This is a genomic window from Kutzneria sp. 744 (genome assembly GCF_000568255.1).
Lineage (GTDB): Bacteria > Actinomycetota > Actinomycetes > Mycobacteriales > Pseudonocardiaceae > Kutzneria.
In genome coordinates this window covers 9355492-9405722 of sequence record NZ_KK037166.1, presented here as the reverse complement: position 1 = coordinate 9405722, position 50231 = coordinate 9355492, and the positions used below count along the sequence as shown (strand labels likewise).

Here is a 50231-nt window from a genome sequence, read left to right as displayed (position 1 = left end):
GGGCACGGTCTGACCCCGGCTGATCGACGGGTCCCCCCATCCGATGTGCCCGGATGGGGGGACCCGTCGTACACCTAGGGGCAGACCGTCCCGCAATTCGGCCATTGACGATCGAGTTCTGCTGGATTTTCAAGCTTGTGCGATTAGGGTCGCCCCATGCAGACCCGCGCGCCACTGTTGGTCGGCCGCGACGCCGAGCTGACCGAGCTCACGCGGGCGCTGTCCGGAACACGAGCCGGGCGCGGAGGATCGGCGTTCCTGGTCGGAGAGGCCGGTATCGGCAAGTCACGGCTGGCCGCGCTGGCCACCGGGCGGGCCTTCGACGCCGGCATGCGAGTGCTGCGCGGTCGGGGCAGCACCATCGGGCCGATGGTCCCGTTCCGTCCGTTGACCGAGGCATTGCTGTCGCTTTTCCGTGGCGGAGAGCCGTTCGACGACAACGAACTCGGTCCGTACCGTCCGGTTCTGGGCCGGCTGATACCTGAGTGGGGCGCGGGTGCGCCGCCGCAGCCGGTGTCGCTGGTCGTGCTGGCCGAGGCCGTGCTGCGGCTGCTGTCGGTGGCCGGCCGCGGGCGTGGATGCCTGCTGGTGCTTGAGGATCTGCACGACTCCGACGCCGAGACGCTGGCCGTCGTCGAGTACCTGACGGACAATCTGGACCTTCAGCCCGTGATGCTGCTGGCCACCATTCGCGGCGAGCCCTGCGCGGCTCTGGACCTGGCCCGGGCCAGCGAGCAGCGGCGCACCGGGGCCCTGTTGGAGCTGCGCCGGTTGGATCGGGCGCAGGTGCGCGCGATGGCCGCCTCGTGCCTTGAGGTCAACGGCGTCGAGGTCGCCGACGAGGTGGTGCAGCGGCTGTGGGTCGACAGCGCCGGCAACCCGTTCATCGTCGAGGAACTGTTGCACGGCATGGTGAGCAACGGTCTGCTCGTGCCCAGCGGGGACAGCTGGCAGGTCGTCGGGCAGCTGCGCACCGAGGTGCCGGCGGCGGTGGTGCGCAGCATCGCCAACCGCACGGATCGGCTGGGGCCCCAAGGCCGAATGCTACTGTCAGTGGCTGCTGTGCTGGGTCACCGGTTCCCACTTTCGGTGGTACGCAAGGTCGCCGACATCGACGATCGTGGACTGCTTTCCCATTTGCACGCCGGCGTGGCCGCCCAGCTCGTCACTCCCGACGAGCCCGCCCCGGACTGGTACGCCTTCCGTCATCCGTTGACCGCGGAGGCTTTGCTCAGCCAGCTCACGCCCATCGACCGCACCGAGCTGTCCTCCAAGGCCGCCGATGCCGTGCTGGAGCTGCATCCCACGCTGCCCGGCCACTGGTGCCAGCTGGTCGCCTCGCTGCGTCTGGACGCCGGCGAGGACGCCGCCGCCGGTCGCCTGTTCGCCGAGGCCGGCCGCCGCGCCTTGCGCGACGGCGCCGCCGGATCCGCGATCACCTTGCTGGACAAGGCCAATCGCCTGCTGACCCGGAAGCTCGACGCCGGCATCCGGGCCGACATCCTCGAATCCCTGCTGCCGGCCCTGGCCGAGGCCGGTCACTTCGAGCGGGCCTTCCAGCTCGCCGGCAAGCTCGCCGACTTCGACGGCGACGTCCTGGACACCCGGCGGCGGGCTGCCCTGCACACCCGGCTGGCCAAGGTCGCCTACCTGGCCGGTCGCCCCTTGGACGGCGTGGAACAGGTCACCGCCGCCCGCACTCTGCTCGGCGCCGACGCCGCCGACGAGGACACCGCGCCGGTGGATGTTGTTGCCGCGTACCTGGAATTGGACACCCCGCGCCCGGATCGCCTGACCCGGGCCGAGGCCTTGGCCCGCCGTGCCGTGGACGCCGCCGAACGATCCTCGCAGCCCGTTGTCGCCTGCGAGGCGTGGGAACTGCTCGGCATCATCGCCCGTGAACACGACATCACGCAGGCCATGGACTGCCTGGAGAAGGCCAAGCAGCTCGGCGAGCAGCACCAGCTGCCGATGCAGCGGGCGTACGCCATGATGCGCATGGCCGGCATCGACTGGCTGTCCACTGCGGACACCGGCAGCCTGGAACGCGCGCGGCAGGAGGCTTTGCGGATCGGCGCGATCACCATGGCCTACAACGCCGACGCCATCATCGCCCTGCACACCGTGCTGGGCGGGGACTTCGACCTGGCGACCGAGCGCATCGTCGCCTGCGGCGAGTCCGCCCGGCGGCTCCAGCTCAGCTCGATCGTCCGCTATGCCCTGATGGCCAAGGCGACGCTGGCCGGGCATCAGGGCCGTCGGCGGGAGATGGACGAGGCCCTGGCCGAGTTTCGGCAGTGGGGCGGGGAAAGGTCCCAGGAGCTGCCCCTTTCCTTCGGCCTGGCCCGGGTTTTCTGCGCGCTGTTGGAGGAGAACCGGGACCTCGCCGACCGGGAGTTGGCGCAGGCCTTGGCTTTCGAGGCCGAGAACCCCACCACCTTCCACCTGGCCGGGCGGCACGGCCTCGACCTGTTGCTGGGGGTCCTTGAGGGCCGCTTCGACTGGTCGCAGCACCACTCCGTGACGTCCACACCGGCCGGTGGGATGCGGTGGAACCGTCACTTCGCCGAGCTCGCCGGGGCCGTGTTGTACGGCCGGGAGGGCAAGGTCGAGCAGGCCGAGTGCGCCATGGCCGCCGCCCAGCAGGTCGGCGGGGCGTTCCCCATGGCGCGGAACCTCGGTTTGCGTCTGGTCGCCGAGGCCGCCCACGTCGACGGTTGGGGTGATCCCGTCACGTGGCTGCGCAATGCCGAGGAGTACTTCCACCGTAACAATGTGACCGGCACCGCGTCCGCCTGCCGGGCTCTGCTGCGCCAGGTCGGCGTGTCCGTTCAGCAGCGTCGCGTCGGGGCCGACCAGGTGCCCAGCGCCCTGCGGTCCGTCGGCGTCACCGTGCGGGAGTACGACGTCTTCCGGCTGTTGGTGGAGCGGCTCGGCAACAAGGCCATCGCGAACCGCCTGCACATCTCTCCTCGTACCGTCGAGAAGCACGTCGCCAGCCTCATCGCCAAGACCCAGCAGCCCGACCGCGAGGCCCTCAGCACCTACGCCAGCGCGATCCTGGCACCCTGACTAGCCTGGGTGCCATGTCCGATGAGGTCTTGACCGAGTTCTCCGACGGCGTCGCCGTGATCACCATCAACCGCCCGTCCGCGCGCAACGCCGTGGACGGGGCCGTCGCCGAGGGCCTCGCCGCCGCCGTCGACGAGCTCGACCGCCGTGACGACCTGGTCGTCGGCATCGTCACCGGGGCCGGTGGCACGTTCTGCGCCGGCATGGACCTCAAGGCCTTCGTGCGGGGTGAGTTCCCCACCGTCGAGGGCCGTGGTTTCGCCGGCATCACCCAGCGGCCTCCCGTGAAGCCCCTCATCGCCGCCGTCGAGGGCTACGCCCTGGCCGGCGGTCTGGAGATCGCCCTCGCCTGCGACCTCGTCGTCGCCTCCACCGACGCCAAGTTCGGCATCCCCGAGGTCAAGCGCGGCCTCGTCGCCGCCGGCGGCGGTGTCCTCCGCCTACCCTCTCGTCTCCCCTACCACGTGGCCATGGAGCTCGCGCTGACCGGCGGCTTCCTCGATGCGCCTCGCGGCCACCACTTCGGCTTCGTCAACCGGTTGGCTTCCCCCGGGGAGGCCCTTTCGGACGCCCGCTCCCTGGCCGCCGAGATCGCCGCCAACGGCCCCCTCGCCGTCCGTGCCACGAAGAAGGTCATCGTCGAGTCCCGCGACTGGCCCTCCGCCGAGGCCTTCTCCCGCCAGGAGGCCATCACCACCCCCGTCTTCGCCTCCTCCGACGCCCGCGAGGGCGCCCAGGCCTTCGCCGAGAAGCGCCCGCCCCGTTGGACCGGGCAGTAGGTCCTGTGGTTCGGGGAGCTGCCGGCTGTTCTCGTGGAGCAGTCGGCAGCTCCCGTTCGTTCTGCCCCGCCAGCGACGTCTCCGCCCAACAACTCCTCCCACTGCCGCACCCGGCCTCTGCCACCGCCAGCAGTCCCCACCGTTGCTCGCATTCCAGCCACACACCCGTTGTGCGCCTTTCCATTGCCAGCTTTCGTAGCGGTAAGTCGTTACACTCCAAAGCTTTCACCCGTTCGTGATTCGAGTCGATCTTTGTCGGCGCATAGAATTGCTGGTATGAAACACAAAGTCGCTCGCCTGATCGAATGCGAGCGCCTCATCCGCCGGCTCAGTGCCGAACGGGCCCGCCTCATCGCCGAGCTGTACACCGACGAGTACGTCCCCACCGACATCGGCATGGCCCTCGGACTCTCGCCCGCCAACGCCGAGGACACCGTAAAATGGTGCGCCCGCGTAGAGTCCTTGTTCCCCAACGTCTTCGACGCCATGGCCGCCGGCACCATCTCCGAACGCTCCGCCCACGCCATCGTCGACCCCTCCAAGGACTACCCCGAAGACCTCCCCAACGGGTCGTCGCCAAGACCTTGGAAACCGCCGAAGGCCGCTCCTCCCAACAACTCCGTCGCTCGTCCCAAGCCCGGTTGCAGCGCGCCGACCCCGCCGTCCACCTGGAACGCCGCGAAAAGGCCCGCCGCGACCGCAAAGTCGTCCTCCACGACGACGAAGACAGCATGGCCACCCTCGCCTGCCAACAGCCTGCGGAGATCGCCCAGGCTATGTACGCCAAGATCGACCGCCTCGCCAGCCAGGAAGCCAAGAACGGCCGCACCATCGACGCCGTGCGCGCTGACGTGATGGCCGGCCTGATTCTCGAAGACCCCAAGACGGCCGGGCTCAAGCCCCTGATCCAGGTCACCGTGCCTATCACCGCCCTGCTGGGGGTGTTGACGAGCGGCCCGGGAAGATGGCGGCCGGGCAGTTGATTCCCGCCGAAGTGGTGCGGGAGTTGATGTCGCACCCAGGTGCCTTGTTTCACCGGCTGCTCACGGATCCGGCTGGGCACCTGGTGGAGTACACGCCGAAGTTGTATCGGCCCAAGGTCGGCGTGGATCGGTTCATCCGCGCCCGTCACCAGACGTGTGCGATGCCGTGCTGTTCGCATCCGTCGCGGAGTTGTGACATCGATCATGCGACGGCGTGGCCGTTGGGCGAGTCAACCGGCACCAATCTCGCACCCCTGGATCGACGGCATCATCGGTACAAGCACGCCACCAAGGCCGAGGTGAGTATCGAGAAAGACGGCACCACGACGGTGAAGACGCGATGGGGGCAGACGTACGTCACCAAGCCCGAACCGCTGGACGAGCCTCCGTTCTGAGGAGGCTAACGGAGGGCTCCCCGCGCACCGGTCGGGCACAGTCGGAGGCCTCAGCGTGGGAGGGGCCGCTGCCGCGACCACGACGGCAAGCTCCTGTGTTGACGGATGTCGGTGCCGTCGCGGCCTTGCCACCCGAACCGTGGTCACGCCAGGTGGGTGGTGCGTTGAGTGCTCGCGTTGCCCGGTTCGGTCGCATCACGAGCTACACCCTTTGACATCTAACTCTTAGGCATCTAACCTTCCGGCATGATCCTGGTAATCGGAGCTACGGGGCACGTGGGGGCCGAGGTGGTGAAGGCGCTGGCGGCGCGAGGGCTGGCGGTGAGGGCGATGACGAGGAGGCCGGAAGGGGTGAGGTTTCCGGAGGGCGTGGAGGTGGTCAGAGGGGACTGCGAGGACGCGGAGAGCCTGAGGGAGGCGTTCGAAGGGGTGCGAAAGGCGTTCCTGATGACGGGGCAGGTGACGGGGAGCGAAAACCTGCACACGAGGGCCCAGGTCAGGGCGGCGAAAGAGGCGGGCGTGGGGTACCTGGTGAAGCTCTCGGTGGCAAAGGGAGGGGAAGACAGCCACCCGAAGGTGGCGGCATGGCACCGCGAAGACGAAAGGGCGGTGACGGGGAGCGGGATCGACCACACGATGCTCCGGCCGGGGAGGTTCATGTCGAACACGCTGCACTGGAAGCACATGCTGCGAAGGGGCGACGAAGTGACGGTGGCGTTCGCCAAGAAGCGGACGGCGCCGATCGCGCCGGAAGATATTGCGGCGGTGGCGGTGAAAGCGCTGACGGAGGGCGGCCTCGCCAACCGGACACTAGAGCTGTCAGGGCCGGAAGCGATTACGCCACAACAAGAACTGGACATCGTGGCGAAGATCCTGAACCGACGGCTGACGCTCAGAGAACCGACGGTCGAAGAGACGGTCGACGGGATCGTCAGGGCAGGCATGGAGCGTGAGCTGGCGGAAGCGATGGTGGAGCACGTGCTCAGAGGGGACTACGGGGCGGAGATCTCCGACGCCACCGAGAAGATCCTCAAACGCAAGGCGACGACATTCGAGCAGTGGGCGGAAAAGCACTTCAAGGAGGAGCAATGACCACGATCGGCGAGCTGGAAACGCAGTGGGCGCAAGCGGAAGTCAAAGGGGACGTGTCCACACTGGACGGGATGGCGGCCGAAGACTTCCGACTGGTGGGACCGTTCGGCTTCGTGCTGGACAAGACGCAGTGGCTGGACCGGTACCGCAGCGGAGACCTCGTGACGACGCAGCTGGACTGGCAGGAGCGAGAGGTCCGCGAGATCGGCGACACGGCGCTGGTGATCGGGATCCACGTGCAGAAGGCGGCCTACCGCGGCACGCCGTCGGACGGAAGGTTCCGGTCGACGCACATCTGGGTGCGAAACGGCGACAGCTGGCAGCTGGCGGGCACGCAGCTGAGCCCCATCGGACGCCCGGCCTAAGCTCGACGCCATGGGCCGTCCACAGCAACCACCGATCGGGCTCGCGGTCGCCCGAGTGGCACGCACCCTCAGCCGGGCCTTCGAAGACGCGCTCGCGGCGGCCGGCGGCTCCCAGTCGGTCTGGCTGGTGCTGCTGCAGCTCAAGATCAATCCCGATGCGACGCAAAGAGATCTCGCGGAGGCGCTGGAGCTGCGCGAGGCGACGATGACCCACCACCTGTCGGGCATGGAGCGGGACGGACTGATCACCCGAAGGAGGGACCCGGCCAACCGCAGGGTCCACCAGATCGAGCTGACCGACGACGGTGAGCAGGCATTTCACCGGCTCCGGAAGGCGGCGGGCGAGTTCGACGAACGGCTGCGACACGGCATCGAGCCGGAGCGGCTCACCGAACTGGGTGACACGCTCGCGCTGCTGGTGGCGAACGTGCAGCACGAGGCAAACCACTAGACAACTACTCTTCACCGGTGGGTCTGGCGAACACCCCAGGCTGGACCCGTACTCTCGCCCTCATGACGACCCTGGCCGACGCCAAGGACACCCGCCGGATGACCGCGCTGCACGAGGGCAAACGCAAGATGCCCGCGCAGGTCGCCGTGTACATCTTCGCCATCGTGCCGGCGATCGCGCTGGTCGCCGCCATCCCGGTGCTGTGGGGCTGGGGAGTCGGCTGGGCCGACCTGATCTCGGCCGCGGTCTTCTACACGGTCAGCTGCCTCGGCGTGACCGTCGGATTCCACCGCTACTTCACCCACGGCTCGTTCAAGACCGGCCGGGCCATGCGGATCGCGCTGGCGGTGGCCGGCAGCCTCTCAGTGCAGGGCCCCGTCCTGCACTGGGTGGCCGACCACCGCCGGCACCACGCCTTCTCGGACCGCGAGGGCGACCCGCACTCGCCGTGGAACTTCGGCACCTCGCCGGCGGCCCTGGTCCGCGGCTTCTGGCACGCCCACATGGGCTGGATCTTCGACCGCGACCTGACCAACCGCCAGCGATTCGCACCGGACATGGAAGCGGACCCGGACATGCGTCTGGTGCATCGCCTGTTCGGCCCGCTGACCTTCGCCACGCTGCTGCTGCCGGCCCTGGTCGGCGGCCTGGTCACCTGGTCCTGGTGGGGCGCCGTGACCGGCTTCTTCTGGGCCGGCGTGGTCCGGGTGGCCTTCCTGCACCACGTCACCTGGTCGGTGAACTCGATCTGCCACATGATCGGCGACCGCCCGTTCGCCGCTCGCGACCGGTCGGCCAACTTCTGGCCGCTGGCCATCCTGAGCATGGGCGAGGCCTGGCACAACCTGCACCACGCCGACCCGACCTCGGCCCGCCACGGCGTGCTGCGGGGCCAGGTCGACGTGTCCGCCCGCCTGATCTGGATCTTCGAGAAGCTGGGCTGGGTGCGCGACGTGCGCTGGCCGAGCACCCGCCGCCTCAGCAGGCTCCGTGCTTGATCATCAGGGCTTGATCAGGACCTTCAGCGCCTCCCGGTCGTTCATCGCCCGGTAGGCCTCGGGGATGTCGGCCAACGCCATCGTGCGGTCGAAGACCCGACCCGGCTGCACGGCGCCCGACAGCACGTCGGGCAGCAGCTCCTCGATGTAGGCGCGGGCCGGCGCGACGCCGCCGGTCAGCGTGACGTTCCGGCCGAACAGGACCCGGCCGACCGGCCCGTCGGTGTACTGCGGCACGCCGACCCGGCTGATCGCGCCGCCGGGGCGCACCACGCCGAGGGCCGTCTCGTACGCGCCCAGGGTGCCGACGCACTCCAGCACGTGCGGCGCGCCGTCGCCGTTGGTCAGCTCCTTGGCCCGGGCGACGGCCTCCTCGCCGCGCTCCGGCACGACATCGGTCGCGCCGAACTCCCGGCCCAGGTCGGTTCGGGCCTGGTGGCGGCCGAGCAGCACGATCTGCTCCGCGCCCAGCCTCTTGGCCGCCAGCACCGCGGACAGGCCCACCGCGCCGTCGCCGATCACGATGACCGTGGAGCCCTTCTCCACCCGGGCCGTGCGGGCCGCGTGGTGGCCGGTGCTGAACACGTCGGACAGGGTCAGCAGCGACGGCATCAGCTCGTCGTCCTCGCCCACCGGCAGCTTCACCAGGGTGCCGTCGGCCTGCGGCGCGCGGACGTACTCGCCCTGGCCGCCGTCGACGCCCCCGAAGCCCCACCCGCCGCCATTGCGGCACGAGGTCTGCAGGCCGGCCCGGCAGTAGTCGCACGTGTTGTCGGCCCACAGGAACGGCGCCACCACGACGTCGCCCTTGGCCAGCGTCGCCACGTCCGCACCGGTCTCCTCCACGACACCGATGAACTCGTGGCCGATCCGCCGGCCGGCCTCGACGTCCGGCGCGCTCTGGTACGGCCACAGGTCGCTGCCGCACACGCAGGACCGGGTCACCCGGACCAGGACGTCGGTCGGCTGCTGGATCTTCGGATCCGGCACCTCCTCGACGCGGATGTCGCCCTTTCCGTAGAGCAAGGTCGCTCGCATCGTCACCCCATGCGTCGAAAGTTCGGGAACCGGCCAACCCTAGCCGTTTTCCCGCGCGCCCGAGCTGGAGCGGGACCAGCTCCAGACCATGGTTACGTTTGCGCCGTGGGCCGCACCACGAGCTCGTTGACGTCCACATTGGACGGCTGGTCGACGGCAAAGCCGATCGCCTCGGCGATAGCGGACGCCGGGATCGCCAACTGCTCCGCCGCCGCACGGGCGGCCGCCTGCGCGGCGGCGGCTCCGCCGCGGTCACTCAGTTCGCTCTCGGTGAAGCCCGGACTGACGACGGTGACTCGAATGTCCGTGTTCTCCTGGCGCAGTCCTTCCGACACCGCCCGCACGGCGAACTTGGTGGCGCTGTAGACCGCCGCCGTCGGATCGACCCGGTGCCCCGAGACCGAAGAGACGTTCACGATGTGCCCGCCGCCCTGGGCACGCATCAACGGCAGCACCGCCGCGATGCCGTGCAGGACTCCTCGCAGATTGACGTCGATCATCTGGTTCCACTCGTCGACCCGCAGATCCGCCAGCGGCGACAGCGGCATCACGCCGGCGTTGTTGACCAGCACATCGACCCGGCCGTGGCGACCGACCGCGGCGTCGACGAAGGCCCGCACGCTGTCCAGGCTCGTGACGTCCAAGGGATGGACGTCGATGAACGGCTCGGCGAGCTCGGCCAGGCGTTCAGCGCGGCGGGCGCCGGCCACTACCCGGTGACCGGCGGCCGCGAGGTGGCGGGCAGTGGCCGCGCCAATACCCGAGGAAGCCCCAGTGACAAGAACGACTTTCGACATGCCGACAGTCCACGCCGGATCGCGGGGACCAGGAAGGGAGCGGTTACCTGGGCGCCACACACCCACCCGGGCCGAACTCCCGGATAGTGAGATCATCACCGCCCGCTCGCGGTACCGCCGACCAGGCGAAACAGGTCCGTCCGCGCAACAATTGAGATGCAACTTGCTGTGGCGTGGAACACGGGTAGTGCGGATAACCCCACGTTCACACTATCGTCACAAGACCCCCGACCACCCCGGGGACCCCATCTCGGGGAGCACTGTGACCTGCCTCAAGAGGGCATTCGGTCAGCGCACAGCGTCGTGCGTGCCAATTTACCCGCCCGTTCCCGGGCCATTTCGAGCACCCCCGCGTCAGACGCACGCCCCCGCGACAGGGCGTCCCACCACGGGAGGGCCGTACAGCCGTGATCCACCACCACCCCCATGTCGGGGGCCTGTACGACGAGCAGTTCGAGCACGACGCGTGCGGCGTGGCCTTCGTGGCCGATCTCGCCGGCCGCCGCAGCCATGACATCGTGCGCAAGGCGCTGACCGCGCTGCGCAACCTGGAACACCGGGGCGCCCGCGGCGCCGAGCCGGAGACCGGCGACGGCGCCGGCGTCCTGATCCAGGTGCCGGACGCGTTCTTCCGCGAGGTGACCGACCTGCCGCTGCCGGCGGACGGCGGTTACCTCGTCGGCACGGCTTTCCTGCCGGTCGACACCGCCGAACGCGCGGCGGCCGTCGCCGCCGTGGAGCGGATCGCCGCCGAGGAGGGCACGAGAGTGCTGGGGTGGCGGGACGTGCCCGTCGACACCGAGCACGTCGGGCCGACGGCCGCCAGCACGATGCCGCATTTCGCCCAGCTGTTCCTCGCCCCGGTGGACGACGCGGTCCACGGCCTCACGCTGGAGCGGATCGCCTTCTGCGTCCGCAAGCGCGCCGAGCACGACGCCGACGTGTACTTCCCGAGCCTGTCCGGCCGCACCATCGTGTACAAGGGCATGCTGACCGAGCCGCAGCTGGCCCGGTTCTTCCCCGACCTCACCGACGAACGGGTCGACAGCGCCGTCGGCCTCGTGCACAGCCGGTTCTCCACCAACACGTTCCCCTCGTGGCCGCTGGCCCACCCGTACCGGTACATCGCGCACAACGGGGAGATCAACACCTTGCGCGGCAACCGGAACTGGATGGACGCGCGGGAGGCCATGCTCGACTCGGACCTCATCCCGGGCGACCTGTCCCGGCTGTTCCCGGTGATCACCCGGGACGCCAGCGACTCCGCGTCCTTCGACGAGGTGCTGGAGCTGCTGCACCTGGGCGGCCGCTCGCTGCCGCACGCGGTGCTGATGATGATCCCGGAGGCGTGGGAGAACCACACCGAGATGGATCCGGCCCGGCGCGCGTTCTACGAGTTCCACTCGGCCCTGATGGAGCCGTGGGACGGCCCGGCGCTGGTGTCGTTCACCGACGGCAGCGTGATCGGCGCGGTACTCGACCGTAACGGCCTGCGTCCGGCCCGCTACTGGGTCACCGACGACGGCCTGGTGGTGCTGGGCAGCGAGGCCGGCGTGCTGGAGATCGATCCGGCGCGCGTCGTCCGCAAGGGACGGCTGGAGCCGGGCCGTATGTTCCTGGTGGACACCGAGGCCGGCCGCATCGTGGACGACGAGGAGATCAAGTCCGCGCTGGCCGCCGAGCACCCGTACCAGGACTGGGTGGACGCCGGCATGGTCCGGCTGGCCGGCCTGCCGGAACGCGACCGTGAGATGCCCAAGCACGCCGCGCTGGTCACCCGCCAGCAGGTCTTCGGCTATTCCGAGGAGGAGCTGCAGCTGCTGCTGCGGCCGATGGCGCTGACCGGGGCCGAGCCGATCGGCTCGATGGGCAACGACGCCCCGTTCGCCGTGCTCTCGGACCGCTCCCGCAGCCTGTTCGACTACTTCACGCAGCTGTTCGCCCAGGTCACGAACCCGCCACTGGACGCGATCCGGGAGGAGCTGGTCACCTCCCTGACCGCGACGGTCGGCCCGGAGACCAACCTGCTGGCCGCCACGCCCGCGTCCTGCCGCCGGATCTCGCTCGAGTTCCCGGTGCTGGACAACGACGAGCTGGCCAAGCTGGTGCACGTCAACGACGACGGCGACATGCCCGGCTACCAGGCGGTCACCGTGCTCGGCCGGTACCGGGTGGACGGCGGCGGCACCGCGCTGCGGGCCCGGCTGGACGAGATCCGCACCGAGGTGTCGGAGGCGATCGACGACGGCGCACGGCTGATCGTGCTGTCCGACCGTGGCGCCGACGGCAAGTACGCGCCCATCCCGTCGCTGCTGCTGACCGGCGCGGTGCACCACCATCTCGTACGGGAGAAGACGCGCACCAAGGTCGGCCTCATCGTGGAGGCCGGCGACGCCCGCGAGGTGCACCACATCGCGCTGCTCATCGGCTACGGGGCGGCCGCGGTCAACCCGTACCTGGCGATGGCCACGGTCGAGGAGCTGCCGGACGTCGACGCGCACAAGGCCACCAGCAACCTGATCAAGGCGCTGGGCAAGGGCGTGCGCAAGACCATGTCCAAGATGGGCGTGTCCACGGTGGCCTCCTACACCGGCGCGCAGATCTTCGAGGCGATCGGCGTCGGCGCCGAGGTGATCGACGACTGCTTCACCGGCACCACCTCGCGGCTGGGCGGCGTCGGCTTCGACGAGATCGCCGAGGAGGTGGCCCGCCGGCACCGCAAGGCGTTCCCCGCCGACGGCGTGCACGCCAGCCACCGCGAGCTGGAGGTGGGCGGCGAGTACCAGTGGCGCCGCGAGGGCGAGGCGCACCTGTTCAACCCGACCACGGTGTTCAAGCTCCAGCACTCCACCCGCACCCGTCAGTACGAGGTGTTCAAGGAGTACACCAAGGCGGTCGACGACCAGGCCGAGCGGCTGCTGACGCTTCGCGGGCTGTTCAAGTTCCGCGACGGTGTGCGGCCGCCGGTGCCGATCGAGGAGGTCGAGCCGGTCGCCGAGATCGTCAAGCGGTTCGCCACCGGCGCCATCTCCTACGGCTCGATCTCCAAGGAGATGCACGAGATCCTGGCGATCGCGATGAACCGGCTCGGCGCCAAGTCCAACACGGGCGAGGGCGGCGAGGACGCGGACCGGCTCGACGATCCCGAGCGCTGCTCGAAGATCAAGCAGGTGGCCAGCGGCCGGTTCGGCGTCACCAGCGAGTACCTGGTCAGCGCCGAGGACATCCAGATCAAGATGGCGCAGGGCGCCAAGCCCGGCGAGGGCGGGCAGCTGCCCGGCAACAAGGTCTACCCGTGGATCGCCAAGACCCGGCACTCCACGCCGGGCGTCGGGTTGATCTCCCCGCCGCCGCACCACGACATCTACTCGATCGAGGACCTGGCCCAGCTCATCCACGACCTCAAGAACGCCAACCCGGCCGCCCGCATCCACGTGAAGCTGGTGTCCGAGGTCGGCGTCGGCACGGTCGCGGCGGGCGTGTCCAAGGCCCACGCCGACGTGGTGCTGATCTCCGGTCACGACGGCGGCACCGGCGCGTCGCCGCTGTCGTCGATCAAGCACGCCGGCGCGCCGTGGGAGCTGGGCCTGGCCGAGACGCAGCAGACGCTGCTGGCCAACCGGCTGCGCGACCGCATCGTGGTGCAGACCGACGGCCAGCTCAAGACCGGCCGGGACGTGATCATCGCCGCGCTGCTGGGCGCGGAGGAGTTCGGCTTCGCCACGGCGCCGCTGGTGGTGTCCGGGTGCATCATGATGCGGGTCTGCCACCTGGACACGTGCCCGGTCGGCGTGGCGACGCAGAACCCGGTGCTGCGGGAGAAGTTCAGCGGCAAGGCCGAGTACGTGGTGAACTTCTTCGAGTTCATCGCCCAGGAGGTCCGGGAGCTGTTGGCGCAGCTGGGTTTCCGGTCCCTGGAGGAGGCGGTCGGGCACGCCGAGCTGCTGGACACCGCGGGCGCGGTCGAGCACTGGAAGGCGTCCGGTCTCGACCTGACGCCGATCTTCCACGTGCCTGAGCTGCCGCCGCGCGCGGCCCGGCACCGCACCACCGCCCAGGACCACGGGCTGGAGAAGGCGTTGGACAACACGCTGATCCAGCTGGCCGAGGGCGCCCTGGGCTCGGGCGACCGGGTTCGGCTGGAACTGCCTGTGCGCAACGTGAACCGGACCGTGGGCACCATGCTCGGCTCGGAGCTCACGAAGCGGTGGGGCGGCGAGGGTCTGCCGGACGACACGATCGACGTGACGTTCACGGGCACCGCCGGGCAGTCGTTCGGCGCGTTCCTGCCCAGCGGCATCACGCTGCGGCTGGTCGGCGACGCCAACGACTACCTCGGCAAGGGCCTGTCGGGCGGGCGCGTCACCGTGCGCCCCGATCCGTCCGCGCCGTTCACGGCCGAGCAGAACATCATTGTGTTAGTAACAATCTCGCTTTTCGAGTTCATCGCCCAGGAGGTCCGGGAGCTGTTGGCGCAGCTGGGTTTCCGGTCCCTGGAGGAGGCGGTCGGGCACGCCGAGCTGCTGGACACCGCGGGCGCGGTCGAGCACTGGAAGGCGTCCGGTCTCGACCTGACGCCGATCTTCCACGTGCCTGAGCTGCCGCCGCGCGCGGCCCGGCACCGCACCACCGCCCAGGACCACGGGCTGGAGAAGGCGTTGGACAACACGCTGATCCAGCTGGCCGAGGGCGCCCTGGGCTCGGGCGACCGGGTTCGGCTGGAACTGCCTGTGCGCAACGTGAACCGGACCGTGGGCACCATGCTCGGCTCGGAGCTCACGAAGCGGTGGGGCGGCGAGGGTCTGCCGGACGACACGATCGACGTGACGTTCACGGGCACCGCCGGGCAGTCGTTCGGCGCGTTCCTGCCCAGCGGCATCACGCTGCGGCTGGTCGGCGACGCCAACGACTACCTCGGCAAGGGCCTGTCGGGCGGGCGCGTCACCGTGCGCCCCGATCCGTCCGCGCCGTTCACGGCCGAGCAGAACATCATTGCCGGCAACGTGATCGCCTACGGCGCGACCCGCGGCGAGCTGTTCCTGCGGGGCAAGGTCGGCGAGCGGTTCTGCGTGCGCAACTCCGGCGCGCTGGCCGTCGTCGAGGGCGTCGGCGACCACGGCTGCGAGTACATGACCGGCGGGCGGGCGATCGTGCTCGGCGCCACCGGCCGCAACTTCGCGGCCGGCATGTCCGGCGGCGTGGCGTACGTGCTGGACCTCAACCCGGCGCGGGTCAACCAGGAGATGGTCGACCTGGACGAGCTGACCGAGGACGACCAGGCCTTCCTGCACGAGGTGATCGACCGCCACCGGCGCGAGACCGAGTCGGCGGTGGCGGACCTGCTGCTGGCCGACTGGGAGCTGGCCGTCGGCCGGTTCACCAAGGTGATGCCCAAGGACTACAAGCGGGTGCTGGCCGCGCGAGCCCGTGCGGAGGCCGACGGCAGGGACGTGGACACCGCGATCATGGAGGCCTCCCATGGCTGACCCCAAGGGCTTTCTCACCACGCCGCGGGAGAACGCCAGCTACCGCCCGGTGGACCTGCGGCTGCAGGACTGGCGCGAGGTCTACGAGGACTTCGAGCACCACCGGCTGGAGAAGCAGGCCGGCCGGTGCATGGACTGCGGGATCCCGTTCTGCCATCAGGGATGTCCGCTGGGCAACCTGATTCCCGAGTGGAACACGTTGGTGTGGCGGCAGGACTGGCGTGACGCCATCGAGAGGCTGCACGCCACCAACAACTTCCCGGAGTTCACCGGGACGTTGTGCCCGGCGCCGTGCGAGGCGGCGTGCGTGCTCGGCATCAACTCCGATCCGGTGGCCATCAAGCGGGTCGAGGTGGAGATCATCGACCGGGCCTGGGACGAGGGCTGGGTCGTGCCGCAACCGCCGGTTTCCTTGACCGGCAAGAAGGTCGCGGTGGTCGGCTCCGGCCCGGCCGGCCTGGCCGCGGCCCAGCAGCTGACCCGCGTCGGGCACTCGGTGGTCGTGTACGAGCGGGCCGACGCCGTCGGCGGGCTGCTACGGTACGGGATTCCCGAGTTCAAGATGGAGAAGCGGCGGTTGGACCGCCGTCTCGACCAGATGCGGGCCGAGGGCACCGAGTTCCGCACCGGCGTGAACGTCGGCGAGGACCTTTCCGTTGCTGAGCTTCGGGATTCTCACGACGCGGTGGTGCTCGCCGGCGGCGCGACCGTGTGGCGGGACCTGCCCGTGCCGGGTCGGGAGTTCACCGGCGTGTACCAGGCGATGGAGTACCTGCCGCCGGCCAACAAGGCGTACGCGCACTCGCCGATCAACGCCGCCGGCAAGCACGTCGTGGTCATCGGCGGCGGCGACACCGGCGCCGACTGCCTCGGCACCGCGCACCGTCAGGGCGCCGCTTCCGTGACGCAGCTGGAGATCATGCCCCAGCCGCCTGTGTCGCGGGCGCCGCACCACCCGTGGCCGACCTATCCCATGCTGTACCGGGTGACGTCGGCCCACGAGGAGGGCGGCGAGCGGCTCTACTCCGTGTCCACGGCCGAGTTCCTCGGGGATGCCGACGGCAACCTGCGGGGGCTCAAGCTCGTCGAGGTGCGCATGGAGAACGGCCGGTTCACGCCGGTCGAGGGCAGCGAGCGGGAGCTGGAGTGCCAGCTGGTGCTGCTGGCCATGGGCTTCGTCGGGCCGCAGCAGGAAGGCCTGGTCTCCGACCTCGGCGTGGACCTCGACCCCCGCGGCAACGTGGCCCGGGACCGCTCCTTCGCCACCAGCGTCGACGGCGTCTTCGTGGCCGGCGACATGGGCCGTGGCCAGTCGCTCATCGTGTGGGCCATCGCCGAGGGCCGCTCCGCCGCGGCCGCCGTCGACACCTACCTGACCGGCCGCGACGTCCTCCCGGCCCCCATCCGCCCCACCGACCGAGCCCTCGCCTGACACCCCCTGGTTATGCAGGGAAGGACGCCTTGCCCTCGTTCAACGCGGGTAAGGCGTCCTTCCCTGCATGCGGATTGCTCCGAACGGCCCGATTCGTCCCTGTCCCGCCGGGTATCCAGGGGCTCCTGGGGCCGACAAGAGGAGCGCAGCAATGGTTGCCGTGATCGCGGCGGTACTTTTCGCCTTGGCGTTGCTGATCGACCTTTCCGGCATCTCGCTGGGATCGATCCTCACGCCGACGAACCTGCTCACCGCCGGCCTGCTCTGTGTCGCGCTGCACCTGGCCGGCATCGGCACGAACCGGCCGGCCTTCCGGCGTCCGGCCTGGCGCGGGCGGCGCCGTTGATACCCTCACGGGGTGTCTGAACTGAGTTCCACGGGTGCCGCTTTCGCCGAGTTCTGGCGGGAGCGGCACCTGTGCACCCTCACCACCGTCCGCCCCGACAGCACCCCCCATGTCGTCCCCGTCGGCGTCACCCTCGACATCGACAACGGCCTCGCCCTGGTCATCACCGACGGTAACTCCGCCAAGGCCCGCCAACTCCGCGCCGCCGGCCGGCTCAACGCCGCCGCGTGCCAGGTGGACGGTCGCCGTTGGTCCACAGTGGAGGGTGTCGCCACCCTCAACGAGGACCCGCAGGCGATTGCCGAGGCCGTCAGCCGCTACGCCCAGCGCTACCGCCAGCCCCGCGTGAACCCGAACCGCGTGCTGATCGAGATCGCCGTCACCAACGTCCTCGGCAACGTCAGCTAGGACGAGTTCGTCGACCGGCTGCTGGCCTGTCCGAAGAAGTAGCCGAGGATCAGCAGGAACGCGCTGGACACGATCTCGGCAACGGGGACACCGGTGAACATCGCCACGATCAACACTCCCGCCAGCACCACCAACAACACACCACCCACCAGGACCGCGACCGGCTCGCGCTGCAGCCACGACAAGTAGATCTGCGCCTTCTTCGCCTGCATCTCAAGCTTGAGCTCGGCCTCGGCCCGCAGCTGCGCCTCGGTCGCCGCTTGGGCGGCACTCGCCGCCGCCTGTTCAGCGGCCCGCTTCTCCTCAAGCTGCCGCTCCAATTCGGCGCGGACGTCTGCGTCGGAGCCAACCTCCGCCAGCTTTTCCCGGATGCCGGCGACCTCATCGCCCAGTTCGAGCGCCCGGATCCGCTCATTGATCAGCGACCGGCGCTCCAGCAGGACCGACAGGATGCCGACCTCGACATGTGCTGAATCCGCACCACCCAACAGCGCCGACATCCTTGGGGTGTACCTCACCTTCAGCACACCGAAGTTGTCGGGATGGGCAATGGCGTCGTTGATGTCGACCAGACTGCGACGCAGTTGATCAAGAGGCTGCTCGTTGATCTGCGACGGCGTCAGACCTAGCCTCACCAGCTGAGACTCGAAGAACTCTCGGCCAGCGCGTGCGTCTGGGCTCGGATTGACGCTCTCGGTGAAGCTCATGGCCGCCCCTTCGCCCCGCCTACCGGTTGACCCGGTAGTCGCAAACGCGGTGTCGGTCGTTAGCTGAAGTCGCGGGCGTTGGCCAGGACGGGAACCTTGGCCCGAGCATCGTCCACTTCGGACGGATCGAGGTCGACGACGAGCAGTTCCGGACGGTCCAGGCACTGGGCCCGGATCTCGCCGAGCGGGGAGACGACGGCGCTGTAGCCGATGCCGGTGGGGACGCCGGGCTTGGTGGTGACGCCGACGGTGGCGGGGTCGGCCTGGCCGCAGGCGGCGAGCCAGCTGGTGGAGTCGAGGGCGCGGGCCCGGACGAGGAGCTCCCACTGGTCCCGCTTGCCGGGGCCGGAGCCCCAGGAGGCCGGCACGAGGATGACCGAGGCGCCGGAGCGGGCCAGGCGCTGGAACAGCTGGGGGAAGCGCAGGTCGTAGCAGGTGGCGACGCCGACGCCGATGCCGTCGACCGACACCGTGAGGCTGTGGTCGCCGGGGGCGACGGTGGCGGACTCGGCGAAGCCGAAGGCGTCGAACAGGTGGATCTTGTCGTAGTGCTCGTCGACGCCGAGGCCGGTGACGAGCAGGGTGTTGCGCACGCGGCCGTCGTCGGACGGTGTGAACATGCCGGCGACGATCAGCAGGTCGTGCCGCTTGGCGATGTCCCGCACGGCGGAGGCCCACGGCCCGTCGAGGGGCTGGGCGAGGCCGGCGAGGGGGATGCCGAAGCGGGCCATCGCGGCCTCGGGGAACACCACGACGCGGGCGCCGCGGCGGGCGGCCTCGGCGGCCTGCTCGCCGATGGTCTCGAGGTTCGCCGACGGGTCGGTGTCGGACACGAACTGGCTCAGCGCGATACGCACGCCGCCCAGTGTATACCGCCCGTATACTCCGAGGATGGCTGTTTCCGGGCGGGACCGCGCCTACGACTACCTGCGCAACACCGTGCTGGCCGATCCGGCTGCGCAGGGCACCTTCCTCAACGAGCAGGACATCGCCGACCGTATCGGGGTATCGCGCACGCCGATACGGGAGGCGCTGCTGATGCTGTCGGCCGAGGAGCTGGTGCGCCTCGTGCCCAAGCGCGGCGCCTACATACCCGAGCTGACGGCCGGCGAGCTGCGGGAGCTCATCGAGCTGCGCGGCGTGCTGGAGCGGTTCGCGGCGGAACGGGTACTGGCCGCCGGCACGGCCCCGGTCGACGAGCTCCGGGAGGCCCTGGCCGACCAAAGGGGCAAGGATGACCGCGCGTTCATCGAAGCCGACACCCGCTTCCACACGATTCTCGTGCGGGCGGCCGGCAACGGGACCCTGGCCCGCACCTACGAGACGCTGCGCGCGCGACAGGTCGTCTCGGGAATGGTGGCGCTGCAAGGGGCGTCGGACCGCCGCGAAGCAGTCCTCACCGAGCACGAGGCGATCGTGACGGCGCTGGCGGCCGGCGATCCGGGTCCGGCCCGCGACGCGATCACCGCACACCTTGACGCGACCCTGCGCGCACAGCTCGCGATCCGTTGACAGATCCGCTGACAGAACAGGACATTGACCTCTCGTCACTGTCGCAAGTGCACTGCGCGTGCGTGCGGCGCACGGGTCCGGGGTGGACTTCGCCCGGTTCGGACCAAGGGCCCGCATGCTGATCGGCGCAGCCACGGGACAGCTCACCGCATTGATCGTCACATTCGGCGCGGGTGATCGACATGGTCGCTGACGTGAAACCGCTGGGTAGCAGGGCTGTGGCCGCCGAAGGCCGGGCGTTTTGGGCGTTCTGACCGGTGCGACGGCGGTGTAACCCGTCGGCGTAGCCTCGCCGTCGGCGCGTGGAGGACCGACCCGCGCCTGTAAACTGTGATGAATACCTAGGTACGACGGCTTCATCCGTGCTGAGGGAGGTGGACGGTGCCGGCGCCCGAGCCCGAGCCGACGTCACTCGCCGCGAAGATCGACAAGCTGTTCCAGGTGGTCCGCAAGCCCAGCCGCGAGCAGTACAGCCACGACGAGGTGGCCCGGGCCTGCCGCGAGGCCACCGGTGAGAGCTTCTCGACCACCTACCTGTGGCAGCTGCGCACCGGCCGCCGGGACAACCCGACCAAGCGGCACCTGGAGGCGTTGGCCCAGTTCTTCGAGGTCTCCCCCGCCTACTTCTTCGACGACGAGCAGAGCGCGAAGATCGCCGAGGAGTTGGAGCTGCTCGGAGCCCTGCGGGACGCCGGAGTACGAAATGTTGCGCTGAGAGCAGTAACGCTTTCACCCGCCGGGCTCGACACCATCAGTGACATGATCGACGCGATCGCCCGCAGGGAGGCGATCCGCGACGGGGACTCCCGCTGATCAGGAGTGATGGTGCGGCAGGACAAGCAGCTGTGGCGACGCTGCCGGGAGCTGGCCGACTCGGTGCCGATGCCTGCCCCGTTCCGTCCGGACACGTTCGCGCAGGCCGTGGCCGCGCACCGCGGCCGGCGGATCGAGCTGATGCCGGTGCCGGCCACCATGGGCGCGCCGTGCGGGCTGCTCATGACCACCGACCACGCGGACTACATCCTGTACCCGGTCAACACCACTGAGCTGCACCAACAGCACATCTTCATGCACGAGGTGGCGCACCTGCTGTGCGGGCACACCGGCACCGGGGAGATCGACGCCGCCGCGACCAGGGTGCTGATGCCCAACCTGTCGCCGGAGCTGGTCCGCCGGGTCCTGGGCCGCACCGTGTACACGGAGACCGAGGAGCACGAGGCCGAGCTGCTGGCCTCGCTGATCGCCCAGCGGGCGGCCCGGCTGCCGCGGCCGCCGTCGGCCGAGCCGCCGGACGAGGTCGTCCAGCTCAGCCGGCTGTTCGGCGTGCGGCGGCGCGATGATTGAGATCCTGGCCTATCTCGGCTGCCTGGTGGCGATCATGGTCGTCTGCTACAAGGTGCGGCTGGCCAGCACGGATCGGCGGACGCGGGGCCTGCGGCACATCGCCGGCTTCGCGGTGTGCATCGCCGGCGCGCTCGGTCTGGACGCGGTGATGACGTTGGCGATCACCGCCCCGCTGCCGGCCGTCGCCGGCCTGGTCAGCGACGAGCTCAAGATGGCCGCGCTGGGCTTCCTGATCCAGTTCGCCGACTCCGTGCGGCGGAAGGCGGTCCGCGGCCGCCGGTACGCGGTGGCCACGGCGTCGGCGATGCTGCTGGCCGCGGTGCTGTTCTTCCTCTCCGGCGCGCACCAGTACTCGACCGACGTCGTCACGTTCACCTCGGCCGGGGTCGGGGTCTTCGTGGCCTACAACGTGGTGCTGATCTGCTACGAGGTCTGGGGCCTGCTGACCTTCGCCACGCTGATCCGCCGCTTCGCCCGGCTGGTCGAGCCGGGCCTGCTGCGCACCGGTCTGCACCTCATCATCGTCGGCGCGCTGATCGGCGTGCCGTGGACGGGCTGGCAGCTCGACGACATCTGGATCGCCGTGGTTCAGCACCAGAACACCACCAGCGAGGACGAGGTGTCGGCGGTGCTGGCGGCCCTGTGCGTGTTGGTCTCGGCGGCCGGGGCGACGCTGTCAGCATGGGGCCCGTACCTGAGCGGGCCGGCCCGTTGGCTCGGTGCCCAGTGGCGGTACGCGCAGCTCAGACCGTTGTGGACGGCGATGCACGCGGCGATGCCGGCGATCGCGCTCAGCACCGTCGCCCGGCAGCAGGGCGGCGTGGAGTTCGCGCTGTACCGGCACGTGATCGAGATCCGGGACGCGCAGTTGGCGCTGCGCGGGCACATCCACCCGGACGTGCAGGAGTGGGCGTCGGACGCGGTGCGTCGCGTCGGCACCCATCCGGCCCGGCGCGAGGCGACCATCGAGGCGGCGACGATCGCCGCCGCGGTGATCGCCCACGAAGCCGGCGTCGACTACCGGGCCGGCGAGGTCGACCCGCACCGCGTGGATCCCAGCCTGGGCGCGGAAACCCGGTGGCTGGCCCAGGTGTCGCGGGCGTTCGCGCACTCGCGGGCGGTGGCCCAGGTGCGGGCGCGGATGGCCGCCGAACTCAGCGGGGTTCCGTCCACGAGCTCGTGATGATCTCGCGACTGTCCACACCGGACGGAAGCGTGCCCAGCGCGATGCCCCAGTCCTCGCCCAGCCGCGAGGCGCAGAAGGCGTCGGCGACGGCCGGGTTGCCGTGCCGCACCAGCAGCGATCCCTGGAGCACCAACGCCATCGACTCGACCAGGCGGCGGGCCCGGAACTCGATGTCGTTCAGGTCGGACAAGTCCTTGCGCAGCAACTCGATCGAGCGGTCCAGGCGGGCGTCCGCGCCGGCGGCCAGCTCCACCTCGCCGAAGAACGCCTCCACTGACTCGGGCTGGCGGGCCATGGCCCGCAAGGCGTCCAGCACCGCCACGTTGCCGGAGCCCTCCCAGATCGAGGGCAGCGGCGCCTCCCGGTACAGCATGGGCATGCCGCTTTCCTCGACGTAACCGTTGCCGCCCAGGCATTCCAGCGCCTCGGCAGCGTGCATCGGGGCCCGCTTGCACACCCAGTACTTGGTCACCGCCAGCGCGAGGCGACGGAACGCCGTCTCGTCACGGTCGGTCGCGCCGGCCAGTCGCAGCATCACCACCAGCGCAGCCTCGGCCTCGACCGTGAGGTCGGCCAGCACGTTGGCCATCAGCGGCTGGTCGACCAGCCGCTTACCGAAGGCGCTGCGGTGGCTGGCGTGGTGCACCGCCTGCATGACGCCCGCGCGCATGCCGGCGGCGCTGCCGATCACGCAGTCGAGGCGGGTGTTGTTGACCATCTCGATGATGGTCGGCACGCCCCGGCCCTCCTCGCCGACGAGCCAGCCGATCGCGTCGTCGTACTCGATCTCGGAGGAGGCGTTGGACTTGTTGCCCAGCTTGTCCTTCAGCCGCTGGAGATGGATCGCGTTGCGGGCGCCGTCGGGCAGGACCCGGGGCAGCAGGAAGCAGGACAGGCCGCCCGGGGCCTGGGCCAGCGTGAGGAACATGTCCGACATCGGCGCGGACGTGAACCACTTGTGGCCGCGGATGACGTAGGTCCCGTCGGCGCTGGGCGTCGCGGTCGTCGTGTTGGCGCGGACGTCCGAGCCGCCCTGCTTCTCCGTCATCGACATGCCGGCGATCAGGCCGCGCTTGGTGCTCGGCTCACGCAGGCCGTAGTCGTAGATCTTGGCCGCCAGCAACGGTTCGTACCGCTCGGCCAGCTCCTTGTTGTGCCGCAGCGCGGGAATCGCCGCGTACGTCATCGCCAGCGGGCACGTGTGGCCGGCCTCGACCTGGCTCCACACGAAGAACTTCGCCGCCCGCGCCACGTGCGCGCCGGACCGGTCGTCCCGCCAGGCCGCACCCTGAAGGCCGTGCTCGACGCCGACAGTCATCAGCTCGTGCCAGTACGGGTGGAAGTCCACCTCGTCGATGCGGTTGCCGTAGCGGTCGTGCGTGCGCAGCACCGGCGGATTGGCGTTGGCGCCCCGGCCCCACTCCTGGGCCCGCGCGCTGCCGGCCAGGCGGCCCAGCTCGTGCAGCTCCGGCTCGACCCAGGCCGCGCCTTCCCGCCGCAGGCCCGCGATCAGCGACGCGTGCGCCGCGACGTCGTGGCCCACCAGCGGCGGGACCTGGTTGGTGACCTCATGAGTGGGCGGCATCGTCGGCTCCCAGGGCGCGAAGGGTGAAACGAACGAGATTCGGCACGGTGTCGGCGCTCGCCACGCCCGCCGACAGCGGACCCACCAGCACCTCCGCCACCGCCCCGACCAGGGCGGCGGCCGTGATCGCGGCCTCCTGCGGCGGCAGCACCCCCGCCTTGACCGCCTCCGTGACGTGCCGGGCGAAGGCCTGTTGGAACACCTGCCGGAACACCAGGCGCTCGGCCTCCACCGGGGCGTCCACCGGCTCCGCCAGCAGCGCGAAAGCCAGCCGCGGCGCCTTCAGGGCTCGGTTGGCGAAGGTCTCCACGATCGCCACCACCCGGTCGATCAGGTCACCCGGGCCGTCGGCCGCCTGCTCCACCGCCTGCACCTCGCGGCCGACCAGGCCCCGGAACACCTCCACGACCAGCTCCGCCTTGCCCGGGAAGTACCGGTAGACGCTGCCCGTCGAGACGCCGGCCCTGGCCGCCACCCCGACGACCGAGCAACCCGCGTATCCCTGTTCGGACAGCAGGGCCACGGCCGCCGCCAGCAGCGCCTCGCGCTGGGCGTCCAGCCGAGCCTGCACCTGAGGTGTGCGTCGGTAGGGCACTCAAGGAGTGAAGCACGGTTCAGTACTTCGTGCCAGGGGCGGCAGTCGACCGTGCAGCTGGTTCAGGCCAGCGGGACAGCGTCCGAATCTAGGATTCCTGTGCGGTAGGCGATGGACACTGCTTCCGCGCGGCCGTTGGCCTCCAGCTTGCGGATGATGTTCTTCGCGTGCGAGCGGACCGTTTCCACCGACACCACGAGCCGTTCCGCGATCGAGCGGCTGCTCATGCCTTCCGCGATCAACGCGAGGATTTCCCTTTCCCGCTGGGACAGGGCGTGGCTTCGTTTCTGGTCGACGGCCGAAGCCTCGCCGTTCGACTGTATCGGGACGCCGAGGTAAACGCCGGAGAGCACCTGGTGCAGATAGCTGGCCGAAGCCGTGGCCAGGGCCACCGCCCGTGCTCCCTGCCCGAACGCGAACCGGGCGTCCTCGTCGGCGTGACCGGACGGGGTCAGCAGCACCACCACCGGGCACGCCGAATAACCGCTGCTCAGCGCCCGAACGAGGGTGAAACCGGGGTCCGCCGCCTGGTCGACCACGGCCATGCCTGTCGGATTGCGTCCCGCGAACCGCACGGCCGCCGCCGTCGACGCCGCCGCGCTCACCGGACCCACCTCGGGCAGTCGGGACAACACTCGCGCCAGTCCGATTCGGGTGAGCGGGGAAAACCCCACGATCAGGACTGGGCGGCGGTGGTACATGGGCCGGATACTCTCACGCATTGCGCCAATTGCGATACCTGGCGTGACCCACCAGTCAGTCCCGATCACATGCGGTAATCTCGGAATACGCGTCTATCACCGGATCAGATCACCGGCGACTTTCTTTTCTACTGTATGTATGCGCCGAGTGGCGGGCCTCGCCCGGCCGTGCGCCGGAACCTTGCTGCCCGATCGCGCGCTGACCCGTCCACCGACCAGGCGATGGTCCTAAGGTCGCTGGTGTCGTGACCGGAATTCTGTGAGCGGTGGGGAACCGGATGACCAGCGCAGTGGAAGCGGCCGGCCTGATGCTGGCGGAGCCCAGGTCCTACATGGACAACGAGGGGCTACATGAGGGACTGTCGCTACTGCGGCGGGAATCGCCGGTGCACCGGGTGGAAGCGCCGGGATATCGGCCCTTCTGGGCGGTGACGCGGCACGCGGACATCATGGAGATCGAGCGCGAGCCCGACCGGTTCCTCAACGCGCCGCGCACGGTGCTCGGCCCGATCGAGCTGGACGACCAGATCGAGCGGATGGCGCAGGCGGGCCGGGCGGTGCGCTCGCTCGTGCACATCGACGGCCGCGAGCACCGGCTGCTGCGCGCGATCGGCGCGGACTGGTTCCGTCCCAAGGCAATGCGCCATCTGGAGTCGCGGGTGCGCGAGCTGGCCAAGCGCCACGTCGACCGCATGGCCGCGCTGGGCGGCGAGTGCGATTTCGCGGCGCAGATCAGCATGGACTACCCGCTGTACGTCATCCTGTCGCTGCTGGGCCTGCCCGAGAGCGACTTCGCCTTCATGCGCACGCTGACGCAGGAGCTGTTCGGCAACGCCGATCCGGACAAGGCCCGCGACATGGATCCGGCGGCGGTCGTCGCCGTGGTCGAGGACCTGTTCGCCTACTTCGGCAAGCTGGCCGTCCAGCGCCGGGCCCGTCCCACCGAGGACATCGCGTCCACGATCGCCAACGCCCGGGTGGACGGCGAGCACCTCAGCGACCAGGACACCATCTCGTACTTCATCATCATCGCCACCGCCGGCCACGACACCACCAGCGGCGCGCAGGCCGGCGGCATCCAGGCCCTGGCCGAGCACCCCGACCAGCTGCGCCGCCTCCAGGCCGACCCGGGTCTCGTGCCCGCCGCCGTGGACGAGATCATCCGCTGGACCACGCCCGTGACGTCGTTCATGCGTACCGCCACCGAGGACTACACCCTGCGCGGCGTGCGCATCCGTGCCGGCGACTCGCTGTTGCTGTCCTACCCCTCGGGCAACCGTGACGAGGACGTCTTCGAGGACCCGTTCTCCTTCGACGTGGCCCGCACCCCCAACAAGCACCTCGCCTTCGGCTTCGGCGTCCACTACTGCCTGGGCGCCGCCCTGGCCAAGATGGAGATCGCCGCCTTCCTCCAGGAGTTGTTGCCCCGCCTGGACACCCTCGCCCTAGCCGGCCAGCCCGCCTTGGCGGCAACGAACTTCGTCGGCGGCCTCAAGCGCCTCCCCCTGCGCTACTCCCTCAAGCGCTGACACCGCCAACACAGCAGACCGCTCGGCCCCGCCCCTGCTTCGCCCGGTCGCTGGATTTTTCGAGGTCCGCCCCCCCAACTCGCCCACCACTGAGCCGACGCGGGCCTCGAAAAATCCAGCAAGGGCGAGGCAGGGGCTTAAGGGGGGCCGAGCACGCGACGCCGAAGGCGGCGCAATTAGACACTGCCCCTTCGGGTGGTATCGCCGTTGCGCAGCAATGACGCCTGTCGTTGTGGGTGACCATGGCGGCGTAGAACGGCTGAGCTTTCGGGGGTACTGCATGTCCGGCACCGCGCGTCTGTCCCTGCTTGACGGCTTCGCGTTGACGGTGGCGGGCCGGGAGCTGGTGGTGCCGAGGGCGCAGCAGAGGCTGCTGGCGCTGGTGGCGTTGCGGCGGGACACGAACCGGAACACGGCGGTGGGGCTGCTGTGGCCGGAGGGCGGCGAGGGCAAGGCGCTGGCCAGCCTGCGGACGGCCCTGTGGCGGCTCCAGCAGCTGCCGGTGCCGACGGTTCGGGTCAGCGGCGACGGGATCTCCCTGGAGCCGACGCTGGGCCTGGACGTCCGTGAGCTGGTGCAGATGTCCCGGCAGGGCGGCGTCGACCTGCCGACGAGCCTGCTGCTGGGCCCGCACGAACTGCTGCCGGGCTGGTACGACGAGTGGGTGCCGGTGGAGCGGGAACGCCTGCGCCAGCTGTATCTGCACACGGTGGAGGGCTTCGCCGCCGCCTGCCTGCGGGCCGCCCGGCATGGCGACGCCCTGGAGGCGGCGCTGGCGGCGGTGCGGGCCGACCCGCTGCGGGAAAGCCCGTACCGCCTGGCCGTCGAGGTCCATCTGGCCGAGGGCAACGTCGCCGAGGCGCTGTCGACGTACCAGCACTACCGCGCCCTGCTGGCCCGGGAGCTCGGCGTCGCCCCCTCCCCCATGATCCGCTCCCTCATCCACCAGACCCTGGCCACCGCCGCCGTCTGACCCCGCCCGCCTTCGCCTCCGCAAATGCCACATGTGGCGCACATTCGACTCCCAGCGCCGCATATGGACCACATGTGGCGAAAAAGCGGGGGGGTGGGTGGATGGGGAGGCGGGCGGGGTTGGGGTTGGGTCAGTCGTGGGAGGACATGACGTGCTTGATGCGGGTGTAGTCCTCCAGGCTGTACAGGGAGAGGTCCTTGCCGTGGCCGGAGTGCTTGAAGCCGCCGTGGGGCATCTCCGACACGATGGGAATGTGGGTGTTGATCCACACGCAGCCGAAGTCGAGGCGCTTGGCCATCCGCATGGCCCGGCCGTGGTCGCGGGTCCAGACGCTGGAGGCCAGGCCGTACTTGACGCCGTTGGCCATGGCCACCGCCTCGCCCTCGTCCACAAAGGACTGCACGGTGATCACCGGCCCGAACACCTCGTTCTGGATGATCTCGTCGTCCTGCCGAAGCCCGGAAACCACTGTGGGGGCGTAGAAGTAGCCACGGTCGCCCACCACGGAACCACCGGCCAGCACCGACGCGTGCGCGGGCAGCCGGTCGATGAAGCCACCGACCCGGGCCAGCTGGCCGGCGTTGTTCAGCGGCCCGTAGGTCACGTCCTCGGTCGGCGCGCCGGTGCGGCACGACCGCGCCTCGGCGGCCAGCAGGGCCGCGAACTCCTCATACACGGAAGCGTCGACGATCACGCGGGTGGCGGCGGTGCAGTCCTGCCCGGCGTTGAAGTAGCCGGCGGCGGCGATGCCGGCCGCGGCCGCCTCCAGGTCGGCGTCGGCGAACACCAGGACCGGCGCCTTGCCGCCGAGTTCCAGGTGCGTCCGCTTCAGGTCGACGGCGGCGGCCGAGGCGACCTCCATGCCCGCCCGCACCGAGCCGGTGATCGACACCATGTCCGGACGGTCGTGCGACACCAGCGCCCGGCCGGTGTCCCGGTCGCCGCAGATCACGTTGAACACGCCCGGCGGCAGGAACTCGGCGGCGACCTCGGCCATCAGCGTCGTGGACGCCGGCGTGGTGTCGGACGGCTTGAGCACGACGGTGTTGCCGGCGGCCAGGGCCGGGGCGATCTTCCACACGGCCATCATCAGCGGGTAGTTCCACGGTGTGACCTGCGCGCACACGCCGACCGGCTCGCGTCGCACGTACGAGGTGTGCCCGGCCAGGTACTCGCCGGCCGACCGGCCCTCCAGCATCCGGGCGGCGCCGGCGAAGAACCGGAACTGGTCCACGCAGGGCGGAAGTTCCTCGGACGCCGTGAGGGCGAGCGGCTTGCCGGTGTCGGCCGACTCGACGCGCACGAACTCGTCGGCCCGGGCCTCGATGGCGTCGGCGATCTTGAGCAGCGCCAGCTGCCGCTGCGCGGGGGTGGTGTCGCGCCAGGTCTCGAAGGCGGCGCCGGCCGCGGCGAAGGCGGCATCGACGTCGGCCGGCGCGGACAGCGGGGAGGTCGCGTACACGTCTCCGGTCGACGGATCGACGACGTCGAGGGTGCGACCGTCGGCCGCGCCGATCCGCTCGCCGTTGACGAGGTTGGTGAAGACGGTTTTCTCGGCCACCGAACGGATCCTTCCAGACACGGATTTAGTCGTAAACCATGCTCCCCCGCGACGGTATCGATTGCAACCGCGCGATTAAGTTGCTGTTTCCGTCGCCCAAGGCATTGACTTCACAGGCCGGAACGCCTTCACTACACCGCACGGGTGTGGCCCCCGTCACCCGCCGATCCCCTGCTGGAGGCCCCGATGTCCGAGGAGCGCGCGTTACGAGCCAATGTGCTCGGCGCGGCCGACACCGCCATGATGGCCGTCGCGGGCAGCGCGCCCGCGTACTCGATCGGCGCCAGCACCGCCGCCCTCGTCGCGGTCGCCGGTCTGGGCAGCCCGGCGGCGCTCCTCTGGTGCGGCATCCCGATGCTCGGCATCGCCTGGGCCTTCAGCCACCTCGGCCGCAGCCAGGTCAACGCCGGCGCCAGCTACGCCTGGGTCGGCCGCGCCCTGCACCCCGTGCTTGGCTACCTCGCGGGCTGGGCGCTGATCGTCTCCGCGACGCTGTTCATGGTCGCCGGCGCGATACCCGCCGGCGCGCTGACGCTGTCGCTGTTCGACCCGGACCTGGCCTCGAACACGGCGCTGGTCACGGTGGTCGGCGCGGTCTGGTTCGGGGCCATGGCGCTGGTGGTCTACCTCGGCGTCACGGTGACGGCCCGGGCCCAGTGGATCATGTCCGGCATCGAGGTGGCCATCCTCGTGGTGTTCCTGGTCGTGGGCTACCTCCGCGCGCCGGCCATCGCCGTGGAGAGCTTCGACTGGTCCTGGTTGGGGTTCTCGCACTTCGACGGCATGGGCGGCTTCGCCGGGGCCGCGCTGGTCGCCGCCTTCTACTACTGGGGCTGGGACGTGTCGGCCAACCTCAACGAGGAGACCCGGTCCGCGCGCCGGGCCGCCGGTCTGGGCGGCATCGTCGGCGTGGTGATCGTGTTCGGCCTGTTCCTGTGCTTCACGGTGCTGGTCAACCTGCTGCTGTCGGCCGACGCCATCGGCGGCAGCGGCGGCAACCTGCTCGACCTGCTCGGCCAGGCGATCTGGCCCGGCCCCGGCGGCAAGGTCCTGTCCATCGCGGTCGTGCTGTCCACCATCGCCACCCTGGAGACCACGCTGATCCAGGTCACCAGGACGATGTTCGCGATGGGCCGCGACGGCACCCTGCCCCACGCGTTCGGCCGCACCCACCTGCGCTGGCGCACGCCGACGCTGGCCACGATCGTGGTCGCCGTGGTGTCGGTGCTGCTGTTCGTGGCGGCCAACTTCCTCGGCACCGTCGGCGAGATCCTGTCCGACGCGATCAGCGCCATCGGCCTCCAGATCGCCTTCTACTACGGCCTGGCCGGCATCGCGGTCGTCGTCTCGCACCGCGCGGAGCTGTTCAAGAGCGTGCGGAACTTCCTGCTGATCGGCCTGTGGCCGGGCGTGGGCGCGGCGTTCCTGTTGTGGATGTTCGTGCAGGCCATCGGCTCCAACACGGCCGTGGTCAACGGGATCGGGCTGGGCCTGCTGGCGGTGGGCATCGTGCCGATGCTGATGGCGTGGCGAAAGGGCTCGGCCTACTTCGCGCGGGCGGCCGTAGGGGCGGACACGGTCGACGTTGCCGTGCCGACCGGCGGGGAACTGCGATGATGCGGCGGTGCGCAGGAACACGGAGCCTCTCGACGAGGCGTCGAAACTGATCATCGAACAGCTCCAGGAGGACGGCAGGCGGCCGTACGCGAGCATCGGCAAGGCCGTGGGCCTGTCGGAGGCGGCGGTGCGGCAGCGGGTCGCCAAGCTGGTGCAGTCGGGCGTGATGCAGATCGTCGCGGTGACCGACCCCATGCAGGTGGGGCTGTTCCGGCAGGCGATGCTCGGGCTGAAGGTGAGCGGCCCGATCGAGCCGGTCGCGGACGCGCTGGCGGCCATGCCGGAGATCGACTACGTGGTGGTCTGCGCCGGCCGCTTCGACATCCTGTGCGAGGCGGTCTGCGAGGACGACGCGGACCTGCTGGACCTGATGTCCAACCGGATCCGCACGGTCGAGGGCGTGCGCGACGTGGAAACCATGCCCTACCTGCGGCTGCACAAGCAGTCATATCAGTGGGGAACCCGGTAAGCCGCTACGGAATCCCTTGTATCAACCTCACCGATGTGCGATAAACGTAGTCGATAAGCAGTTAGGCGACGAAATCGGTGAGGACGACATGACTGCCACCGCCCAGCCCGGGCCCGCCGGCGCGGCCGCGCTGTCCGCGTCGGCCCGGGACCACCTGTGGCTGCACTTCGCCCGCCACTCCGCCTTCGAGGACACGGACATCCCCGTGATCGAACGCGGCGAGGGCGCCTACATCTACGACACCAACGGCAAGCGCTACCTCGACGGCCTGGCCGGCCTGTTCGCCGTTCAGGTCGGCCACGGCCGCGAGGAGCTGGCCCAGGCCGCCGCGGAGCAGACCCGCAAGCTGGCCTACTTCCCGCTGTGGTCGCACGCCCACCCGTCCGCGGTGCACCTGGCCGAGCGGCTGGCCGCGGGCGCGCCCGGCGACCTGAACCGCGTGTTCTTCACGGTCAGCGGCGGCGAGTCCGTCGAGACCGCGTGGAAGCTGGCCAAGCAGTACTTCAAGCTGACCGGCAAGCCGACCAAGCACAAGGTGATCAGCCGCTCGATGGCCTACCACGGCACGTCGCAGGGCGCGCTGTCGATCACCGGCATCCCCGGCGCCAAGGCCGACTTCGAGCCGCTGGTGCCCAGCGCGATCAAGGTGCCCAACACCAACTTCTACCGTGCGCCCGAGCACGCCGACGACCTGGTCGCGTTCGGACGGTGGGCGGCCGACCAGATCGAGCAGGCCATCCTCATGGAGGGCGCGGACACCGTCGCCGCGGTGTTCCTGGAGCCGTTGCAGAACACCGGCGGCTGCTTCCCGCCGCCGCCCGGGTACTGGCAGCGGGTGCGCGAGATCTGCGACGCCCACGACGTCTTACTCGTGTCGGACGAGGTCATCTGCGCGTTCGGCCGCCTCGGCCACGACTTCGGGGCCAACCGCTACGGCTACCAGCCCGACATGATCACCGTGGCCAAGGGGCTGACCTCCGGCTACGCGCCGCTGGGCGCGGTGCTGGCCAGCGACCGGCTGATGGAGCCGTTCCTCCAGGGCCCCAACATCTTCATGCACGGCTCCACCTACGGCGGCCACCCGGTGTCCTGCGCCGTGGCCATGGCCAACCTCGACCTGATGGAGGGCGAGGGCCTGTACCAGCACGTGCAGGACAACGAGTCCGCCTTCCGGTCCACTTTGGACAAACTGCGGGACCTGCCGATCGTCGGCGACGTCCGCGGCGCCGGCTACTTCTACGGCATCGAACTCGTCAAGGACAAGGCCACCAAGCAGACCTTCACCGCCGAGGAGTCGGAGCGGGTGCTGCGCGGCTACCTGTCCAGCGCCCTGTTCGACAACGGCCTCTACTGCCGGGCCGACGACCGCGCCGAGCCGGTGGTGCAGCTGTCGCCGCCGCTGATCTGCGACCAGTCCCACTTCGACGAGATGGAGCAGATCCTCCGCGTTTCCCTTGAGAAGTCGTGGCAGCTGCTCTGATGGATCGCCTCCGCGCCAACTCGGTAGGCGTGGTCGGGGTGGTGTTCATGGCGATCGCCACGGCCGCCCCGATCACCGCGATGACCGGCAACGTGCCGGTGGCCGTCGGTTTCGGCAACGGAATCGGGGCCCCGGCGGGCTATCTGTTCGCCACCGTGGTGCTGACGGTGTTCTCCGTCGGCTACGTGGCCATGACCAAGCACATCACCGCCACCGGCGCCTTCTACGGCTTCGTGTCCCAGGGCCTCGGCCGGGTCGTCGGACTGGCCAGCGGGCTGCTGGCGGTGATGGCCTACATCGTGTTCGAGGCCTCCATCGTCGGCATCTTCGCCTACTTCGCGCAGAGCACCGTGCTCGCCCAGTTCGGTGTGCACGTGCCGTGGCAGCTGTTCGCCGCGATCATGCTGGCCGCCACCGCCATCCTGTCCTTCTTCGACATCCACCTGACCTCACGGCTGCTCGGCGTCATGCTCGTCGGCGAGATCAGCATGCTGTTCCTGATGGCCGTCGCGGTGCTCGTGCGCGGCGGCGGACCCGATGGGATCCCCCTGTCTCCCATCAATCCCCTCAACGCCTTCGGCGGCCCCGCGGCCGGTCTCGGGTTGTTCTTCGCCTTCTGGTCGTGGGTCGGCTTCGAGTCCACCGCCATGTACGGCGAGGAGTCCCGGGAGCCCCGCAAGACCATCCCCCGCGCCACCCTGATCTCCGTGATCGGGGTGGGGATCTTCTACATCTTCGTGTCCTGGATGGCCATCGCCGGCAACGGCTTGGCCCGTTCGGTGCAGGTAGCGGCGTCCGATCCGCTGGGATTCTTCTTCGGTCCCACGGAAACGTTCGTCGGGCACTGGGCGGTGCTGCTGTTCCAGTGGCTGCTGATCACCGGCTCGTTCGCCTGCGGCATGGCTTTCCACCAGTGCGCGGCCCGGTACATGTACGCCATCGGACGGGAAGGGCTGATCTGGCGTCGTCTCGGGCGGACCCATTCCCGGCACGGCTCGCCGTACGTCGCCTCGTTCGCCCAGACCGTGATCGCCGTGGTCATCGTCGCCCTGTTCAGCCTGGCCGGCCAGGATCCGTACCTGAGCCTGTACACGCTGATGGCCATCCTCGGCACCATGGCCATCCTGATCGTGCAGACGCTCTGCTCGTTCGCGGTGATCGGCTACTTCTGGCGCAACCACAAGGAATCCCGCCACTGGTTCAAGACGTTCCTCGCTCCCCTGCTCGGCGGCATCGGCATGATCGCCGTGGTGTGGCTGCTGATGGACAACCTCGGCGCCGCCGCCGGCGCGGCCGCGTCGACACCGTTCTTCCACGCCATCCCGTGGATCGTCGGCGCGCTGTTCGCGATCGGGATCGTCGGTGCCTTGGCGTTGAAGCGGTTCCGCCCCTCGACCTACGCGGTCCTGGGCCGCATCGTCCTCGACGACGCCCAGGAGCGCGCCGAGGAGCCGGCTGCCGTCTGAGGCCGTGATCCGACCACGTCCGGTTCTGGATCGGGCCGGTCACAGGTCTCCGGGCCGGCCCGTCTCGACGAAGCGGACGACGGCGCGTCGGAGTCGGTCGAGGAAGTCCTGGAGACCGTCGGCGACGAGGTGGAAATCGCTGTCGCGACTGGCGGCGGCCGATCGGTGGACCGCGCCACTGGTGGCGATGGCGAAGTGGATGCCTCCGCCATCGGAGGCGAAGACCACGCCGCGGTCGCGCGGACCGAGGCGGATCGGTCCGCTGCTGGCCAGGTCATCGACCACGTGTGCCGCCGGGTGAATGAAGTAGGCGTTGCCGACGTCGGCCAGGACGACCTCGCCGATGTGCCGGTAGAACCGCACCAGCGGTTCGGCCGCCGCCGAGTGCTCGGCGAGCTGCCGTGCGGCGTCGAGTTCAGCCGGACCGGGCTCATCGACGTCGTTACGGCCGGGCGGGTAGCCGAAGCGGTTCTCGAAGTCGGCGACCAGTGTTTGTGTCACGGTGTTGATGTCGTGGCGCCAGGCGGCCAACCAGGCCGGGTCAGGACCAGCCGCTGACCGCTCGTTGTCGCTCATGCCGCGTCCGTTCACGTCCGAGGACGATTCCACACGCGGTGGGTGGCACGGGCGTGCCATCCCGGCCGATGCGTCAACGGAGCTCGAGTCAGGCCAAACGCTCCAGCAGCCACTCGTGGAAGGCGCCGATGTGGTGCTCGCTGGGGACCAGTACGCCGCCCTTGGCGTAGGCGCGGGAGCTCATGGCGGGCTGGCAGCGTTCGCAGGCCTCGAAGTCCTGCTCGTTGACGCGGTGGAAGAGCTCGACCGACCGCGAGACGTCCTTGCCGGACTCGACGACCGACGGCAGGTAGAGCCAGTCGCACTCGACGACGGTGCGGTCGGGGGCCAACGGGAACATGCGGTGCAGGATGACGTGGTCGGGCACGAGGTTGATGAAGACCTGGGGCTTGACGGTGATGGCGTAGTAGCGGCGGTCCTGGTCCTCGCTCACGGTGGGAATGCGGTCGAGGCCCTCGCTGCCGTCGACGGTGAAGCCCTGGATCTCCGTGCCGAACTCGGCGCCGTGGCCGACGTAGTACTGGGCGGCCAGGCCCTCGGTGAACTCGGGGAGGACCTCGGTGAGCTCGGGGTGGATGGTGGCGCAGTGGTAGCACTCCATGAAGTTCTCGACGATGAGCTTCCAGTTGGCCTGCACGTCGTAGACGATGCGACGGCCGACCGACAGGTTGGGAATGTCGTAGTGGTCGATGGCGCTGGCGTCGCCGAGGCGCTCGGTGCAGGCGCCGATGACGTCCTCGTCGAACGACGGGGGCTTGTCGGCCAGACAGACCCAGACGTAGCCGAGCCACTCACGGACGTGCACGTTGACCAGCCCGTACTCGACACGGTCGATGTCGGGCATCTTGGTCAGGTTGGGGGCGGCGATGAGCTTGCCGTCGAGACCGTAGGTCCAGGCGTGGTAGGGGCACTGGAAGGCGCGCTTGACCTCGCCCTCCTCGTCCAGGCAGAGCTTGGCGCCGCGATGGCGGCAGATGTTGAGGAAGGCCTTGACGGAGTTGTCACGGGCGCGGGAGACCAGAACGGACTCGCGTCCGATCTGGACGGTGCGGAACCTGCCGGGGGAAGGGATGTCCGAGGACCTGACGGCGCAGAACCACATGGCCTCGAAGACGCGTTCCTGCTCCTGCCGGAAGACGGCCGGATCGGTGTAGTACGCGCCCGGCAGGGTAGGGATGAGGCTGGCGGTCACGGAACAAATCCCCTTCTCACCGACGGATTCTGGCCATCTCGGGGTCGAACAGCGGCTCGGTGCGCACCGTTGCCGGGATCTTCTCCCCGAAGTACTCGATCGTCACGGCCGTGCCGGGCTCGGCCACGGCGGGCGGCAGCCAGGCGTAGGCGACTGTCCGGCCGACGCCGTAGCCGAAGGAGGCGCTGGTCACGTAGCCGACGGGGGAACCGTTGAACCACACGGGTTCCTTGCCCAGCACGACCGACCCGGGGTCGTCGACGGTGAGGCAGGCCAGCTTGCGGGCCACCGGCCGGGATTCGAGGGCCCTGCGGCCGACGAAGTCGCCCTTGTCCATACGGACGGCGAAGTCGAGGCCGGCCTCGGAGGGGGAATGCTCGGGCGTCATGTCGGTGCCCCAGGCGCGATAGCCCTTCTCCAGGCGCATGCTGTTGAACGCGCTGCGGCCGGCGGCGATGACGCCGTGCTCCCGCCCGGCCGACCACAGGGTGTCCCACAGCTTGAGGCCCAGATCGGCGGTGGTGTAGAGCTCCCAGCCGAGTTCGCCCACATAGGACAGACGCATGGCGGTGACGGGGACGGCGCCGAGGTAGGCCCGCTTGGCCCGGAAGTAGCCGAAGGCCTTGTGGGAGAAGTCCTTGTCCACCAAGGGCTGCACGAGGTCGCGGGCCAGCGGGCCCCACACGCCGAGGCAGCAGGTGCCGGCGGTGATGTCCCGGACGGTCACATCACCCGGCGCGCGACGGAGCATCCAGTCCAGGTCGAGATTGCCGTTGGCGCCGATCTGGAAGCGGTCGGCAGCCAGGCGGGCGACGGTGAGGTCGCTACGGATGCCGCCGGTCTCGTCCACCATCAGCGTGTACGTCACCGAGCCGACGGACTTGGCCAGGTTGTTGGTGGTGAGGCCCTGCAGGAAGTCCAGGGCGCCGGGGCCGCTGACTTCGAGGCGCTTCAGGGGGGTCATGTCGTACAGGGCGACGCGTTCCCGGGTGACGCGGGCCTCGGCGGCGGCGATGGGCGACCAGTAGCGGCTCGACCAGTCGTCCCGCTCGGGCACGTCGAAACCGGAGATCAGGGACTCGTTGGCCTCGAACCAGTGCGGCCGCTCCCAGCCGGCGGCCTCCAGGAACAGGGCGCCGAGCTCCTGGTGCCGCTCATGGAACGGCGAGGTCCGAAGTGGACGCGGCGATTCCATGGGCTGCAACGGATGCACGATGTCGTACACCTCGACGAAGTTCTGCTGGCCGCGCTCAAGGACATAGGACGGGGCGAGCTGGTGCTCCTCGAAGCGGTTGAGGTCGCACTCGTGCACATCGGTCGACGGCTGGCCGTCGACCAGCCATTCGGCCATGGCCCGGCCGACACCGGCGGAGTGCGTCACCCACACGGCCTCGGCCACCCAGAACCCTCGCAGCGACGGGGACTCCCCCATCAGCGGGGCGCCGTCCTGGGTGAAGGAGAAGATGCCGTTGAAGCCCTCGCCCAACGAGCTCTTCCCCAGCGAGGGCAGCAACTCCGTCGAGGCGGTCCAGGCCTCGGTGAAGTCCTCGGGCGTGAAGGCCAGCATGGACGGCATCGGATCCGTTGGCAGATCGGCGATGTCGACCGGCATCGGCCGGTGGCCGTAGTAGCCGATGCCCAGCCGGTCGCCGTGCTCGCGGTAGTACAGATCCCGGTCCTGGTGCCGCAGGATCGGCATCCTGCCGGTGAGCCCGGCGACCGGCGTGGTCTTGGCGTACTGGTGGGCCAACGGCGTCAGCGGCACGGTCAGGCCGACGAGCTCGCCGACCGCCGGGCCCCAGAATCCGGCGCAGGACACGACAATGTCCGCCGCGAACGTGTCGGTCTCGGTGCGGACGCCGGTGACCCGGCCGGAGGCCTGCTCTACGGCGACGACCTTCTGCCGGCCGACGAACAGGGCCCCGCGGTCGATCGCGCGCCGGGCCTGCTTCTCGCAGGCCAGCACGGCGTTGGCCAGGCCGTCGGTCGGCGTGTGCAAACCGCCGAGAACACCCTTGCCCAGCAACGGAACCAGCGTCCGACACTCATCGGGGCCGATGAGCGAGGACGGAATGCCCCACGACGTGGCCCAGCCGTGCCGGCGGGCCAGGTCGGCGTGACGTTCCGGGGTGGTCGCGATCTCGAGGCCGCCGAGCTGGTTGAACGCGCCCAGGCCGACGAGCTTCTCCACGGTGTAGGTGGCGAACTCGGCCATCGTCCTGGACGGATTCGTCTGGAACACCAGGCCCGGCGCGTGCGAGCTGGAGCCGCCGGTGGCGAACAGCGGACCCTGGTCCAACACGGTGACGTCGGTCCAGCCCCGCCCGGTCAGCTCGTCGGCCAGCGCGCAGCCGACGACACCGGCCCCGATGATCACGACCTTCGGCATCAGACAGCCTCCTCCGCCGTCACCGCAACCACCTCGGCGGCGTGGTCGGCGAGGACGCCGGTCTTGTGCCGCAACACGATCCAGTAGTAGCCGAAGCCGACCAGCGCCACCAGACCCACGAACAACACCGCACCCCATTGCAGGAACCAGTGGAACGGCGGTGTCGGGTTGTAGACCTCGCTGCGCGGCCAGCCCAGGTTGATCGCCATACCCGCGCCCCACAGCACGGCCAGGATGTTCACCGGCAAACCCCAGCGCCCCAATGAGAAGCCCTTGCTCGGGGCGTCCTTGCCGGGCCAGGTGCCGCGCAGCCGGGCGATGAGCATCGGCAGCGTCACCAACAGGTAGGCCACGTAGATGAGCACGACGCCGATGCTGGTGACCAGCTGGAAGATCTGCGGCTGGCCGATGTTGACCACCAGCAGGATGATCGCGATGATGCCGATCAGCACGGCCGGGCGGACCGGGGTGCGCTGCTTGCCGTGCACCTTGGCCAGCCAGGCGCCGGCCGGCAGGTTGTTGTCCCGCGCCATGGCGAAGGTCATCCGGATGGCCGCGGTGTGCACGGCCAGGATGCACACGGTGATCGCGATGGCCACGGCGACCAGGAACACCTTGCCCAGCCCCGATCCCAGCACGTCGATCACCACGTACTGGAGGCCGATGGTGCTCAGCTCGGGCGCGTTGATGTTGCGCACGGCCATCAGCGCCAGCAGCAGGATCAGGCCGCCGATGACGAAGGAGGCGATCAGCGCGCGGAGGATGGCCCGCGGCGCGTTCTTGCGCGGGTCGACGGATTCCTCGCCGAGCGAGCTGGCGGTGTCGAAGCCGTACATGACGTAGGCCGAGGCCAGCGAGCCGACCAGGAAGGCGCCGAAGTAGCCGAAGGTCATGCCGTCGCCCTTGTGGGCGGTGTCCAGCACGATCTGCGGCCCGCGCACGACCTCGACCGCGAGCAGCACCACCAGCAGCACGGCGGCGATCAGCTCGATGAACACGCCGGCGCTGTTGATGCGGGCCATCAGCTTCGTGCTCCAGGCGTTGACCGCCGTGCTGAACACGATCAGCACCGAGCCCAGGATGACCGCGTTCACAGCGTTGTCCGGGGCGATCTGGAAGAAGTCGGCGATCTGCGGCAGCGTGATCTGGTAGGCCAGCGCCACCGAGGCCACGGTGACGACCGAGGCCACCAGCATCATCCAGCCGGCCAGCCAGGCCACGTGCTGGCTGCCCAGTCGCTTGGACCAGTTGTAGATCGAGCCGGCCACCGGGTAGCGGGCGGACAGCTCGGCGAAGCACAGCGCGATCATCAGCTGGCCGACGAACACCATCGGCCACGACCACCAGTTGGCCGGGCCGCCGACGGCGAAGCCGAAGTAGAACATCTGGAACGTGCCGGTGAGGATGGAGATGTAGCTGATGCCGGCGGCGAAGGTGTGGAAGTTGCCCAGAGTTCTCTCGAACTCCTGCTTGTACCCCAATTCGGCGAGGCCATGGCCGTCGTCAGAACTCATGACTGCTCCCGGTGGCGGTAGAACTCCACCTCGGACGGCGGCAGGGGCTGCCGGCCGAGGATCAGGTCAGCGGACTTCTCCGCGATCATCATGGTCGGCGCGTAGATGTTGCCGTTGGTGACGTAGCGCATCACCGACGCGTCGACGACCCGCAGCCCGTCGACTCCGTGCACCCGCAGGCTTTCCGGGTCCACGACGGACTGCTCGTCCACCCCCATCCGGCACGTGCACGAGGGGTGCAGCGCCGTCTCTCCGTCCTTGGCCACCCAGGCCAGGATCTCCTCGTCGGTCGTCACCGAAGGCCCCGGCGAGATCTCCCCGCCGCTGTACTGATCGAAAGCCTTCTGCGTCAATATGTTCCGTGCGACCCGTACCGCCTCGACCCATTCGCGGCGGTCCTGGTCGGTGGACAGGTAGTTGAAGCGCAGGGCCGGCTTCACCCGCGGGTCGCGGGAGGTGATCTTCACGGAGCCGCGGGCGTCGGAGTACATCGGGCCGACGTGCACCTGGTAGCCGTGGTCGCCGGCCGGCAGCGAGCCGTCGTAGCGCACGGCGATGGGCAGGAAGTGGAACATCAGGTTGGGGTAGGCCACCTCGTCGTTGCTACGGACGAAGCCGCCGCCCTCGAAGTGGTTGGTGGCCCCGGGTCCCTTGCGGAACAACCACTGCAGGCCGACCATCGGCTTGCGGTACCACTTCATGTACGGCGCGACCGACACCGGCTTGGTGCAGGCGTACTGGATGTACACCTCCAGGTGGTCCTGGAGGTTCTCCCCCACGCCCGGCAGGTCGTGCACCACGTCGATGCCCAGCTCGGACAGTTCGGCGGCATTGCCGACGCCGGACAGCTGGAGCAACTGCGGCGAGTTGATGGCGCCGCCGCTCAGGATGACCTCGCCGGCCCGAACCCGCTTCGTCCGTCCACCTTGGACGTACTCGACGCCGACGGCTTTGGTGCCCTCGAACAGGATCCGCGTCGCGTAGGCCCGGGTCGTGACCGTCAGGTTAGGGCGTTTGCGCACCGGGTGGATGTAGGCCCGGGCGGCGCTGAGCCGTCGGCCGCGGTGCAGGTTGCGGTCGAAGGGGGCGAAGCCCTCCTGCTGGTATCCGTTGACGTCCTTGGTGAGCGGGTAGCCCGCCTCCTGCACGGCCTCGAAAAAGGCCTTGAACAGCGGGCTGTCGGCCGGGCCGCGCTCCAGGACCAGCGGGCCGTCGCCGCCGCGGTAGGAGTCCGCGCCGGCCAGGCAGTTCTCCATCTTCTTGAAGTACGGCAGGCAGTGCGCGTAGTCCCAGGACTTCATGCCCTCGTCCGCGCCCCACCGCTCGTAGTCGAGCGGGTTGCCGCGCTGGAAGATCATGCCGTTGATGCTGGACGAGCCGCCGAGCACCTTGCCGCGCGCGTGGTAGATCCGCCGGCCGCCCATCTGCGACTCCGGCTCGGACTCGTACTTCCAGTCGTAGAAGCGGTTTCCGATCGGCATGGTGAGCGCCGCCGGCATGTGCACCAGCGGGTCCCAGATGTAGTCGGGCCGACCGGCTTCCAGCACAAGGACTGTGATGGCGGGATCCGCGGAAAGGCGGTTGGCCAGGCAGCTGCCGGCGGAACCCCCGCCGACCACGACGAAGTCGTACATCCTCTATCACCCCGGGAACAGGCCGAGTGGTTTCGGATCGGTGTTGGTGTAGACGTGTTTCGCCTCGCGGTACTCATCGAGACCGGTGGGTCCGAGCTCGCGGCCGATGCCGGATCGCTTGAAGCCGCCCCATTCCGCCTGCGGCAGGTAGGGGTGGTAGTCGTTGATCCAGATCGTGCCGTGGCGCAGCGCGCCGGCGACCCGGGCCGCACGGCCGGCGTCGCGCGTCCACACCGCGCCGGCCAGGCCGTAGTCCGTGTCGTTGCCGAGCTCGATCGCTTCCTCCTCGGTGCTGAAGCGTTCGGCCGTCAGTATCGGGCCGAACGTCTCCTCGCGCACGACGGTCATGTCGCGGCGGCAGTCCGCGAACACCGTCGGCCGATAGAAGAAGCCTTGCCGCAACTCGGGTTCGTCGGGCCGGCGGCCACCGGCCAGCAGCTTGGCGCCCTCGGCGATCGCGGACGCCACGTACCGCTCGATCTTGGCGCGGTGCTCGGCCGACACCAGCGGGCCACTCTGGCTGGTGTCGTCGAACCCGTTGCCGATGACGATGCGGTCGGCGCGGGCCGCGATCTCCGCGACGAACTCGTCGTAGACGCTGTCCTGCACCAGAAGTCGGGCCCCGGCCGAGCAGACCTGGCCGGCGTGCAGGAAAACGGCGTTCAAAGCCTGGTCCTTGGCGGTCTCCAGGTCGGCGTCGGCGAACACGATGTTGGGGTTCTTGCCGCCCAGTTCCAGCGCGACCTTCTTGACGTTGCCGGCGGCGGCGACCATGATCCGCTGCCCGGTGGCCAGGCCGCCGGTGAACGACACCAGGTCGACATCGTCGCTTTCGGACAGTGCCGCGCCGACGGTGGCGCCCGCGCCCAGCACGAGGTTGACCACGCCGGCCGGGATGGCGGCCTCCTCGATCAGCCGGACCAGGGCGATCGTGGTCAGCGGCGTGACCTCGCTCGGCTTGATCACGATGGTGTTGCCGGCGGCCAGCGCGGGCGCGACCTTCCAGGACGCCTGCAGCAGCGGGTAGTTCCACGGCGTGATCAGCGCGCAGACGCCGACCGGCTCGTAGACGATCCGGCTCTGCGCGGTGGGGATGCCGGTGTCGACCACCCGGCCGGGGTGCTTGTCGGCCAGGTCGGCGTAGTAGCGGAAGACCCGGACCACGTCGTCCACGTCGGCGATGCTCTCGCCGAGGGTCTTGCCGGTGTCCAGGGTCTCGGTTCTGGCGATGTCGTCGCGGTCGCGCAGCAGCAGGTCGGCGACGGCGTTGAGCAGCGCGCCACGCTCGGCCGCCGGCGTGCGGGGCCACGGGCCGGCATCGAAGGCGGCCCTCGCGGCGGCCACCGCTCTCAAGGCGTCCTTCGCGTCGGCCTCGGCGACTGTCGTGACCACGCTGCCGTCGAACGGGTTGATCACGGGCCGGGTGTCGCTCCCGGTCGTCCAGTGCCCGTCGATGAACAGTTCCGCCACGGGGACCCCCGATCACGGTTGTTGCTGATTACGCAACGGCTCGCTGAGTTCGCAACAGCATCGACTGCGACCGGAGTCCCGTCAAGGGGCCAGCACGGGCCGGGCCAGCTGCCGTCGCCACCGGGAGAACAGCTTCGGCTGGTTCATTCCGAGCACCCCGACCAGCACATCACCACGTTCGTAGACCGCGAGGAAGCTGCGGCGGTCGGTGTCGCCCTCGATCACCCGGACGGTGTCGCCCTCGCGCCGGTGACCGGTGAACTGGATGCGCACCCCGTACTGGTCGGACCAGAAATACGGCGCGGAGAGGTGCGGCCGCGGGTCGCCCAGCAGCGTCGCCGCCGCGGTGACCGGCTGCTCCAGCGCATTCGTCCAGTGCTCCGCGCGGTGCCGGTCGTGCAGGTGAACGCTGTACGAGGCGGCGACATCGCCGACCGCCACCACCTCCGGCAACCCGGTCGCGCAGGCCGCGTCCGTGACGACGCCGTTGTCCAGCTGCAGGCCGGAGCCGGCGAGCCACTCGAAGTTCGGCGCCGCCCCGATGCCGACGACCACCACCTCGGCCGGGATCTGCCGGCCGTCGGCCAGCTCCACGCTGCGCACCCGGTTGGCCCCGAGGATGCGCTTGACCTGGGCGTTCGTGATCAGGCGGACGCCGTGGTCGCCGTGCAGGCCGGCGCAGACGGCGCCCAGCTCGGGACCGAGCTGGCGCAGCAGCGGCAGCGGCTCGGCCTCGATGACCGTGACGTCCGCGCCGAGATACCGGGCCGTGGACGCCACTTCGGCCCCGATGAAGCCGGCCCCGACCACGACCAGTTTCACGCCCGGCACCAGCTCGGCACGCAGGCGGATCGCGTCGTCCAGCGTGCGCAGGACGTGGACACCGTTGACGCCCTCGGTGCCCGGCAGCCAGCGGGCGCGGGCGCCGGTCGCGATGACGACGCCGTCGCAGCGCAGCGTCTGGCCGTTGGACAACTCGATGGAGCGGTCGTGCGGGTTGAGGCTCAATGCCCGCGCGCCCAGCCGCCAGTCGAAGTCCAGGGCCTCGTCGTCCGGCGTGCGCAGGCCGATGTCCGAGCTCTTGCCGGCCAGGAACTCCTTGGACAGCGGCGGCCGGTCGTACGGCCGGTGCGGCTCGTCGCCCACGATGACCAGGCGGCCGTCAAAACCCTGCTGACGCAGGGCACGGGCCGTGGACAGGCCGGCCAGGGAGGCGCCGATCACCGCTGCCGTGCGCATCAGCAGGCCACTTCGCTGTAGGCCACGCGGATCACGCCGTCCTCGACGACCACCGGGTAGGTGCGGATCGGCTTCGTGGCCGGCGGCCCGCTGGGCTGGCCGGTGCGCAGGTCGAAGCAGGAGGCGTGCAGCGGGCACTCCACCGTGCAGCCCTCAAGCCAGCCGTCGGCCAGCGAGGCGTCCTGGTGGGTGCAGGTGTCGTCGACGGCATAGAAGTCGCCGTCCTCCGTGCGGAAAACGGCGATGGGCGGGTCGACCGTGTCGACTCTGACCGCCTCCCCCGGCGGCAAGTCGCCGACTCTGCACACCTCGATCACTTCGGCCTCCGGTTGCGTATAGCACAACTTGTCGTGCTGCACGCAACAGAGTGAGGACCGGGCGATGCGCCGTCAAGGCTCCATCCGCTCGACTACAGTGCGTGCATGGCTTCAAGCGAGGGGTCGGCCGCACTCGTGCAGTCGGTCGACCGCGCGGTGTCCGTCCTGGAGTTCCTGGCCCTGCACGGCGAGATGGGCATCACCGAGCTCGCCGCCGAGCTGGGGGTGCACAAGTCCACCGCCTTCCGGCTGGTGTCCGTGCTCGACTCCAGAGGGCTCGTCGAGCAGGCCGGCGACCGCGGCAAGTACCGGCTCGGCTTCGGCATCGTCCGGCTGGCCGGGGCCACCGCCGCGCAGATGGACCTGTCCCGCGAGGCCCGCCCCGTCTGCGAGCGGCTGGCCGCCCAGGTCGGCGAGACCGTCAACGTGGCGATCCTGGACGGCGGCTACGCCATCAACGTCAGCCAGGTGCGCGGCAGCGCCACCGTGTCCTCGATCAACTGGGTCGGGCAGCGCACTCCCCTGCACGCCACGTCCAGCGGCAAGATCCTGCTGGCCAACCAGCCTTCAGCGGTACGCGACGAGCTGTTGGCCCGGCCGCTGACCATGTACACCCCTCGGACGATCATCGACGCCGGGCTGCTGCGGTCCGAGCTGGAGGCGGCGCTGGCGGCCGGGTGGGCCAGCACGGCGGATGAGCTGGAGATCGGTCTCAACGCGGTGGCGGCGCCCATCCGGGGCATGGACGGGGACGTGGTGGCGGCGTTGAGCGTTTCGGGCCCGTCGTACCGGTTGACGACGGACCGCTTCACGGAGGTCGCCCGCTTAGCCGCCGAGGCCGCCCGCGAGATCAGCCACCGCATCGGCCACACCAGCTGACCCGCCCAAGATCAAGGGATCAATCCTCTCGTTGAACGTCAGGAAGGGCCCCTTACTGACGTTCAACGTCAGTAAGGGGCCCTTCCTGACGAAGGCCGGAGGCGGGTGTTGTGGAGAGCGCAACAGTGCGCTTAATCTGCAACAGCGCAGGCTCCTGGAGGTGGGCATGTCCGAGCATCCCGACCGGCTGTGGCGCAATCCCGAACCCAGGTCCGGGTACGACGTGGTCATCGTGGGCGGCGGCGGGCACGGACTGGCCACGGCGTACTACCTCGCGGCCAACCACGGCATCCGGAACGTGGCGGTGCTGGAGAAGGGGTGGCTGGCGGGCGGGAACATGGCCCGGAACACGACGATCATCCGCTCCAACTACCTGTGGGACGAGAGCGCGGCGATCTACGAGCATGCCCTGAAGCTGTGGGAGGGCCTCTCGGCGGAGCTGGACTACGACATCCTGTTCAGCCAGCGGGGAGTCCTGAACCTGGCCCACACCCTGCAAGACGTGCGAGAAGGCACGCGAAGGGTGAACGCGAACCGGCTCAACGGGGTGGACGCGGAGTGGCTGGATCCGGACGAGGTCCAGAAGTTCTGCCCGGTGGTGAACACCTCGCCGGACGTGCGGTACCCGGTGCTGGGGGCGACGCTGCAACCCCGGGCGGGCATCGCGAAGCACGACCACGTGGCCTGGGCGTTCGCGCGCAAGGCCGACGAGCTCGGGGTGGACCTGATCCAGGGCTGCGAGGTCACGGGATTTCTCAAGCAGGGCAACAAGGTCGTCGGGGTGGAGACGAACCTGGGGCCGATCCGCGCGGGCCGCGTGGGCATGGCGGCGGCGGGGCACAGCAGCGTGCTGGCGAGCCTGGCCGACGTGCGACTGCCGGTGCAGAGCCATCCGCTCCAGGCGCTGGTGTCGGAGCTGCTGGAACCGGTGCACCCCTGTGTGGTGATGTCCAACCACGTGCACGTGTACGTCAGCCAGGCGCACAAGGGCGAACTGGTCATGGGGGCGGGCATCGACCCGTACAACTCCTATGCGCAACGCGGCTCGGTGCACGTGATCGAGCAGCAGATGGCGGCGGCGCTGGAGCTGTTCCCGATCTTCGCCCGGGCCCACGTGCTGCGCACCTGGGGCGGCATCGTGGACGTCACGCCGGACGCTTCGCCGATCATCGGGCCGACGCCGGTGGACGAGCTCTTCGTCAACTGTGGTTGGGGCACCGGCGGTTTCAAGGCGACGCCGGCCTCGGGCTGGACCTACGCGCACACGCTGGCCACCGGCAAGGCGCATCCGCTCAACGAGCCGTTCGCCCTGGAGAGGTTCACCACGGGCGCCCTGATCGACGAGCACGGCGCCGCGGCCGTCGCACACTAGAGGGAGGACCGATGCTGCTCATCCCGTGCCCCTGGTGCGGCGACCGCGACGAGACGGAGTTCCACTACGGCGGTCAGGCCGGCGTGCCGTACCCGGAGCGGCCGGCCGATCTGTCCGATGAGGACTGGGGCCGGTACCTGTTCGTGCGGGACAATCCCAAGGGGCGCTTCGAGGAGCGCTGGTCGCACTCGGCGGGGTGCCGCCGCTGGTTCAGCATCGTCCGCGACACGGTGTCGAACGAGATCGTGCGATGAGACTCCCCGAGGGCGGTCGCATCGACCGTACGAAGCCGTTGCGGTTCACCGTGGACGACATCGAGTACACGGGCTGCGCCGGCGACACGCTGGCCTCGGCGATGATCGCCAACGGGCTGCTGGAGGTGGCGCCCAGCGCGTACAGGCAACGGCCGCGCGGGATCTTCGCTGCGGGCGTGGACGAGCCGAATGCCCTGGTGCAGCTGGATGATCCGATGCAGCTGGCCACGACCACCGAGCTGGTCGACGGGCTGGCGGCAATCCTGTTGTCGGGCAAGGGAAGGCTGATCGACACACCGGACCCGACCCGCTACGACAAGCGGAACGTGCACTGTGACGTGCTGGTGGTCGGTGGCGGCCCGGCCGGCGTGGCGGCGGCGTTGACGGCCGGTCGCACCGGGGCCCGGGTGATCCTCGCCGACGAGCAGAACGAGCTGGGCGGCGGCCTGCTGACCGAGAACCGGCTGCTGGACTGGCTGGCCGACGCCGTGGACGAACTGGACGCCCTCGACGAGACCAGGATCCTCACCGGCACGACGGCGTTCGGCTACTACGACCAGAACTTCGTTGCCCTGGCCGAGAAGCACCGCCTGTGGCACGTCCGGGCCAAGCGGGTGGTGCTGGCCACCGGCGCACACGAGCGGCCGCTGGTGTTCGTCGACAACGACCTGCCGGGCATCATGCTGTCCTCGGCGGTTCGCCAGTACGTCAACCGGTACGCGGCGCTGCCGGGCGAGAACATCGTGGTGGCCACGACGAACGACGCCGCCTACGGGACGGCCTTCGATCTGGCCACGAGGGTATCCACCATTGTGGACAGTCGACCCGAGCCGCCACGGGAACTGGTTCGCCGGGCGCAGGAACTGGGTATCGAGGTGCTTGCCGGGGCGCATGTCCAGCAGGCGCTGGGCACGCGGCGCATCGGCGGCGTGCGGGTCGGCGATCGGCAGATCGCCTGTGATCTGCTCGCGGTGTCGGGCGGCTGGAGCCCGGCCGTGCACCTGTTCTCCCAGTCCCAGGGCAAGATCCGGTACGACGAGCGGGTCGCCGCGTTCGTGGCGGACAAATCGGTGCAGGAGCAGCACATCGTGGGCGCCGCGAATGCCGTCTACGACCTGGCCGGCTGCCTGCGAGAAGGCTTCCGGGCCGGCCTGGAAGCGGCCAAGAGGACCGGATTCGACGGCAGCCTGCCGGAAGCCCCCTACGCGGCAACGGAAACCGTCGCGCCACCGACGCCGGTGTGGTTCGTCGACGGCCCGGAGGACCGGCAGTTCGTTGACCTGCAACGGGATGCGACCGTCGCCGATGTGCGGCGGGCGACCGGGGCGGGCATGCGGTCGGTGGAGCACGTGAAGCGGTACACGACCATCGGCACCGCGCACGACCAGGGCAAGACCGCCGGCTTCGCGGCGATCGGCGTGATTACGCAACTGCTCGGGGCCGAAGCACCGCAGGGCACGACAACCTACCGCCCGCCTTACACGCCGGTGTCGTTCGCGCTGTTGGCCGGGCGGGATCGCGGCGAGCTGCACGATCCGGTGCGGATGACGCCGATGCACGACTGGCACGTCCGCAACGGCGCGCTGTTCGAGAACGTCGGCCAGTGGAAGCGCCCCTGGTACTACCCGCGGCCCGGCGAGGACAGGAAAACGGCCGTGCTGCGGGAATGCCGGGCCGCGCGCACGAGCGTGGCGGTGATGGACGCCTCCACCCTCGGCAAGATCGACATCCAGGGCCCGGACGCCGGCGAGTTCCTCAACCGCATGTACACCAACGCGTTCGCCAAGCTCAAGGTCGGCCACTGCCGGTACGGCCTGCTGTGCAGGCCGGACGGCATGGTGTTCGACGACGGCGTGGTCATGCGTGTCGCCGAGAACCGTTTCCTGGCCACGACCACGACCGGCAACGCGGCGGCGGTGCTGGACTGGTTCGAGGAGTGGTCGCAGACGGAGTGGCCGGACCTCAAGGTGTGGTTCACCTCGGTCACTGAGCAGTGGGCGACGATCGCGGTGGTCGGCCCGCAGGCCCGCACGGTGCTCAGCATCGTCGCGCCGGACGTGGACTGCTCGGCCGAGTCCTTCGAGTTCATGACGTTCCGGGACGTGCGGCTGGCCGACGGCACACCGGCCCGGATCGCCCGGGTGTCCTTCTCCGGCGAGCTGGCGTTCGAGATCAACGTGGACGGTCGGCACGGCGCAGAGGTCTGGAATGCCGTGATGGCAACGGGTCTGCCGACGCCGTACGGCACCGAGACCATGCACGTGCTGCGGGCCGAGAAGGGCTACGTGATCGTCGGCCAGGACACCGACGGCACGGTCACACCGCAGGACCTCGGCATGGAGTGGATCGTGTCGCCGCGCAAGGACTTCGTCGGCAAGCGCTCCTACCGACGGCCCGACGCGGTTCGCCCGGACCGCAAGCAGCTGGTGGGCCTGCTGCCGGTCGACCCCGAGGACCTGCTGCCCGAGGGCGCGCAGCTGATCGCCCCGGACACGTCGTTGGCACAACCGGTGCCGATGCTCGGACACGTGACATCGAGCTACCACAGCGCCGCGCTGGAGCGGACCTTCGCGCTGGCGCTGGTCAAGGGCGGCCGGCAGCTGATCGGGCAGACCGTGCTGGCCCCGCTGCGGGACCGGACGATCGCCGCCACGGTCACCGAGCCGATCTTCTACGACCCGGAGGGGACCCGCAGAGATGGCTGAGCTCCGCCAAGTCGACCTTCCCCACCAGGTCGACCTGAGGGTCGACCCCGTGGACCCGGCCGCGACCCGGATCGGGGAGCTGCTGGGCACGCCGCTGCCGGTGGTGCCGAACACCGGGTCCGAGGCCGTGCTGTGGCTCGGGCCGGACCAGTGGCTGGTGTTCGGGGCGTCCGAGGACCAGCTGCGGGCCGTGCTCGGCGACACCCCCGGCTCGGTCGTGGACGTCTCGGCCAACCGGGTGGCCTACGAGCTGTCCGGGCCGGACGCGCGGGAGGTGCTGGAGCAGGGCTGCGCCATCGACCTGCACCCGCGCGCCTTCGGCC

43 protein-coding genes are annotated in these 50231 nt (G+C 69.8%); 27 read left to right on the top strand and 16 right to left on the bottom strand.

All coding sequences use genetic code 11. The features are described from left to right. Positions 1-156: 156 nt before the first annotated feature. From KUTG_RS43005 to KUTG_RS42970, 8 genes are all read left to right on the top strand, one after another. Positions 157-3072 (top strand): ATP-binding protein, encoded by a 2916-nt coding sequence (locus KUTG_RS43005; RefSeq protein WP_043725376.1) that lies wholly within the window; start codon positions 157-159, stop codon positions 3070-3072. Positions 3073-3086: 14 nt separating this feature from the next. Further along, positions 3087-3851 carry a crotonase/enoyl-CoA hydratase family protein gene (locus KUTG_RS43000; RefSeq protein WP_043725373.1) on the top strand — a complete coding sequence of 255 codons (765 nt, stop codon included), beginning with the start codon at positions 3087-3089 and terminating at the stop codon, positions 3849-3851. Positions 3852-4492: 641 nt separating this feature from the next. Further along, positions 4493-4834, top strand: a complete 342-nt coding sequence (locus KUTG_RS64600) for a hypothetical protein (protein ID WP_043725371.1) — start codon at positions 4493-4495, stop codon at positions 4832-4834. Beyond that, a complete protein-coding gene (locus tag KUTG_RS42990) occupies positions 4816-5229 on the top strand; it encodes an HNH endonuclease signature motif containing protein (protein WP_043725370.1) in 414 nt (137 codons plus the stop codon). The genes KUTG_RS64600 and KUTG_RS42990 overlap by 19 nt, the downstream gene beginning before the upstream one ends. A 246-nt stretch (positions 5230-5475) precedes the next feature. Then, a complete protein-coding gene (locus tag KUTG_RS42985) occupies positions 5476-6321 on the top strand; it encodes an NAD(P)H-binding protein (protein ID WP_043725368.1) in 846 nt (281 codons plus the stop codon). Next, on the top strand, positions 6318-6686 hold the full coding sequence (locus KUTG_RS42980) for a nuclear transport factor 2 family protein (RefSeq protein WP_157495189.1): 369 nt from the start codon (positions 6318-6320) through the stop codon (positions 6684-6686). The genes KUTG_RS42985 and KUTG_RS42980 overlap by 4 nt, the downstream gene beginning before the upstream one ends. A gap of 10 nt (positions 6687-6696) precedes the next feature. Next, positions 6697-7137, top strand: a complete 441-nt coding sequence (locus tag KUTG_RS42975; protein WP_043725366.1) for a MarR family winged helix-turn-helix transcriptional regulator — start codon at positions 6697-6699, stop codon at positions 7135-7137. Between the two features lie 98 nt (positions 7138-7235). Further along, positions 7236-8135, top strand: a complete 900-nt coding sequence (locus KUTG_RS42970; protein WP_052396814.1) for an acyl-CoA desaturase — start codon at positions 7236-7238, stop codon at positions 8133-8135. Positions 8136-8138: 3 nt separating this feature from the next. Here the strand turns inward: KUTG_RS42970 and KUTG_RS42965 are convergent, their stop codons facing one another. Together KUTG_RS42965 and KUTG_RS42960 are read right to left on the bottom strand one after the other, a co-directional pair. Next, a complete protein-coding gene (locus tag KUTG_RS42965; protein ID WP_043732635.1) occupies positions 8139-9173 on the bottom strand; it encodes a zinc-dependent alcohol dehydrogenase family protein in 1035 nt (344 codons plus the stop codon). Between the two features lie 92 nt (positions 9174-9265). Next, positions 9266-9970 carry an SDR family oxidoreductase gene (locus KUTG_RS42960; RefSeq protein WP_043725359.1) on the bottom strand — a complete coding sequence of 235 codons (705 nt, stop codon included), beginning with the start codon at positions 9968-9970 and terminating at the stop codon, positions 9266-9268. A 407-nt stretch (positions 9971-10377) separates the two neighbouring features. On the opposite strand from KUTG_RS42960, the gene gltB reads away from it, so the two are divergent. The 4 genes from gltB (at position 10378) to KUTG_RS42940 (ending at position 17642) form a co-directional block, all read left to right on the top strand. Continuing rightward, positions 10378-15456: a glutamate synthase large subunit gene (gene gltB, locus KUTG_RS42955; RefSeq protein WP_084580464.1), complete on the top strand. Its 5079-nt coding sequence runs from the start codon at positions 10378-10380 to the stop codon at positions 15454-15456. Further along, on the top strand, positions 15449-16888 hold the full coding sequence (locus tag KUTG_RS42950) for a glutamate synthase subunit beta (RefSeq protein ID WP_043725356.1): 1440 nt from the start codon (positions 15449-15451) through the stop codon (positions 16886-16888). The genes gltB and KUTG_RS42950 overlap by 8 nt, the downstream gene beginning before the upstream one ends. 151 nt (positions 16889-17039) lie before the next feature. After that, entirely contained in the window at positions 17040-17234 is a 195-nt protein-coding gene (locus KUTG_RS42945; RefSeq protein ID WP_043725355.1) for a hypothetical protein, read from the top strand. A gap of 12 nt (positions 17235-17246) precedes the next feature. Then, positions 17247-17642, top strand: a complete 396-nt coding sequence (locus KUTG_RS42940; RefSeq protein ID WP_052396073.1) for a pyridoxamine 5'-phosphate oxidase family protein — start codon at positions 17247-17249, stop codon at positions 17640-17642. Here the strand turns inward: KUTG_RS42940 and KUTG_RS42935 are convergent. Next, positions 17639-18349 carry a hypothetical protein gene (locus KUTG_RS42935; protein ID WP_043725352.1) on the bottom strand — a complete coding sequence of 237 codons (711 nt, stop codon included), beginning with the start codon at positions 18347-18349 and terminating at the stop codon, positions 17639-17641. The two genes, KUTG_RS42940 and KUTG_RS42935, sit on opposite strands and share 4 nt — an antisense overlap. Positions 18350-18408: 59 nt before the next feature. After that, entirely contained in the window at positions 18409-19206 is a 798-nt protein-coding gene (locus tag KUTG_RS42930; protein WP_043725351.1) for a carbon-nitrogen hydrolase family protein, read from the bottom strand. Positions 19207-19240: 34 nt separating this feature from the next. On the opposite strand from KUTG_RS42930, the gene KUTG_RS42925 reads away from it, so the two are divergent. The 4 genes from KUTG_RS42925 (at position 19241) to KUTG_RS42910 (ending at position 22388) form a co-directional block, all read left to right on the top strand. After that, complete coding sequence (locus KUTG_RS42925; RefSeq protein WP_043725345.1) at positions 19241-19861, top strand: GntR family transcriptional regulator; 621 nt, start codon at positions 19241-19243, stop codon at positions 19859-19861. A gap of 381 nt (positions 19862-20242) precedes the next feature. Beyond that, the gene (locus tag KUTG_RS42920; RefSeq protein WP_043725344.1) at positions 20243-20674 is read left to right on the top strand and encodes a helix-turn-helix domain-containing protein; all 432 of its coding nucleotides are present in this window, start codon (positions 20243-20245) and stop codon (positions 20672-20674) included. A 9-nt stretch (positions 20675-20683) separates the two neighbouring features. Beyond that, a complete protein-coding gene (locus KUTG_RS42915) occupies positions 20684-21205 on the top strand; it encodes a hypothetical protein (RefSeq protein WP_232241256.1) in 522 nt (173 codons plus the stop codon). Beyond that, positions 21198-22388, top strand: a complete 1191-nt coding sequence (locus KUTG_RS42910) for an MAB_1171c family putative transporter (protein ID WP_043725342.1) — start codon at positions 21198-21200, stop codon at positions 22386-22388. The genes KUTG_RS42915 and KUTG_RS42910 overlap by 8 nt, the downstream gene beginning before the upstream one ends. Here the strand turns inward: KUTG_RS42910 and KUTG_RS42905 are convergent. From KUTG_RS42905 to KUTG_RS54665, 3 genes are all read right to left on the bottom strand, one after another. Beyond that, a complete protein-coding gene (locus KUTG_RS42905; RefSeq protein ID WP_043725341.1) occupies positions 22360-23976 on the bottom strand; it encodes an acyl-CoA dehydrogenase family protein in 1617 nt (538 codons plus the stop codon). The two genes, KUTG_RS42910 and KUTG_RS42905, sit on opposite strands and share 29 nt — an antisense overlap. Continuing rightward, positions 23960-24571 (bottom strand): TetR/AcrR family transcriptional regulator, encoded by a 612-nt coding sequence (locus KUTG_RS42900; RefSeq protein WP_043725339.1) that lies wholly within the window; start codon positions 24569-24571, stop codon positions 23960-23962. The genes KUTG_RS42905 and KUTG_RS42900 overlap by 17 nt, the downstream gene beginning before the upstream one ends. 62 nt (positions 24572-24633) lie before the next feature. After that, positions 24634-25176, bottom strand: coding sequence for a response regulator transcription factor (locus tag KUTG_RS54665; RefSeq protein WP_198047497.1), 543 nt, complete (start codon positions 25174-25176; stop codon positions 24634-24636). A gap of 374 nt (positions 25177-25550) precedes the next feature. Here KUTG_RS54665 and KUTG_RS42890 point away from each other — a divergent pair, with 374 nt between their 5' ends. Together KUTG_RS42890 and KUTG_RS42885 are read left to right on the top strand one after the other, a co-directional pair. Next, complete coding sequence (locus KUTG_RS42890) at positions 25551-26801, top strand: cytochrome P450 (RefSeq protein WP_043725337.1); 1251 nt, start codon at positions 25551-25553, stop codon at positions 26799-26801. A gap of 280 nt (positions 26802-27081) precedes the next feature. Next, positions 27082-27774 carry an AfsR/SARP family transcriptional regulator gene (locus KUTG_RS42885; RefSeq protein ID WP_052396071.1) on the top strand — a complete coding sequence of 231 codons (693 nt, stop codon included), beginning with the start codon at positions 27082-27084 and terminating at the stop codon, positions 27772-27774. 130 nt (positions 27775-27904) lie between these two features. On the opposite strand, the gene KUTG_RS42880 is transcribed toward KUTG_RS42885, so the two are convergent. Continuing rightward, positions 27905-29335 (bottom strand): aminobutyraldehyde dehydrogenase, encoded by a 1431-nt coding sequence (locus KUTG_RS42880; RefSeq protein ID WP_043725334.1) that lies wholly within the window; start codon positions 29333-29335, stop codon positions 27905-27907. A 186-nt stretch (positions 29336-29521) separates the two neighbouring features. Here KUTG_RS42880 and KUTG_RS42875 point away from each other — a divergent pair, with 186 nt between their 5' ends. From KUTG_RS42875 to KUTG_RS42860, 4 genes are all read left to right on the top strand, one after another. Beyond that, positions 29522-30952, top strand: a complete 1431-nt coding sequence (locus tag KUTG_RS42875) for an APC family permease (protein WP_043732623.1) — start codon at positions 29522-29524, stop codon at positions 30950-30952. Between the two features lie 7 nt (positions 30953-30959). Continuing rightward, positions 30960-31421, top strand: a complete 462-nt coding sequence (locus KUTG_RS42870) for an Lrp/AsnC family transcriptional regulator (RefSeq protein ID WP_043725333.1) — start codon at positions 30960-30962, stop codon at positions 31419-31421. A gap of 88 nt (positions 31422-31509) precedes the next feature. Further along, positions 31510-32901 carry an aspartate aminotransferase family protein gene (locus tag KUTG_RS42865; RefSeq protein WP_052396069.1) on the top strand — a complete coding sequence of 464 codons (1392 nt, stop codon included), beginning with the start codon at positions 31510-31512 and terminating at the stop codon, positions 32899-32901. Further along, complete coding sequence (locus KUTG_RS42860) at positions 32901-34367, top strand: APC family permease (RefSeq protein WP_043725331.1); 1467 nt, start codon at positions 32901-32903, stop codon at positions 34365-34367. The genes KUTG_RS42865 and KUTG_RS42860 overlap by 1 nt, the downstream gene beginning before the upstream one ends. Positions 34368-34406: 39 nt before the next feature. Here the strand turns inward: KUTG_RS42860 and KUTG_RS42855 are convergent, their stop codons facing one another. The 8 genes from KUTG_RS42855 to KUTG_RS42820 form a co-directional block, all read right to left on the bottom strand. Next, on the bottom strand, positions 34407-34943 hold the full coding sequence (locus KUTG_RS42855; RefSeq protein ID WP_052396068.1) for a hypothetical protein: 537 nt from the start codon (positions 34941-34943) through the stop codon (positions 34407-34409). Positions 34944-35031: 88 nt separating this feature from the next. Beyond that, the gene (locus KUTG_RS42850) at positions 35032-36135 is read right to left on the bottom strand and encodes an aromatic ring-hydroxylating oxygenase subunit alpha (RefSeq protein WP_232241255.1); all 1104 of its coding nucleotides are present in this window, start codon (positions 36133-36135) and stop codon (positions 35032-35034) included. A 16-nt stretch (positions 36136-36151) separates the two neighbouring features. Further along, positions 36152-38524 carry a GcvT family protein gene (locus KUTG_RS42845; protein WP_043725326.1) on the bottom strand — a complete coding sequence of 791 codons (2373 nt, stop codon included), beginning with the start codon at positions 38522-38524 and terminating at the stop codon, positions 36152-36154. Next, positions 38524-40038 carry an APC family permease gene (locus KUTG_RS42840; RefSeq protein WP_043725324.1) on the bottom strand — a complete coding sequence of 505 codons (1515 nt, stop codon included), beginning with the start codon at positions 40036-40038 and terminating at the stop codon, positions 38524-38526. Before KUTG_RS42840 ends, KUTG_RS42845 begins: the two co-directional genes overlap by 1 nt. After that, positions 40035-41672 carry a choline dehydrogenase gene (gene betA, locus KUTG_RS42835; protein WP_043725323.1) on the bottom strand — a complete coding sequence of 546 codons (1638 nt, stop codon included), beginning with the start codon at positions 41670-41672 and terminating at the stop codon, positions 40035-40037. Before betA ends, KUTG_RS42840 begins: the two co-directional genes overlap by 4 nt. A 6-nt stretch (positions 41673-41678) precedes the next feature. Continuing rightward, positions 41679-43142, bottom strand: a complete 1464-nt coding sequence (locus KUTG_RS42830; RefSeq protein ID WP_043725321.1) for an aldehyde dehydrogenase family protein — start codon at positions 43140-43142, stop codon at positions 41679-41681. 81 nt (positions 43143-43223) lie between these two features. Continuing rightward, positions 43224-44381 carry an NAD(P)/FAD-dependent oxidoreductase gene (locus KUTG_RS42825; protein ID WP_043725319.1) on the bottom strand — a complete coding sequence of 386 codons (1158 nt, stop codon included), beginning with the start codon at positions 44379-44381 and terminating at the stop codon, positions 43224-43226. After that, positions 44381-44698 carry a bifunctional 3-phenylpropionate/cinnamic acid dioxygenase ferredoxin subunit gene (locus tag KUTG_RS42820; protein WP_043732615.1) on the bottom strand — a complete coding sequence of 106 codons (318 nt, stop codon included), beginning with the start codon at positions 44696-44698 and terminating at the stop codon, positions 44381-44383. Before KUTG_RS42820 ends, KUTG_RS42825 begins: the two co-directional genes overlap by 1 nt. Before the next feature lie 105 nt (positions 44699-44803). Here KUTG_RS42820 and KUTG_RS42815 point away from each other — a divergent pair, with 105 nt between their 5' ends. From KUTG_RS42815 to KUTG_RS42795, 5 genes are all read left to right on the top strand, one after another. After that, complete coding sequence (locus KUTG_RS42815) at positions 44804-45577, top strand: IclR family transcriptional regulator (RefSeq protein ID WP_084580456.1); 774 nt, start codon at positions 44804-44806, stop codon at positions 45575-45577. 166 nt (positions 45578-45743) lie between these two features. After that, a complete protein-coding gene (locus KUTG_RS42810; RefSeq protein ID WP_043725315.1) occupies positions 45744-46949 on the top strand; it encodes a sarcosine oxidase subunit beta family protein in 1206 nt (401 codons plus the stop codon). A gap of 11 nt (positions 46950-46960) precedes the next feature. Continuing rightward, positions 46961-47203, top strand: a complete 243-nt coding sequence (locus tag KUTG_RS42805) for a sarcosine oxidase subunit delta (protein WP_043725311.1) — start codon at positions 46961-46963, stop codon at positions 47201-47203. Further along, positions 47200-49908: a glycine cleavage T C-terminal barrel domain-containing protein gene (locus KUTG_RS42800; RefSeq protein ID WP_043725308.1), complete on the top strand. Its 2709-nt coding sequence runs from the start codon at positions 47200-47202 to the stop codon at positions 49906-49908. Before KUTG_RS42805 ends, KUTG_RS42800 begins: the two co-directional genes overlap by 4 nt. Next, the coding region (locus KUTG_RS42795; protein WP_304413676.1) for a sarcosine oxidase subunit gamma at positions 49901-50231 on the top strand (331 nt) is incomplete at its 3' end. The genes KUTG_RS42800 and KUTG_RS42795, both read left to right, overlap by 8 nt.

Excerpts from the sequence above, each read along its gene's own strand:
- KUTG_RS42910 (WP_043725342.1), top strand. The coding sequence starts at position 21,198 with ATGATTGAGATCCTGGCCTATCTCGGCTGCCTGGTGGCGATCATGGTC.
- KUTG_RS42970 (WP_052396814.1), top strand. The coding sequence starts at position 7,236 with ATGACCGCGCTGCACGAGGGCAAACGCAAGATGCCCGCGCAGGTCGCC.
- KUTG_RS42825 (WP_043725319.1), bottom strand. The coding sequence starts at position 44,381 with ATGCGCACGGCAGCGGTGATCGGCGCCTCCCTGGCCGGCCTGTCCACG.
- betA (WP_043725323.1), bottom strand. The coding sequence starts at position 41,672 with ATGTACGACTTCGTCGTGGTCGGCGGGGGTTCCGCCGGCAGCTGCCTG.
- KUTG_RS42860 (WP_043725331.1), top strand. The coding sequence starts at position 32,901 with ATGGATCGCCTCCGCGCCAACTCGGTAGGCGTGGTCGGGGTGGTGTTC.
- KUTG_RS42990 (WP_043725370.1), top strand. The coding sequence starts at position 4,816 with ATGGCGGCCGGGCAGTTGATTCCCGCCGAAGTGGTGCGGGAGTTGATG.
- KUTG_RS42815 (WP_084580456.1), top strand. The coding sequence starts at position 44,804 with ATGGCTTCAAGCGAGGGGTCGGCCGCACTCGTGCAGTCGGTCGACCGC.
- KUTG_RS42960 (WP_043725359.1), bottom strand. The coding sequence starts at position 9,970 with ATGTCGAAAGTCGTTCTTGTCACTGGGGCTTCCTCGGGTATTGGCGCG.
- KUTG_RS42950 (WP_043725356.1), top strand. The coding sequence starts at position 15,449 with ATGGCTGACCCCAAGGGCTTTCTCACCACGCCGCGGGAGAACGCCAGC.
- KUTG_RS42890 (WP_043725337.1), top strand. The coding sequence starts at position 25,551 with ATGACCAGCGCAGTGGAAGCGGCCGGCCTGATGCTGGCGGAGCCCAGG.
- KUTG_RS42945 (WP_043725355.1), top strand. The coding sequence starts at position 17,040 with ATGGTTGCCGTGATCGCGGCGGTACTTTTCGCCTTGGCGTTGCTGATC.
- KUTG_RS42980 (WP_157495189.1), top strand. The coding sequence starts at position 6,318 with ATGACCACGATCGGCGAGCTGGAAACGCAGTGGGCGCAAGCGGAAGTC.
- KUTG_RS42845 (WP_043725326.1), bottom strand. The coding sequence starts at position 38,524 with ATGCCGAAGGTCGTGATCATCGGGGCCGGTGTCGTCGGCTGCGCGCTG.
- KUTG_RS43005 (WP_043725376.1), top strand. The coding sequence starts at position 157 with ATGCAGACCCGCGCGCCACTGTTGGTCGGCCGCGACGCCGAGCTGACC.
- KUTG_RS42800 (WP_043725308.1), top strand. The coding sequence starts at position 47,200 with ATGAGACTCCCCGAGGGCGGTCGCATCGACCGTACGAAGCCGTTGCGG.
- KUTG_RS42935 (WP_043725352.1), bottom strand. The coding sequence starts at position 18,349 with ATGAGCTTCACCGAGAGCGTCAATCCGAGCCCAGACGCACGCGCTGGC.
- KUTG_RS42925 (WP_043725345.1), top strand. The coding sequence starts at position 19,241 with ATGGCTGTTTCCGGGCGGGACCGCGCCTACGACTACCTGCGCAACACC.
- KUTG_RS42985 (WP_043725368.1), top strand. The coding sequence starts at position 5,476 with ATGATCCTGGTAATCGGAGCTACGGGGCACGTGGGGGCCGAGGTGGTG.
- KUTG_RS42905 (WP_043725341.1), bottom strand. The coding sequence starts at position 23,976 with ATGCCGCCCACTCATGAGGTCACCAACCAGGTCCCGCCGCTGGTGGGC.
- KUTG_RS42875 (WP_043732623.1), top strand. The coding sequence starts at position 29,522 with ATGTCCGAGGAGCGCGCGTTACGAGCCAATGTGCTCGGCGCGGCCGAC.
- KUTG_RS42915 (WP_232241256.1), top strand. The coding sequence starts at position 20,684 with ATGGTGCGGCAGGACAAGCAGCTGTGGCGACGCTGCCGGGAGCTGGCC.
- KUTG_RS42885 (WP_052396071.1), top strand. The coding sequence starts at position 27,082 with ATGTCCGGCACCGCGCGTCTGTCCCTGCTTGACGGCTTCGCGTTGACG.
- KUTG_RS42965 (WP_043732635.1), bottom strand. The coding sequence starts at position 9,173 with ATGCGAGCGACCTTGCTCTACGGAAAGGGCGACATCCGCGTCGAGGAG.
- KUTG_RS42865 (WP_052396069.1), top strand. The coding sequence starts at position 31,510 with ATGACTGCCACCGCCCAGCCCGGGCCCGCCGGCGCGGCCGCGCTGTCC.
- KUTG_RS42975 (WP_043725366.1), top strand. The coding sequence starts at position 6,697 with ATGGGCCGTCCACAGCAACCACCGATCGGGCTCGCGGTCGCCCGAGTG.
- KUTG_RS42855 (WP_052396068.1), bottom strand. The coding sequence starts at position 34,943 with ATGAGCGACAACGAGCGGTCAGCGGCTGGTCCTGACCCGGCCTGGTTG.
- KUTG_RS43000 (WP_043725373.1), top strand. The coding sequence starts at position 3,087 with ATGTCCGATGAGGTCTTGACCGAGTTCTCCGACGGCGTCGCCGTGATC.
- KUTG_RS42810 (WP_043725315.1), top strand. The coding sequence starts at position 45,744 with ATGTCCGAGCATCCCGACCGGCTGTGGCGCAATCCCGAACCCAGGTCC.
- KUTG_RS42840 (WP_043725324.1), bottom strand. The coding sequence starts at position 40,038 with ATGAGTTCTGACGACGGCCATGGCCTCGCCGAATTGGGGTACAAGCAG.
- KUTG_RS42805 (WP_043725311.1), top strand. The coding sequence starts at position 46,961 with ATGCTGCTCATCCCGTGCCCCTGGTGCGGCGACCGCGACGAGACGGAG.